The 57,671-nt window shown below is 68.7% G+C and carries 45 protein-coding genes, 1 tRNA gene and 2 pseudogenes (1 of these 48 running past the window's edge); 21 read left to right on the top strand and 27 right to left on the bottom strand.

The annotated features are described in order from the left end of the window. The 7 genes in view from pknB to ACTMO_RS0118140 are tightly spaced (at most 55 nt apart) and all read right to left on the bottom strand, a layout consistent with a single transcriptional unit that may run on beyond the window. Positions 1 to 1,610, bottom strand: the 5' portion of a protein-coding gene (gene pknB, locus ACTMO_RS0118170; protein WP_019856107.1) for a Stk1 family PASTA domain-containing Ser/Thr kinase. The gene continues 364 nt to the left of window position 1, outside the view; 1,610 of the gene's 1,974 nt are visible here — the first part of the coding sequence; its start codon is at positions 1,608 to 1,610; its stop codon lies off the left edge, out of view. Then, entirely contained in the window at positions 1,607 to 3,325 is a 1,719-nt protein-coding gene (locus ACTMO_RS24205; RefSeq protein ID WP_019856106.1) for a serine/threonine-protein kinase, read from the bottom strand. Before ACTMO_RS24205 ends, pknB begins: the two co-directional genes overlap by 4 nt. Positions 3,326 to 3,328: 3 nt before the next feature. Next, a complete protein-coding gene (locus ACTMO_RS0118160) occupies positions 3,329 to 4,792 on the bottom strand; it encodes a peptidoglycan D,D-transpeptidase FtsI family protein (RefSeq protein WP_026449375.1) in 1,464 nt (487 codons plus the stop codon). Next, entirely contained in the window at positions 4,789 to 6,249 is a 1,461-nt protein-coding gene (locus tag ACTMO_RS0118155) for an FtsW/RodA/SpoVE family cell cycle protein (protein ID WP_019856104.1), read from the bottom strand. Before ACTMO_RS0118155 ends, ACTMO_RS0118160 begins: the two co-directional genes overlap by 4 nt. Continuing rightward, entirely contained in the window at positions 6,249 to 7,736 is a 1,488-nt protein-coding gene (locus tag ACTMO_RS0118150) for a PP2C family protein-serine/threonine phosphatase (protein WP_019856103.1), read from the bottom strand. The genes ACTMO_RS0118155 and ACTMO_RS0118150 overlap by 1 nt, the downstream gene beginning before the upstream one ends. Continuing rightward, positions 7,733 to 8,206 (bottom strand): FHA domain-containing protein FhaB/FipA, encoded by a 474-nt coding sequence (locus ACTMO_RS0118145; RefSeq protein WP_019856102.1) that lies wholly within the window; start codon positions 8,204 to 8,206, stop codon positions 7,733 to 7,735. Before ACTMO_RS0118145 ends, ACTMO_RS0118150 begins: the two co-directional genes overlap by 4 nt. Before the next feature lie 55 nt (positions 8,207 to 8,261). Next, positions 8,262 to 9,677: an FHA domain-containing protein gene (locus tag ACTMO_RS0118140; protein ID WP_019856101.1), complete on the bottom strand. Its 1,416-nt coding sequence runs from the start codon at positions 9,675 to 9,677 to the stop codon at positions 8,262 to 8,264. 259 nt (positions 9,678 to 9,936) lie between these two features. Between ACTMO_RS0118140 and ACTMO_RS0118135 the strand changes: the two genes are divergently transcribed. Next, positions 9,937 to 10,023: transfer RNA gene (locus tag ACTMO_RS0118135), tRNA-Leu, on the top strand. A 235-nt stretch (positions 10,024 to 10,258) separates the two neighbouring features. Here ACTMO_RS0118135 and ACTMO_RS0118130 read toward each other — a convergent pair. Then, positions 10,259 to 11,281 carry a hemolysin family protein gene (locus ACTMO_RS0118130; protein WP_019856100.1) on the bottom strand — a complete coding sequence of 341 codons (1,023 nt, stop codon included), beginning with the start codon at positions 11,279 to 11,281 and terminating at the stop codon, positions 10,259 to 10,261. Beyond that, a complete protein-coding gene (locus ACTMO_RS0118125; protein ID WP_019856099.1) occupies positions 11,281 to 12,714 on the bottom strand; it encodes a hemolysin family protein in 1,434 nt (477 codons plus the stop codon). The genes ACTMO_RS0118130 and ACTMO_RS0118125 overlap by 1 nt, the downstream gene beginning before the upstream one ends. 233 nt (positions 12,715 to 12,947) lie before the next feature. Between ACTMO_RS0118125 and ACTMO_RS21460 the strand changes: the two genes are divergently transcribed. The 3 genes from ACTMO_RS21460 to ACTMO_RS0118110 all read left to right on the top strand — a co-directional run bounded on the left by ACTMO_RS21460 (position 12,948) and on the right by ACTMO_RS0118110 (position 16,017). Further along, positions 12,948 to 14,138: a CynX/NimT family MFS transporter gene (locus ACTMO_RS21460; protein WP_051099370.1), complete on the top strand. Its 1,191-nt coding sequence runs from the start codon at positions 12,948 to 12,950 to the stop codon at positions 14,136 to 14,138. 149 nt (positions 14,139 to 14,287) lie between these two features. Further along, positions 14,288 to 15,049, top strand: coding sequence for an IclR family transcriptional regulator (locus ACTMO_RS0118115; RefSeq protein WP_019856097.1), 762 nt, complete (start codon positions 14,288 to 14,290; stop codon positions 15,047 to 15,049). 326 nt (positions 15,050 to 15,375) lie between these two features. Further along, positions 15,376 to 16,017 (top strand): hypothetical protein, encoded by a 642-nt coding sequence (locus tag ACTMO_RS0118110; RefSeq protein ID WP_019856096.1) that lies wholly within the window; start codon positions 15,376 to 15,378, stop codon positions 16,015 to 16,017. 177 nt (positions 16,018 to 16,194) lie between these two features. Here the strand turns inward: ACTMO_RS0118110 and ACTMO_RS0118105 are convergent, their stop codons facing one another. Further along, entirely contained in the window at positions 16,195 to 17,523 is a 1,329-nt protein-coding gene (locus ACTMO_RS0118105; RefSeq protein WP_019856095.1) for a D-arabinono-1,4-lactone oxidase, read from the bottom strand. Between the two features lie 217 nt (positions 17,524 to 17,740). Here ACTMO_RS0118105 and ACTMO_RS0118100 point away from each other — a divergent pair, with 217 nt between their 5' ends. Then, on the top strand, positions 17,741 to 19,009 hold the full coding sequence (locus ACTMO_RS0118100; protein ID WP_245556238.1) for an alanine racemase: 1,269 nt from the start codon (positions 17,741 to 17,743) through the stop codon (positions 19,007 to 19,009). On the opposite strand, the gene ACTMO_RS0118095 is transcribed toward ACTMO_RS0118100, so the two are convergent. After that, positions 18,979 to 19,626, bottom strand: a complete 648-nt coding sequence (locus ACTMO_RS0118095) for a TetR/AcrR family transcriptional regulator (protein WP_026449374.1) — start codon at positions 19,624 to 19,626, stop codon at positions 18,979 to 18,981. The genes ACTMO_RS0118100 and ACTMO_RS0118095 overlap by 31 nt on opposite strands. A 630-nt stretch (positions 19,627 to 20,256) precedes the next feature. Between ACTMO_RS0118095 and ACTMO_RS0118090 the strand changes: the two genes are divergently transcribed. Beyond that, complete coding sequence (locus ACTMO_RS0118090) at positions 20,257 to 23,283, top strand: L-tyrosine/L-tryptophan isonitrile synthase family protein (protein WP_019856092.1); 3,027 nt, start codon at positions 20,257 to 20,259, stop codon at positions 23,281 to 23,283. Between the two features lie 457 nt (positions 23,284 to 23,740). Here ACTMO_RS0118090 and ACTMO_RS0118085 read toward each other — a convergent pair whose 3' ends face one another. Both ACTMO_RS0118085 and ACTMO_RS0118080 read right to left on the bottom strand, forming a co-directional pair. Next, complete coding sequence (locus ACTMO_RS0118085) at positions 23,741 to 24,079, bottom strand: hypothetical protein (protein ID WP_019856091.1); 339 nt, start codon at positions 24,077 to 24,079, stop codon at positions 23,741 to 23,743. 12 nt (positions 24,080 to 24,091) lie between these two features. Then, complete coding sequence (locus tag ACTMO_RS0118080) at positions 24,092 to 24,367, bottom strand: hypothetical protein (RefSeq protein ID WP_019856090.1); 276 nt, start codon at positions 24,365 to 24,367, stop codon at positions 24,092 to 24,094. Positions 24,368 to 24,588: 221 nt separating this feature from the next. Here ACTMO_RS0118080 and ACTMO_RS0118075 point away from each other — a divergent pair, with 221 nt between their 5' ends. The 3 genes from ACTMO_RS0118075 (at position 24,589) to ACTMO_RS21455 (ending at position 28,599) form a co-directional block, all read left to right on the top strand. After that, on the top strand, positions 24,589 to 25,971 hold the full coding sequence (locus ACTMO_RS0118075; protein ID WP_019856089.1) for an NsdA family TPR-like regulatory protein: 1,383 nt from the start codon (positions 24,589 to 24,591) through the stop codon (positions 25,969 to 25,971). A 77-nt stretch (positions 25,972 to 26,048) separates the two neighbouring features. After that, entirely contained in the window at positions 26,049 to 26,960 is a 912-nt protein-coding gene (locus tag ACTMO_RS0118070; RefSeq protein WP_051099368.1) for a phosphotransferase enzyme family protein, read from the top strand. Positions 26,961 to 27,510: 550 nt separating this feature from the next. Then, positions 27,511 to 28,599 carry an LCP family protein gene (locus tag ACTMO_RS21455; RefSeq protein WP_051099116.1) on the top strand — a complete coding sequence of 363 codons (1,089 nt, stop codon included), beginning with the start codon at positions 27,511 to 27,513 and terminating at the stop codon, positions 28,597 to 28,599. A 22-nt stretch (positions 28,600 to 28,621) separates the two neighbouring features. Here ACTMO_RS21455 and ACTMO_RS21450 read toward each other — a convergent pair whose 3' ends face one another. Beyond that, positions 28,622 to 29,197: a DUF6474 family protein gene (locus ACTMO_RS21450; RefSeq protein WP_019856086.1), complete on the bottom strand. Its 576-nt coding sequence runs from the start codon at positions 29,195 to 29,197 to the stop codon at positions 28,622 to 28,624. Positions 29,198 to 29,513: 316 nt separating this feature from the next. Here ACTMO_RS21450 and ACTMO_RS0118055 point away from each other — a divergent pair, with 316 nt between their 5' ends. Then, positions 29,514 to 31,196, top strand: coding sequence for a TM0106 family RecB-like putative nuclease (locus ACTMO_RS0118055; protein WP_019856085.1), 1,683 nt, complete (start codon positions 29,514 to 29,516; stop codon positions 31,194 to 31,196). A gap of 139 nt (positions 31,197 to 31,335) precedes the next feature. Here ACTMO_RS0118055 and ACTMO_RS0118050 read toward each other — a convergent pair whose 3' ends face one another. From ACTMO_RS0118050 to pip, 4 genes are all read right to left on the bottom strand, one after another. Next, positions 31,336 to 32,370, bottom strand: coding sequence for an alcohol dehydrogenase catalytic domain-containing protein (locus ACTMO_RS0118050; protein WP_026449372.1), 1,035 nt, complete (start codon positions 32,368 to 32,370; stop codon positions 31,336 to 31,338). A gap of 128 nt (positions 32,371 to 32,498) precedes the next feature. After that, a complete protein-coding gene (locus tag ACTMO_RS0118045) occupies positions 32,499 to 33,257 on the bottom strand; it encodes an SDR family NAD(P)-dependent oxidoreductase (RefSeq protein ID WP_019856083.1) in 759 nt (252 codons plus the stop codon). Positions 33,258 to 33,387: 130 nt separating this feature from the next. Continuing rightward, positions 33,388 to 34,350 (bottom strand): aldo/keto reductase, encoded by a 963-nt coding sequence (locus ACTMO_RS0118040; protein WP_019856082.1) that lies wholly within the window; start codon positions 34,348 to 34,350, stop codon positions 33,388 to 33,390. A 67-nt stretch (positions 34,351 to 34,417) separates the two neighbouring features. Further along, a complete protein-coding gene (pip, locus tag ACTMO_RS0118035) occupies positions 34,418 to 35,374 on the bottom strand; it encodes a prolyl aminopeptidase (protein ID WP_019856081.1) in 957 nt (318 codons plus the stop codon). 192 nt (positions 35,375 to 35,566) lie between these two features. Here pip and ACTMO_RS0118030 point away from each other — a divergent pair, with 192 nt between their 5' ends. Next, entirely contained in the window at positions 35,567 to 37,366 is a 1,800-nt protein-coding gene (locus tag ACTMO_RS0118030; RefSeq protein WP_019856080.1) for a gamma-glutamyltransferase family protein, read from the top strand. Positions 37,367 to 37,490: 124 nt separating this feature from the next. Here ACTMO_RS0118030 and ACTMO_RS22070 read toward each other — a convergent pair whose 3' ends face one another. After that, entirely contained in the window at positions 37,491 to 38,015 is a 525-nt protein-coding gene (locus ACTMO_RS22070; protein WP_019856079.1) for a thermonuclease family protein, read from the bottom strand. A gap of 563 nt (positions 38,016 to 38,578) precedes the next feature. Further along, the gene (locus ACTMO_RS21440) at positions 38,579 to 39,184 is read right to left on the bottom strand and encodes a hypothetical protein (RefSeq protein WP_157062950.1); all 606 of its coding nucleotides are present in this window, start codon (positions 39,182 to 39,184) and stop codon (positions 38,579 to 38,581) included. Between the two features lie 1,120 nt (positions 39,185 to 40,304). Here ACTMO_RS21440 and ACTMO_RS0118005 point away from each other — a divergent pair. The 3 genes from ACTMO_RS0118005 to ACTMO_RS0117995 all read left to right on the top strand — a co-directional run bounded on the left by ACTMO_RS0118005 (position 40,305) and on the right by ACTMO_RS0117995 (position 45,293). Next, positions 40,305 to 41,453, top strand: coding sequence for an RtcB family protein (locus ACTMO_RS0118005; protein WP_051099365.1), 1,149 nt, complete (start codon positions 40,305 to 40,307; stop codon positions 41,451 to 41,453). A gap of 180 nt (positions 41,454 to 41,633) precedes the next feature. Further along, on the top strand, positions 41,634 to 41,897 hold the full coding sequence (locus tag ACTMO_RS23155) for a hypothetical protein (RefSeq protein ID WP_019856074.1): 264 nt from the start codon (positions 41,634 to 41,636) through the stop codon (positions 41,895 to 41,897). Positions 41,898 to 42,074: 177 nt separating this feature from the next. Continuing rightward, entirely contained in the window at positions 42,075 to 45,293 is a 3,219-nt protein-coding gene (locus tag ACTMO_RS0117995) for a glycosyltransferase (protein WP_019856073.1), read from the top strand. A gap of 58 nt (positions 45,294 to 45,351) precedes the next feature. On the opposite strand, the gene ACTMO_RS0117990 is transcribed toward ACTMO_RS0117995, so the two are convergent. Continuing rightward, on the bottom strand, positions 45,352 to 46,602 hold the full coding sequence (locus tag ACTMO_RS0117990) for a DUF1707 domain-containing protein (RefSeq protein WP_019856072.1): 1,251 nt from the start codon (positions 46,600 to 46,602) through the stop codon (positions 45,352 to 45,354). A 188-nt stretch (positions 46,603 to 46,790) separates the two neighbouring features. Between ACTMO_RS0117990 and ACTMO_RS0117985 the strand changes: the two genes are divergently transcribed. Both ACTMO_RS0117985 and msrA read left to right on the top strand, forming a co-directional pair. After that, positions 46,791 to 48,110: an acyltransferase family protein gene (locus tag ACTMO_RS0117985; RefSeq protein ID WP_019856071.1), complete on the top strand. Its 1,320-nt coding sequence runs from the start codon at positions 46,791 to 46,793 to the stop codon at positions 48,108 to 48,110. Positions 48,111 to 48,164: 54 nt separating this feature from the next. Next, entirely contained in the window at positions 48,165 to 48,830 is a 666-nt protein-coding gene (msrA, locus tag ACTMO_RS0117980; protein ID WP_019856070.1) for a peptide-methionine (S)-S-oxide reductase MsrA, read from the top strand. Between the two features lies 1 nt (position 48,831). Here msrA and ACTMO_RS23150 read toward each other — a convergent pair whose 3' ends face one another. Both ACTMO_RS23150 and ACTMO_RS0117970 read right to left on the bottom strand, forming a co-directional pair. Beyond that, positions 48,832 to 49,053 carry a hypothetical protein gene (locus tag ACTMO_RS23150; protein WP_019856069.1) on the bottom strand — a complete coding sequence of 74 codons (222 nt, stop codon included), beginning with the start codon at positions 49,051 to 49,053 and terminating at the stop codon, positions 48,832 to 48,834. A gap of 1,599 nt (positions 49,054 to 50,652) precedes the next feature. Next, positions 50,653 to 50,865: a hypothetical protein gene (locus ACTMO_RS0117970; RefSeq protein WP_026449370.1), complete on the bottom strand. Its 213-nt coding sequence runs from the start codon at positions 50,863 to 50,865 to the stop codon at positions 50,653 to 50,655. Between the two features lie 490 nt (positions 50,866 to 51,355). On the opposite strand from ACTMO_RS0117970, the gene ACTMO_RS23550 reads away from it, so the two are divergent. The 3 genes from ACTMO_RS23550 (at position 51,356) to ACTMO_RS0117955 (ending at position 53,223) form a co-directional block, all read left to right on the top strand. Continuing rightward, positions 51,356 to 51,655 carry a histidine kinase dimerization/phosphoacceptor domain-containing protein gene (locus ACTMO_RS23550; protein ID WP_211212990.1) on the top strand — a complete coding sequence of 100 codons (300 nt, stop codon included), beginning with the start codon at positions 51,356 to 51,358 and terminating at the stop codon, positions 51,653 to 51,655. A gap of 356 nt (positions 51,656 to 52,011) precedes the next feature. Then, positions 52,012 to 52,257: a hypothetical protein gene (locus ACTMO_RS23135; RefSeq protein WP_157062948.1), complete on the top strand. Its 246-nt coding sequence runs from the start codon at positions 52,012 to 52,014 to the stop codon at positions 52,255 to 52,257. 261 nt (positions 52,258 to 52,518) lie between these two features. After that, entirely contained in the window at positions 52,519 to 53,223 is a 705-nt protein-coding gene (locus ACTMO_RS0117955; protein WP_157062947.1) for a YqeB family protein, read from the top strand. A gap of 736 nt (positions 53,224 to 53,959) precedes the next feature. Here the strand turns inward: ACTMO_RS0117955 and ACTMO_RS0117950 are convergent. After that, positions 53,960 to 54,148 (bottom strand): DUF397 domain-containing protein, encoded by a 189-nt coding sequence (locus ACTMO_RS0117950; RefSeq protein WP_019856064.1) that lies wholly within the window; start codon positions 54,146 to 54,148, stop codon positions 53,960 to 53,962. 47 nt (positions 54,149 to 54,195) lie between these two features. Beyond that, positions 54,196 to 54,363: pseudogene (locus ACTMO_RS23800) on the bottom strand (Scr1 family TA system antitoxin-like transcriptional regulator); the annotation flags it as partial. Between the two features lie 50 nt (positions 54,364 to 54,413). Here ACTMO_RS23800 and ACTMO_RS23970 point away from each other — a divergent pair. Next, positions 54,414 to 54,545 (top strand): hypothetical protein, encoded by a 132-nt coding sequence (locus ACTMO_RS23970; protein ID WP_281167508.1) that lies wholly within the window; start codon positions 54,414 to 54,416, stop codon positions 54,543 to 54,545. 627 nt (positions 54,546 to 55,172) lie between these two features. Here the strand turns inward: ACTMO_RS23970 and ACTMO_RS0117935 are convergent. Both ACTMO_RS0117935 and ACTMO_RS0117930 read right to left on the bottom strand, forming a co-directional pair. Beyond that, on the bottom strand, positions 55,173 to 55,358 hold the full coding sequence (locus tag ACTMO_RS0117935) for a DUF397 domain-containing protein (RefSeq protein ID WP_033402055.1): 186 nt from the start codon (positions 55,356 to 55,358) through the stop codon (positions 55,173 to 55,175). 11 nt (positions 55,359 to 55,369) lie between these two features. Further along, on the bottom strand, positions 55,370 to 56,230 hold the full coding sequence (locus ACTMO_RS0117930) for a helix-turn-helix domain-containing protein (protein ID WP_026449369.1): 861 nt from the start codon (positions 56,228 to 56,230) through the stop codon (positions 55,370 to 55,372). 513 nt (positions 56,231 to 56,743) lie between these two features. On the opposite strand from ACTMO_RS0117930, the pseudogene ACTMO_RS24145 reads away from it, so the two are divergent. After that, positions 56,744 to 56,887: pseudogene (locus ACTMO_RS24145) on the top strand (peptide-methionine (S)-S-oxide reductase); the annotation flags it as partial. Between the last annotated feature and the right edge of the window lie 784 nt (positions 56,888 to 57,671).

Raw genomic sequence — 57,671 nt, 5'->3', positions numbered from 1 at the left:
GAGTCCACCTCCTTGGTGCGGACCTTGAAGTCCGCGCTGGTCAGGGCCCGTTTCGCCTGCTCCAGCCGGAAACCGGTCACATCGGTGACCTGCTGTTTCCGCACGGGTTTACCGACGGTGACCTGGATGACCCTTCCCTCGGGGACCATGCTGCCGGGGTCCTCGCTCTGCTCCAGGATCCTGTCGACCTTGCTCTGGTCCTCGACCTCCCGGTACTCGGGCTCCAGGCCGAGCTTGAGGTTCCTCTCCTCCAGGGCCTGCCGGGCCTCCCCCATAGTCATGTCGCTGAGGTCCGGCACCTTCACCTGCCCGGGACCGGCTCCCACCTCCAGGATGATCCGCCGGTCCGGTGCGTACCGGCCCGGTCCGGGGTCCTGCGCCAGCACGATGCCGTCCTTCTCGTTGGCGGAGTTCTTCTCCCGAACATCCACGTTCGTGAAGCCCGCCTCGCTCAGTTCGCTCTCGGCGACCTCGACGCGCTTCTCCGTGACGTCGGTGAGCTGGATCTTCTCCGGCTGCTGTTCGCCGAACATCATCACCGCCAGTCCGCTGAGCAGCGCGAAAGCGGCCACACACGCGACGGTGACCAGACCGATGGTCCACCGGCGCCGTCTGCGGCCGCCTCTGTCGTCGTCCCCGTCGTCCACCGGGGGGACGGCGGCGGTGTCCGGCTGCGCGGCGGCCTCGGGCTGCACACGGGTGGGCTGGGGCTCCTCCGTACGCTCGGTCGGCTCCTCCCCCTCGGGGACCAGCAGGGGAGCCTGCGGCCGTTGGCCGGAGAGCACCCGGACGAGGTCGGTGCGCATCTCGGCGGCGGACTGGTAGCGGTTGTCCGGGTGCTTGCTGAGGGCCTTCAGCACCACGGCGTCCAAGGCGGCGGGAACCTGCGCGTTGTGCTCGGAGGGCTTGTCCGGCTGCTCCCGCACGTGCTGGTAGGCCACCGCCACCGGGGAGTCGCCGGTGAACGGGGGCTGTCCGCACAGCAGCTCGAACAGCACGCACCCGGAGGCGTAGACGTCACTGCGGGCGTCCACGGTCTCCCCGCGTGCCTGCTCCGGGGAGAGGTACTGCGCCGTTCCGATCACCGCCGCCGTCTGGGTGACGGCGGCCTGGCCGTTGGCCACCGCCCGGGCGATGCCGAAGTCCATCACCTTCACCGCGCCGGAGTCGGTGATCATGATGTTGGCCGGTTTCACGTCGCGGTGGACGATGCCGTTGCGGTGGCTGTAGTCCAGCGCGGCGGAGGCGTCGGCCATAACCTCCATCGCCCGGCGCGGCGCGAGCGGGCCCTCGCTCTTGACGACGTCGCGCAGCGTCCGGCCGCTGACGTACTCCATGACGATGTAGGGCAGCGGACCGTTCTCCGAGTCGGTCTCGCCCGTGTCATAGACGGCCACGATCGCCGGGTGGTTCAGCGCGGCGGCGTTCTGGGCCTCCCGGCGGAAACGCAGCTGGAAGGTGGGATCCCTGGCCAGGTCGGCGCGCAGCACCTTCACTGCGACATCCCGGCCGAGCCGGACGTCCCGGCCACGGTGTACCTCGGACATACCGCCGTAACCGAGGGCGTCCTCGATCTCGTAGCGGTTGGAGAGAAGTCGCGGTGAGCTCATCGCTGCGTCGTCCCGATCTGTGTCCACGAGCGTCCCATCAAGTTGCCCCGAGAACCTGCCGCTGCCGAGCGGGTCCAGGTCCGGGCGCGGTGCGCGGTTCCCCCGACTTCGTACGTCCCGGCGTTGTCTGCCTCACCCCACGCGGAGGGGTCCGTTCCGGCCCGCTCGGCAGTCGGCGAGGGCGGCTGTTTTCGGTCCGTGTCGGATGCCCACGAGCGGATCGCCGAGGTGGGAGTGGGCGAGAGCCGTCCCTCAGGATGCCGTACCGAGCGCGTTTTGAACTCCCCCGACGAAGCGAAATCGAGCAATCTCACACGGTCCTCCGTGTGAACTTGCGCATCCCGTGAACCGGTCATGGCCGTGTCGATCCCGTCGGAACCACCGAACGGGGAGAAATCATAGCGGTTGTGGTACCAGGCCAACGCCAGGCCACATCCGAGCAGTAACACCGCCACCACGGCGAGCACCACCCAGAGAACGATCCGCTTCCCCTTGGGAGAGCCTCCCCACGGGGAGTGGCCGACGGTCCCGGGGGCGGTGCCCGGCGGGACCTGCGGGGGGATGACCCCGGGCGGAACCGTGGTACCGGCCGGATGCGGACGCACGGAGGCGGCGGCACCCGTGCCCGGCGAGTTTCCGGGTGTGCCGGGAACGGAGTGTGTTCCCGTGGCGGGAAACGTCCCGTGTCGCCGGTGGCCGGTGGGCTGGCGTGGCCCGCCCGGGCCGCCGGAGTGCGGGGGAGGCACGTGCTGGGCTCCGAGCGGCTGCGGCGGAGGCCCCTGGTGGGGCTGGTGCTGACCCGGCTGTGGCGGGGGAGCCTGCTGCGGCGGCGAGACGGCCGTCGGCGCGGAGGTCAGGGAGAGCGGGGCGGGCAACGGCTTGCCCGCGCGCACGCTGGCCACCGCCTTGGCGAACTCCCCGCCCTCGCCGTAGCGTCTGCGGGGGTCCTTGACGAGGGTGGCCTCGATCAGAGCCCGGGTACCCGGCGGCACGTCCGGTGGTAGCGGCGGAGGCAGGTCGCGGATGTGCATCATCGCCACGGTCACGGCGTTGTCGGACAGGAACGGGCGGTGTCCGCGCAGGCACTCGTAGCCGACCACGGCCAGCGAGTACACGTCGCTGGAGGGGGTGGCCTCCCCGCCCAGCGCCTGTTCCGGTGAGATGTAGTGGGCGGTTCCCATGACCACGCCGGAGCGGGTCACCGGTGCCGCGTCGGCGGCCTTGGCGATGCCGAAGTCGGTCAGTTTCACGGTCCCGTCGGGGGTGACCAGGATGTTTCCCGGTTTCACGTCCCGGTGCACCAGCCCGCGCCGGTGGGCGGCGTGCAGCGCGTTGCCCGCCTGCTCCAGCATCTCCAGGGTGTGTTCGGCGGTGATGCGGCCTTCCCTGGCGAGGATGGCGGCCAGTGGTTCGCCCTCCACGTGTTCCATCACCAGGTAGGCGGTGTCCTCGGGGCCGTCCGGTACCGCGGCCGTCTCGCCGTAGTCGTGCACGGCGGCGATGCCGGGGTGGTTCAGCGCGGCCGTGGTGCGGGCCTCGGTGCGGAAACGGTGGAGGAACTCCGCGTCCCCGCACAGCTCGGGCTTGAGGATCTTGACGGCCACCGTCCGGTCCAGGCGCGTGTCCACGGCACGCCAGACCTCACCCATCCCACCGACCGCGATGCGCTGTGTGAGCCGATAGCGTTCGGCCAGCGTTTGACCGGAGTTCGGCACCCGTCAGCCACCCCCCTGCAGTCCGGCGCGGATCACGGCGCGCGCCACGGGGGCGGCGATCTTGCTTCCGGTGGCGTTGGCTCCGACGTTGCCGCCGTCCTCGACCACGGCGGCGACCGCGATCTTCGGATTCTCGGCGGGGGCGAAGGCGACGTACCAGCCGTGGGGGTCCTTGCCCTCACCGTGCTGGGCCGTTCCGGTCTTGGAGGCGATCTGCACGCCGGTGATCTTTCCCTCGTCCCCGGCGTACTGCTCGGCCTTGACCATCATGTCGCGGATGGTGTGGGAGATGTCCTCGGGAACCGCCTGGCCCATCCGTTCCGGTTCGGTGCGTTCGAGCACCGACATGTCCGGGGCGAGGGTCTTGCTCACCAGGTGCGGTTTCATCAGTTCCCCGTCGTTGGCGATCGCCGCGGCCACCATGGCGTTCTGCATCGGGGTCATGCGGACGTCACGTTGTCCGATCCCGGTCTGGTACAGGGGGGCGGGGCCCTCGATCTCCCCGAGAGAGGAGGGGGCGACGCTCATGGGGATGTTGATCTTCTGACCGAATCCGAACTCGCGTGCGGTCTCGCGGAGCTTCTCCTCCCCCACGTCCCCGGCTATCTCGGCGAAGGCGGTGTTGCAGGAGCGGGCCATCGCCTCCCACAGCGGCGCGGTGGGCATGGAACCGCAGGTGCTGTTGCCGTAGTTGGGCAGGGTGGCGTCGCTGTTCGGGAGCTCGATCGAGGACGCGGCCGTCACCGGGGTGTCGTAGTCGTAGTCACCGGTCTCCAGCGCGGCGGCCGCGGTGATCAGCTTGAAGGTGGACCCCGGCGGGTACAGCGTCGAGGTCGCCCGGTTGATCATGGGATCGTGGGGGGCGTCGCTGAGTTCCTCCCAGGCCTGCTGCTGTTTCTCCGAGGAGAGGGTGGCCAGTCGGTTCGGATCGTAGGAGGGTGAGCTGGCCATGGCCAGTATCTCCCCGTTGCTGGGGTTCAGCGCCACCACCGAGCCGCGCACCCCGTCGTCGGCGAGCTGCTGGTAGGCGGTGCGCTGCATCCGCGGGTCCAGGGTCAGCTCGACGTTGCCGCCCTGCTTGTCCCTGCCGGTCAGCATGCCCCGCAGCCGGTTGAGGGCCAGCGAGTCGGCGTTGCCGTTGAGGACCTCCCGCTCGGCGTTCTCGACCCCACTGGAGCCGTAGATGAACGAGTAGTAGCCGGTGGCCGGGGCGTAGACCGGCCCGTCGGAGTAGACCCGTTTGTACTTGAACTGCTTGTCACCGGTGGGTTCGGAACCGGCGATCAGCTTGCCGTCGGCGATCAGCTGCCCCCGCGGGGTGGAGTACTCCGCGTACAGGGTCCTCTTGTTGCCGGGCTGGGAGCGGAGCTCATCGGCGCGGATGACCTGCACGTAGGTGGCGTTGGCCAGCAACAGCACGATCATCGCCATCATGGCCGTCGCAACCCGACGCAGTGGCTTGTTCATCGTGGACGCTCCACCAACTCGGTGTGTGCTTCGGCGATCGGGGGTTGTTGGGGCCGGGGCTTACTCGGTTGCTGGGGTCGTCTGGTCGAGTCCGAGATCCGCATGAGTAACGCCACCAACATGTAGTTGCCGACCAGGGAGGAGCCCCCGGCGGCCAGGAACGGTGTGGTCAGCCCGGTCAGCGGGATCAGCCCGGTGACGCCTCCGGCGACCACGAAGACCTGTAGGGCCACCGCGAAGGACACCCCGCCGGCCAGCAGCTTGCCGAAGGAGTCCCGGGCGGCGAGTGCCACCCGCAGTCCCCGGGTCGTCACCAGCATGTAGACCAGTAGCAGTACCGCCAGCCCGAGCAGTCCCAGCTCCTCGGCCGCGGTGATGAGGATGAAGTCGCTCTCCGCGTACGGGACGATGGACGGGTACCCCCCGCCGAGGCCGGAACCACCGATGCCGCCGGTGGCCATCCCGAACAGCGCCTTACGGAGCTGGTAGCCGGACTCGCTGGTCAACGGGTTCAGCCAGACGTCGACCCGTTGCTGGAGATGGTTGAACAGGGGGTAGGCGAGCGCGCAGCCGAAGGCGAACAGCGACAGCCCGATCATGATCCACACCGCGCGTTCGGTGGCGATGTAGATCATCACCAGCACGATCCCGAAGAACAGCAGCGAGGTCCCCAGGTCGCGTTCCAGCACCACGATCCCGATGGAGGCGGCCCAGGCGACCAGCACCGGTGCCAGGTCGCGGGCGCGGGGGAAGTCGATGCCGAGGAAGCGTCTGCCCGCCGTGGTGAACAGTTCCCGTTTGGAGACCAGGAAGGCTGCGAAGAAGACCAGCAGCAGGATCTTGGCGAACTCGGCGGGCTGGAAGGACAGCGGGCCGAGGCGGATCCACAGCTTCGCCCCGTTGATCGAGGGGGCGATGACGCTCGGCAGCACGGCGGGCAGCGCCAGCGCCACCAGCCCGGTCAGTCCGCAGGTGTAGGCGTACTTGGCCAGGGACCGGTGGTCGGAGATGAAAGCCAGCAGCAGTACGAAGAGCACCAGCCCGAGGGCGGTGTAGATCACCTGGGAGGGGGCCGCTGCGTTGAAGGTCCTTCCGGTGCGGGCGGCTTCGGCCGCGTTGCCGAGGTCGACCCGGTGGATCAGAACCAGCCCGATGCCGTTGAGGAAGGCGACCAGGGGCAGCAGCAGCGGGTCGGAGTAGGGGGCCCAGCGGCGCACGGCCAGGTGTGCCAGGCCGAACAGCGCGAGGAAGGCCAGCCCGTAGTAGAGGATCTGGGTGGTGGGCTGGGAGTTCTGGTTGATGCTGACCAGGGTCAGTGCGGAGGTGACGATCACGGCGGCGAAGGCGAGCATGACCAGTTCGACGCCGCGCCGGGTGGGTTGGGACGGGGCCGAGCTCTCCTGGGATCCCGTGCCCGGCGGGCGCGGCTTTCCCGGGTCGGTCGCTGTGCTGGCCATCAGCTCACCGTCCGGCAGTTGACACCCGGGTTCGGCTCCTCGGATCGCAGCGGGGTTCCCTCGGGCTGGGTCTCCTCCGGCGTGTTCCGGGCGGAACTCCCCTCGGGAGGACGGTTCTCGTCCTGTTGGGGGGGCGCTGAGGTCGCGGAGTCACCGGAGGCCTGCTCGTTTCCGGAGTCGTTGTCCGCGCCGTTCCGTTCGGAGCCGTTTCCGTCCTCGCGTCGCTCGTCCTTCTTGTTCTCGGTGGACTCGCACGGGGGCAGCAGGGCGGTCAGGCGCAGCCGGTGCACCGTCTGGCGGGCGTCCTCCAGGCTGTTGAGCTGGGTGATCCCGTCGGTCACGTTGGAGCGCTGCGCCTCCTTCAGGTCCTTGACGCCGATGGGCTCGCACCCTTCGGCGGCGCTGGGAGGGCAGGATCCCTCCAGGCGTCGGTTGAGGCTGACTCCGAGCACGCTTCCCTGCACGCCCTGGAAGATGGCCACGTGCCGGGACTGGTCCACTCCCACGTAGAACTGGCTGAACACCCACCACCGGCCCGCGAACACCAGACCCGCGAACAGTGCCAGCACGCCACAGGCGACCACCATGCCCCGTAACCATCGCCTGCGTCGTGGAGGGTCCGGGGGTGGACTCGTGACCTCGTCCCGTTGCGGTTCCCGCGGGGGGCGGGTGGCAGCGGAGGCCCGGGCCGCCGCCGAGTCGGGCTGTGGTTGGGTCGGCTGCTCGCCGAAGCCGGCGGCACCGGCCACGATCGGGGCGTCGTCGCCGAACTCCACGTCGACCACGTCGGCCACGATCACGGTGACGTTGTCCGGCCCCCCGCCCCTCAGGGCGAGTTCGATCAGCCTGTCCGCGGACTGTTGCGGGTCGTCGATCCGCAGTGCCTCGGAAATGGTCTCTTCGCTGACCACACTGGACAGACCGTCGGAGCAGAGCAGGTAGCGATCCCCGGCGCGGGCCTCGCGGACGGCGAGGCTGGGTTCGACCTCGTGTCCGGTGAGGGCGCGCAGCAGCAACGAGCGCTGCGGGTGGCTGGCGGCCTCCTCCTCGGTGATCCTGCCCTCGTCGATCAGCGACTGCACGAAGGTGTCGTCGTGGGTGATCTGGGTGAGCTCGCCGTTCCTGACCTGGTAGGCCCGGGAGTCACCGATGTGGATCAGTCCGAGTTTGCTGCCCGCGAACAGTATCGCGGTGAGGGTCGTGCCCATCCCGTCGAGATCCGGATCGCTGGCGACCAGCTCCGAGATCGCGTTGTTGCCGGACAGCATGGCACCGTGCAGATGACCGAGCAGGTCGTCGCCCGGCTCGTCGTCGTCCAGTGGGGCGAGCGCGGCGATGACGACCTTGCTGGCCACCTCACCTGCCGCGTGCCCACCCATGCCGTCCGCGATGGCGAGGAGTCGTGGGCCGGCGTAGACCGAGTCCTGGTTGTTGGAACGAACCAGACCACGGTCACTGCGGGCCGCGTAGTGGAGAACGAGGGTCATGAGCGCAGCTCGATCACGGTCTTGCCGATGCGGATGGGAGTTCCGACCGGAACCTTGGTCGGCCCCGAGACCTTAGCCCGATCGAGGTATGTGCCGTTGGTGGAGCCAAGGTCTTCCACATACCAGTCCTGGCCCTGCATCGACAGCCTCGCGTGCCGCGTCGAGGCGTAGTCGTCGTCCAGGACGAGCGTGGAGTCGTCGGCGCGACCGATCATGATGGGGCGACCTTCCAGTGTGATACGGGTTCCCGCCAACGCACCCTCGGTGACCACCAGCTGGCGTGGTGACTTCGACTTCGGTGCGGTGCGGGGCTGTTTGCCGGAGGCCTTCTTCTCGGAGCCCGGTACGGGCACCTTCAGTCCGGAGGCCGACCGCAGGTCGGAACGCACCACGCGCAGTGCTGCCAGTACGAACAACCAGAGCAGGGCGAGAAACCCTACTCTGGTCAGCTGAATCACCAGCTCGGACACTTGTCGGGGACGCTCCTACCTCGTCGGTCGGCCTCTCGCGGTCGTGTGAAGCGGGTCACCCGTGCGCCCGGAACACCAGCGACGAGTGGCCGATGCGGATGACGTCGCCATCCGCCAGTTGCCAGGTCTGCACCGGGGTGCCGTTGACCGTGGTTCCGTTGGTGGAACCGAGGTCGGCCAGCATGGCGGCCTGCCCGTCCCAGTGGATCTCGATGTGCCTGCGCGAGACACCGGTGTCGGGCAACCGGAACTGTCCGTCCTGGCCGCGCCCGATCACGTTGCTGCCGTGCTGCAGGGTGTACGAGCGGTTCGAGCCGTCGTCGAGTTGCAGGGTGGCGGTCAGCTGTCGGGGGGCGGCGTCGGGGTAGCCGCCGGGGCCGGGAGGCGGGGGTGCGGGTTGTCCGTAGGCCGGTGGCGGCGGCGGGGGTGCGGGCTGTCCGTAGGCCTGGTCGGGGAAGCCGCCGGACTGTGGGTACGCACCGCCGGGCTGGGGCTGGCCGTAGCCGGGCGGCTGGGCGTAGGCCTGCTCGTACCCCGGGGGCTGGCCGTATCCGGGGGGCTGTTGTCCGTAGGCCTGGTCGGGGAAGCCGCCGGACTGTGGGTACGCACCGCCGGGTTGGCCGTAGCCCTGGTCGTAGCCGGGCTGTCCGTAGGCCGGTGGCGGCGGCGGGGGTGCGGGCTGTCCGTAGCCCTGGTCGTAGCCGGGTTGCCCGTAGGCGGGCGGTTGCCCGTATCCGGGGGGTTGCTGTCCGTAGGCCTGGTCGGGGAAGCCGCCGGACTGTGGGTACGCACCGCCGGGTTGGCCGTAGCCCTGGTCGTAGCCGGGCTGTCCGTAGGCCGGTGGCGGTGGCGGGGGTGCGGGCTGTCCGTAGCCCTGGTCGGGGAAGCCACCGGACTGTGGGTACGCACCACCGGGCTGGCCGTAGCCCTGGTCGTAGCCGGGCTGACCGTAGGGGAAGTTCGGGTCCTGCCCGTATTGGGCCTGGTCGTAGCCGTACTGCCCCTGCTGGCCGTACGGATCCCCCTGGGGATATTGGCCTGGTGGCTGACTCATGGGTCGGTCTCCTGCGGTACGAGGTGTTGCCGGCCGTCGGCTTACGTCGGGGTCGACGGACGAACTGATTCGAAACTGTCCCGTGTGCAGCGTCTCAGAGCGCTCCAGGGAGACTACGACGTCACCATACGTGTCCCACCGTTGTTCGGTGAGATGCTCCTGAACGCAGTCGGCGAGAAGGTCGGTGACCCGACTCTCGTCCTCCACGAGTCGTTCGTGATCGGTGGGACTCAACTGCACCACGTAGTGGTTGCAGGCGAGCAGCCTGCCGCCCGCGAGTTCACGGACCTGTAGCTCAGCCTCCCGCTGGAGGGACTGGGCGACCTCCTGAGGGACCACCTTGCCGCCGAACACGCGCGCGAAGCTATTGCCGACGATGCCTTCGAGCCTGCGCTCGAAGCGCTGCACGAGGCCCACGGCAATCCCTCCACACTCTCGACTCCTGCGGCCCATCGTATCTGGGGCGACGAGCCGTTACAGCCACTACGTCGGTTCCGGGGTGGCCCCTGTGCGGTTCCACCCGAACGTGCCGTGCTAACCTGGGAACGTCGATCACGACACGTGGTCCCGGACCGATTGTACGGGCTCGTCGCTCCGGCGATTGTCCCTTCAGTCGGAACACCCCCCGGTTTCGGGGGTGGGATCGGGATGGTGTAGAGTCGTCGACAACAGCCACGGGCGGGTGGCGGAATAGGTAGACGCGCACGGTTCAGGTCCGTGTGTCCGAAAGGACATGGGGGTTCAAATCCCCCCTCGCCCACCAGGGACCGCCGACACGGTCGGTGTTGGTCCGCAGGACGTAACCGGGGAGAGTTCCACCGTCGGTGGGGCTCTCCCCGGTTTCTCGTGTGTGGTGGGATGTCTCACCTGTCCCTCCCCAGTGGAGGGTGTTGTCGCTGGATCGGCTCGCGGTCACAGTAGAAACTTCGCTCTCGGGGTTTCGGCCGCTGCGGAACCCTCCAAGCCCGCCTTCCGCCCGCTCGGCTCCCGAGGCGGGCCTACGCCCCACCGGTTTCCCGGGCCGTGCGCGGAGGGAAGAGCCCCTTCAACATGTCCGAGATGGTCACCACTCCGACCGTTCGCCCGCCCGTGCGCACGAGGGCCAACTGGGTACTGGTCCGTCGCATCCGGGACAGGGCGTCGAGCACGGTGGTGTTCGACTCCAGTGCGGAGCAGTCCCGGACGAGGCCGTCGAGGGGCCGACCTGCGGCGAGGGTGAGGGTGTCGCGGACGTGCACCAGCCCGGTGGGCGCTTCGGGCGGCCCCACGAGAACCCGCAGGTGCCCGGACTCGCGGCTGGCGGTCCACACGTCGGCGACGGTGGCCGTGCGGGGCACGGCCACGATCGGCTCCTCGCTGGTGAGGTCCCCGACGCGCAGTCGGGTCAGTTCGAGCGCACCCGCCAGTTGGTCGGAGGACCAGGCGTCGAGGTCGCCGCTCTCGGCGGAGTGCCGCACGAGTTGGCGCAGCTCGTCGGGACCCTGTTCGATGGAGACCTCCTCGACCGGTCGCACCCCGAGCGCCTCGACGAGTCCGTTCGCGGCACGGTTGAGCAGCGTCAGCACGGGACGGAACAGCCACATGAAGCCGCGCATGGGCACGGCGAGCAGCACGGCAGAGCGCTCGGGGTGGGTGATCGCCCACGACTTGGGTGCCATCTCCCCCACCACCAGATGCAGGAAGGTCACCAGCAGCAGCGCGAGCACGAACGCCATCGTGCCGCTGAGCCAGTGGGGCAGGCCGAAGGCGGCGAACACGGGTTCCACCGCGTGTTCCACGGCCGGTTCGGTGATCGCGCCCAGCGCCAGGGTGCAGGCGGTGATGCCGAGCTGGCAGCCCGCGAGCAGCACCGAGAGTTCCGAGGCGTTGCGCAGGGCCGCTCGACCCGCGCGGCTGGTGGTCGCCCGCTCCTCCAGGCGGGTTCGCCGCGCGCCGATGGTGGCGAACTCGATCGAGACGAACAGCGCACTGGCCGTGATGATCGCGACGGTGGTCAGCGTGGCCGTCCAGGGGCCGTACATCAGGACTCCTCGTGACCGGAGCCGGGGCTCGACCGGTCGTCGGACTCGGAGGGGTCCGTCTCCGAGCCGTGTTCGTGCAGTTCCAGGACCAGTTCCGCGGGGACGTGGTGCTCGACCTCGAGGACGGTGGCCCGCAGCGTCCGGGTCGGAGGGTGCCGCTCGTGGGCCAGCTCGGTCGGGTCGTTCGGAAGCCGGACCTCGACCACCGTGTTCTCTTCGGGAAGCGCCCCGTGGTGGGCGATGACGAGACCGGAGACGGTCTCGTAGTCCCCCCGGGGAAGGGGGTGGGCGAGTTCGCGCTCGACCTCGTCGAGGGGGGCGTCACCCCGCACCCGCCACTGCCCGCCGTCTCCGGTGGAGACCAGGTGGGGGCGTTCGTCGACGTCGTGTTCGTCGGTGAGCTCACCGACCAGCTCCTCGGCGAGGTCCTCGACCGTGAGGATCCCGGCGAAGCCGCCGTACTCGTCGACCACGCAGGCCAACCTGTCGCGGGACTCCAGCATCGTCGTGACCGCGTCGGGCAGCGACATCAGGGTGGGGAGGATGGTGGCGGGGCGGACGATCCCGGTGACGGGGCGCCGGTCGGCTCCCGTGTCCTCCCCGGCCATCGCCTCCAGCACGTCGACGAGGTGCACGACCCCCACGATCTCGTCCTCGCCGTCGAGCACCGGATAACGGGAGTGCCCCCGGCTCATGGTCCGGCGCACCTCGTCGAGCGTGGTGTCGTCGCCGAGCACGTCCACCTGGGAACGTGGTACCAGGGCGTGCTCGACGTCCCGTTCGGGGAAGTCCAGCACTCGGTCCAGCAGCAGGGAGAGTTCGCCGGGCAGTTCTCCCGCCTGTCGGGAGGCGGTCACGATCCGTTGCAGGTCCCTGGGGTTGGCCGCGTGTTCGACGTCGTGCACCGGTGTGATCCGCAACAGCCGCAGCAACCCGGTCGAGGCACGGTCGAAGAACCAGATCAGCCAACCCGCCAGGCGCATGTAGAGCACCGTGGACGCCGACAGCCACCGCGCGAGTCGGTAGGGCTGGGCGATGGCGAGGTTCTTGGGGAACAGTTCCCCGAACAGCATCTGCACGAAGGTGGACACCACCAGCACCCCCACGGTGCCGATCGCGATGCCCACGCCCGAGGGCACGCCCGCGCCGCCGAGGAGTTCTCCCACGGCGCTGCCGACCAGGGGTTCGGCGACGTAACCGACCAGCAGGCCCGTCACGGTGATTCCCAGCTGGGCGCCGGAGAGCATGAACGACGTCCGACGGGTCACCCGCAGCATCCGGTCCGCGATCCGGTCACCCTGTTCGGCCTGGGCCTCCAACCTGGCCCGGTCGACGGTCATGAACGCGAATTCCTGGGCGACGAAGTACCCGTTGGCCGCGATGATCACCGCGATCAACAGCAGGCCGCCGAGCAGGGACAGAGTGATCACCACGGGACCATTGTGCCGAATGCCCGGTTCGGGGTGGCCGAACCGAGGCTCGGCGAGGTGGAGGAGCGTGGTTTGCGCACCTGCCGTTCCGAGCGTGGTTTTCGTGACGTTTCCGTGGCGCCTCGTCCCCCACTCGTCGCAACAGGTGGGATGAGTGGGTGTTTCCGTTCCCCGTGTCCGCGTTTCGTGATGGGGTGGACAGTCGGGACTGGTGTCACCCGACGGGGGAGGCCGTGGTGCGTTCGGTGTGGTTGTTGGTGGCCGTGGCGGTGCTGGCGCTGAACCTGCGTCCGCCCTTCACCGCCGCCGGGGCGCTGTTGCCGGACATCGCCGCCGATCTGGAGCTCTCCCCGGCGACGGCCGGTGTGCTCCCGACGCTTCCGGTGGTGTGCCTGGGGGTTTTCGCTCCGGGGGCCGCCGTGATCCGTCGACGTCTGGGGGACGAGGGCGTGATCGCCGTGTGCGTCCCCCTGCTGGTGGTGGGCAGCCTGCTCCGGGCCGGTCCGGGGGTGGTCACGTTGTTCGGCGGGACCGTGGTGGTCGGTGCCGCCGTGGGGATCGCCAACGTGACCCTTCCCGCCCTGATCAAGCGGGAGCACTCGGAACGGGTGACCCTGGTCACCTCGATGTACACGGTGTTCCTCACCCTGGGCAGCAGTGCCGCGGCCGCGTTCGCCGTGCCGCTGATGCGGGCCGCGGGTCACAGCTGGCGGGTGCCGCTGTTGGTGCTGGCGGGTCTGGCGGTGCTGGCCGCGCTGGTCTGGCTGCCGCTGGTGCTCGGCGCCGGACGGCACCGTCCGGACGAGTCCACCGGCGGATTCACCGAGGTGCTGCGCAGTCCGTTGGCGTGGCAGGTGACCGCCTTCATGGGGTTGCAGTCGCTGCTGGCCTACGTGGTCTTCGGATGGTTGCCGACCGTGGTGCGGGACAGGGGGATGTCGGCCACCGAGGCGGGGCTGGTGCTGTCGGTGTCCACACTGGTCCAGGCGGTGGGGGCCATGTCCCTGCCGTTGCTCGTGGGGCGTGCGCGGGGGCAGCGTGTTCCGGCCGTGGGACTGTTCGCGGTCTCGGCACTCGGGCTGCTCGGGGTGTTTTTGGCCCCGCTTTCCTGGATGTGGGTCTGCTCGGTGGTGCTCGGTTTCGGCATGGGGGCGCTGTTCGGACTCGCGTTGAGCGTGCTCGGCCTGCGGGCGGCCGACTCCGCCGTGGCCTCCCGGCTGTCGGCCCTGGCCCAGACCGTCGGGTACCTGCTGGCCGCGGTCGGTCCCCTGCTGATGGGGGTGCTGCACGAGCTCTCCGGTGGATGGTCGGTGCCGCTGGTCATGCTGATGGTGGTCTGTCTGGCCGGTTCGGTCGCGGCGCTGGGGGCGGGCAGACCGGCGCAGGTGGGGGCCGGGGCCCGTCCGGAGGCGGCCGGGAGAGGTTGAGTGTCCACAGTGACATGAACACGGCCTTCCGCCGGCCGGTCCCGAACGACGGTTCGTGTCCGGCCCGATCCCGGAAGAGCGGGGATCCCGTTGCCCGTCGGCGGTATCTTGCCCGGCACAGGCTTGCTCCGGGAGGAGAGGTTCGGCCGATGGCGGGTAACAGCAGAGAACCCGGGCGCACCGTGACCGGGCGCGCGTTCAGTGTGCTGAGCGCGTTCGACGCCGAGTCTCCGCGACTGTCGCTCACGGAGATCTCCCAGCGTGCCGGGATCCCGCTGGCCACCGCCCACCGGCTGGTCGGTGAACTGGAGAGCTGGGGAGCGCTCCAGCGGGAGCACGACGGCAGGTACGCCATCGGGCTGCGGCTGTGGGAGATCGGGCTGCTGGCCCCGGTGCACACCGGACTGCGCGGCACCGCCCTACCGCACATGCAGCAGCTCCACGAACGTACCGGGGCCAATGTGCAGCTGGCCGTACGGCAGGACCTGGAAGCCGTCTACGTGGAGAAGCTCAGCGGGCACCGTTCGATACCGATCGTCTCCCGCAGCGGTGGGCGTCTCCCGCTGCACACCACGGGCGTGGGCAAGGTGCTGCTGGCACACGCGCCGCGTGCCGTGGTGCAGGAGTACTGCGCGCGCGGCTTGGCGCGGCACACCCCTTACACGATCGCCGAGCCGGGCAGGCTCGTGCGGGAACTGGCGCGGGTACGGCAGCGTGGTTTCGCCCGTACGGCCGAGGAGATGACCGTCGGCAGCTGTTCGGTGGCCGTGCCGGTGTGGGAGGGGGAGGGTGTCGTCGCGGCACTGGGTCTGGTGGTGCAGAGCGCACGGGCCGAGGTGACCAAACTGGCCAGGATCCTGACTCCGGCCGCCGAGGCGATCGGCAGGCAGCTGGAGGGGGAGAACCGTTAGCGGACGCCGGAGGGGAGCCTCTCTCCGGGTGGGCAGGCCTGGTGGGTTCCCCGGTGGGAGTCCTCGGGACACTCAACCGCCGCTTCACCCGAATGGCGGTCAAGCCCGACCGAAGGGGCCGGACCGCTCGCCGACCGGCCACCGACGTTTGACCTCCGTCGGTCGCAGCGACCTCGAAGGAAGCGCGAACAAACCGTTCGTAGCTGTTCTAGTCGTATGCACGTGCAGAGTTCGCCGAACGTCGCTCGGCGCGCCGGATCCATCGCATCCGCGGCGTCGCCCGGTTCGGCTCCGTATTTCGCGCAAAGCACCTTGGAGGCGGGAAAGTGACCGCGACACCGGGACACATCGCAAGAGACGGCCGTGGCAACGGACAGGTCGACCTGTGCCAGACGGGAGCCCACGGGCTGCCCTTCTCGGTGGATCGGCTGGCTGAGCTGGCCGTCGACGCACTGGGGTGGACGGGAAGCGTGCTTCCCGCGATGCGCCTGCTCGGGCGTCGGATCGTGCCGGTGGCCGAGCTGGTCCCGGACGCCCACGCCGAGCGGGTGTGTCTGGGCAGCGAACCCGTGCTGGACCGGACGGAGATCGCCACCTGGGTGTGGCCGGAGATGGCAGACCGGGTCCCGCCCGCGGCGGCCCGGGTCTCCGGGGTGCTGGCACCGGCACGGCACTGGAGGAGCGCGCTGACCGCCGCCGTGCCGTTCGCGCGGTTCACCAGCGCGGCACTGGTCGTGCCGCGTCGGGTGAGCGACCGCGACGGTTTCGTCTCGTCCTGCCTGATGCGGGCCCGGCAGTTCGGAGTGGCCGTGCTCAGCGTCGACGAGGACGGGATCCGTACGGAGCTGGAGGGGAGGAGCTTCGAGGACTCCGCGTCCACGCGGCAGACCGCGGTGTCCCGCTGGGTGAACGAGGTGGTCTACGACCAGTTGCTCGCCACGGAGGCACCGGCACCCTCCTGGGGGTGATCCGCGTCCGGCGGCCTCCGCTGTGTCGCCGCGACCTCGGCTCGACCACCGGTTGTCCCCTGTGACTCCCCGGTGCTTCCGGCACCGGGGCGGGCTCTCGGTGGGGCGTGCGACTTCGCTGTGACGTCGTGAACGCGGAAGCCGATGCCGGACACGGCCACGATGGTGTCCACCGGTCTATCCGCCGAGCACGCGTTCCAGGTGGGGGTTTCCGAAGACCCGTTCCGGGTCGAGCCGGTCCCTGATCCGCAGGAAGTCGGAGAAGCGCGGATACCGTTCACCGAGTTCGGGGGCGGACAGGCTGTGCATCTTCCCCCAGTGCGGCCTTCCTCCGGCGGCGCGGGCGATCCGCTCGAAGGTGTCGAACCACTCCCGGTAGGGCATCCCGGTGAACTGGTGCACCGCGACGTAGGCGGTGTCCCGGCCGTAGGCGGTGGACAGCCACACGTCGTCGCCGGTGGCCACGCGCACCTCCACGGGGAACATCACCGGGTGGCGCAGCCGCCCCGCCTTCCGGCGGAGTTCGGCCAGCACGTCGGGTAGCAGTTCGCGGGGCAGGGCGTACTCGGTCTCGACGAAGCGCACCCGTCTGCCGGTGACGAACACCCGGTGCGAGGTGTCGCTGTAGGACCGTCCGGACCAGAACGAGGCGCACAGTCCGGTCAGTTCCGGAACCAGGCGGGGGAACCGGCGTCCGATCCGGCACACCGTCCCGAACAGGCCGTTCTCCAGCACGCTGTACTCGAACCAGCAGCGCACGGGGTGCAGCGGTCGGGTGGGTTCGGACTCGGGCAGTCTGTTGTTGCGTTTGACCAGCGCACGTGTGGTGTGCGGGAACCAGTAGAACTCGAAGTGGTCGTTGTTCGCGGCGTTCTCGTCGAAGTTCCGCAGCACCTCGTCCAGCGGTTCGGGGGTCTCCTCGGCGCCCAGCGCGAACGCGGGTACGCAGCGCAGGGTCACTGTGCTGAGCACGCCCAGCGCGCCGAGGCCGACGCGGGCGGCGTCGAACACCTCCGGGTTTTGTTCGGGGGAGCAGTGTAGCCAGGAGCCGTCGGCGAGCACGAGGTCCAGCGCGCGTACCGCCGTGGCCAGTCCGCCCAGCCCCGCCCCCGTTCCGTGGGTGCCCGTGGACACGGCGCCGGCCACGGTCTGCCGGTCGATGTCGCCGAGGTTGGGCAGGGCGAGTCCCAGCTCGTCCAGTGCGCTGTTGAGCCGGTGCAGTGGGGTGCCGCCGCGCACGGTGACGAGCAGGTTGGTGCGGTCCACATCGGTGATGCCGGACCATTCCGTGAGGTCCAGGGCCACGGCGGAGCTCCTGCCACCGGGGGCGGTGGGGGCCGCGATGTCGCTGAACGAGTGGCCGGTGCCGAGGGGTTTCACGCTGTGTCCGGCCTGGCGTGCCCACGTCACGGCGTGGGAGATGTCCGCGCCGGTGCGCGGGCGTGTCGTGTGGTGTCCGGTGGCGGTGGCCGTGGCCGCCCAGTTGGACCACCTGTCGAGTGTCATGGCCAGAACCGTCCTTCGTGTTCGCCCGTCGGGGCCGCTTTTCGTCGACGGACCTGTCCCGGGCGCTCGGCGCGGGGCCCCGAGCGTCGTGGCAGCCCTCCGGGGGATCCGAGCACACGAGGAGATCCGTGGCGCAACCGTGTCGCGGCGTTCCGTTTGGCGAAAAATTAAGTGAATATCTCTCGCATAACAAGGGGTGGGGACTTACCGTGAGGACGTGTACCCGTCCACAGCGTCTCCCGTGGCCACCTCGGCGGCCCGCCTCGACGCGGCCACCGCGGGGCTGGAGCCGCCCTTCGGGGTGGTGGACCTGGCCGCCTTCGACGACAACGCCGCCCGCCTGGCCGAGCGGGCCCGGGGCGTCCCGATACGCGTGGCGACGAAGTCCCTGCGCTGTCCGGAACTGATCCACAGGGTCACGCGCCGTCCCGAGTTCACCGGGCTGATGTGCTACAGCCTGCCGGAGGCACTGTGGCTGTACCGCCGTGGGCTGAGCGAGGACCTGTTGGTGGCCTATCCGACCGTGGACCGGCGGGCGCTGGCCGAACTGGCCGACGACCCGGGCGCCGCCGCCGCGGTGACCCTCACCGTCGACTCCGTCGAGCACCTGGAGCTGATCGAGGAGGCCACCCCGCGCTGTCGACGCCTGAGGGTGTGCCTGGAGGTCGACGCGGGATGGCGTCCCCTGGCGAAGGTGTGGCCGCGGGCGCTCTCCGACAGCTGGAGCGACGGCGGGCCGCGCGTCGGCCCGCTGCGTTCACCGGTGCACTCGCCCCGCCGCGCGCGGGAACTGGCCCGGGAGATCACACGACGGAGGGGGCTGCGCCTGGTCGGGTTGTTGCTCTACGAGGGGCAGATCGCCGGGCTCGGCGACCGTCCGGCCGGTCAGCCGCTGCGCGCGGCTGCCGTGCGCTGGATACGACGCCGTTCGGCGGAGGAACTCGCCCACAGGCGGGCCGCCGTGGTCGAGGCGGTCACCGAGGTGGGACCCCTGGAGTTCGTCAACGGCGGGGGAACCGGCAGCCTGGAGACTACCGTGCGGGAGCGGGCGGTCACCGAAGTCGCCGCCGGTTCGGGCTTGGTGGGCCCCACCCTGTTCGACTTCTACCGCGAGTTCCGCCCGCTTCCCGCGGTGCTGTTCGCGCTGCCGGTGGTCCGTCGTCCCGGCAGACGCAGCGCGACGGTGTTCGCCGGAGGGTACCTCGCCTCGGGAACACCGGGCAGGGACCGCCTGCCGACCCCCCATCTTCCCGCGGGACTGCGGCTGACCGGAGCCGAGGGGGCCGGTGAGGTGCAGACCCCGTTGGTCGGCGGTGCCGCCTCCGCGCTCCGTGTCGGCGATCGGGTGTGGTTCCGACACGCCAAAGCGGGGGAACCGGCCGAGAGGTTCGACGAGTATCACCTGATCGAGTCGTACGGACCGGGCCGGGATCGGGCGGTCGCCGCGGTGCCGACTTACCGCGGAGAGGGTAGGTCCTTCGGCTGACCCTCCGAGATACGACTGGACAGGTAACCACGAACCAACTCCCGTGCCTCGTTGACCAGCGTGGGATCGCCCATCGGGGCACGGCGGAAGGCGAGGTGCAGCACCGCGTCGGCGGCCTCCACCGCCACCGACAGCGGCAGCTCCAGTTCCGAGGGGCTCATCCCGAAGTGCTCCGAGATGAGGTTCGTGAGTTTCTCCGCGATCACCGCGTTGTTGTCCTTGTCCTCGTGCAGCAGCCGCAGGTCCACCACGTCGCCGAAGTGCAGCTTGCTGAAGGCCGGAGTCTCCCGGTGCATTCCCAGGTAGACGTCGAAGACCGTGTCCACGGCGTCCCACCAGTGCGCGAGTTCGGTGCGGTCGAGTCGTTCGTAGACGGCCTGCACGAACTTCTCCAGATTGCGTAGCGTCAGCTCCTGGACCACCGCGCGTTTGTCCGGGAAGAACTGGTACAACGAGCCGACGGCGACACCGGCCCGTTCGGCGATCAGTGTCGTGGTCAGACCGTCGTAGCCCACCTCGTCGATGAGCTGGGCACAGGCCTCCAACATGCGTTCCACGCGTTGGGCGCTGCGCTGCTGTACTGGCTTGCGGCGCAACGGGGCTGCTTCGGTGGGCAAGATGTCTCCTTGGTCTTGTCCGAACTCCGGAATCCTTACGAACCTGGTCCGAGACGCGCCGCCGGGACCGCCCGGCAAACGCCACGTCTTGCCCAGTCTCGCGCTCTTGCGGCGATCATGCTTGGTGAGCGGCCCTTCAGAGTGTCAGTCAATAGGGTGAGCAGGGGACGGTTCTCCCCGGAACGGCGGTATTTTCGGTCGTCGAAGGCGGTGAATTCCCGTGTCTGTTCCTCCATCGGAGCCTGTGGAGAGTTTCCCGCGATTATGCATTCCGGAGCGGTTCCACAGCAGAAGCTCCACGACATCCGAGCTCGCCGTCGGGACCGACCGACACCCCGGCGGTGCCCGGCCGGGCCGCGCACGCTCTCCGTCGGCGCGCTCTCGTAATTCCGGGGTGACTCGTGGTGTCCTCTGGCCGTGGACGTCGTCACCCGAGTTTCCCGGCCCGTCCCCCCACGGACCGGCGTGTGTCCGTGCGGCCGGTGCGGCGGCGACGTAGGCATCGGAAACAGTGCCCGCGCGGGCGGTTCGTGCACGTGCTTCCTCGCCCGGTGGTCCCCGAACCGGGCGGTTCACCCGCGGAGGCCGGACACTCCGCGCGTTGTCCGAGGAAGAGCAAGGAGATACCCGTTGGACGGTCGGCCCCGGCTCGGCCCCGAGAAGAACACGGCTACCGTACGGCCCTTCGGGACGTGGCCCCTCGACGTGGACGAAGCGAACTCCGTACTGGCCTGTGGCGACTACGGGCTGCGCCTCGTCCGGCACCACCGGCGGACCTGGCTGGTGGGCGAAGGGGCGGGCAGCGGAATCCCGTTGGGAACGCGTCCCACCTGGAGTCAGCTCTATCGGATGTTGATCCGACTGCGCAGCACGCGCAGGATCCGCGACCGGACCTGGTTGGCCCGGCTGGCGGCCTCGCTGGACCCCCGGACCATCTCCACGAACGGAGGACCCCCGGACCGGGAATGGTGGCGGCTGGTCGAGATGGTCGGTGCGGACCCGATACTGCGGATGCACTGCGCCACGCTCGGGACCGGATCCGGGCGGGGCGCCGCGCCCGCCTTCCACGAGCCGTTGCCGGCCCACCCGGACTTCCCGGGCGGCACCCTCGCCGTGACGGTCCCCGCGTTCCTGGAGACGGGCTCGGCCCTGCCAGCGGGCCTGTTGGGGGAGGTGCTGAGCAACCGCTTCGAACGTCAGCAGAACGCGCTGCACCACTTCCTGGAACACTTCGTCCGCCCCCCGCTGCGCGCCTTCCGGCTGGTGCTGGAGAACTCGCGTTCGTTGCTGCTGACCCCACGTGCCGACACCCTCGCGGTGGAACTGTCCCCGGAGTTGCAGGCCACCGGCAGGATCGTGTTCACCCCCTCGGTGGGAGTGCGCGAGGCCAACCGCGTCACCTCCGGGGAGGTGCGGAAGGGGATGCGCGCGCTGGCACGGACCCTGGACACCCTCGCCGGGGCCTTCGAACGGCTCGACTCCCGAGGGGACGGACTCCGCCCGGGAGAGGTCCGTTCCGCGGTGCACCACGTGGTGGCCACCGAACTCCGGGACCTGGAGGCCGACAGCGCCGACGTGTTGTCCGGTCGGCATCCGCTGAGCGGTTTCGTGCACACCGTGCCCGCCGAGCAGGACGAACTGTTGCGCCGGGTGCTGCACACCGTGCAGGAACGTACCAGGGCACGCCGTTGGCACCGGGACGTCCCACAGCCGATGGTGGTGATCGACCTCGCCTCCTGCGGGCTGGTCACCCCGGACTCCTCCCCCCGGCGACGGTCCGTCGGGACGGTCCCCGGTGATCCCCGGGCCTCGCCCCTCCCCCTCGGCCCTTCGTGGAGCGGAACCGTCCACAGCGGTCTTCCCCGTTTCGTGTGGGACGTCCGCGACGCCGGAGGCCGGGTGGTTTTCTGCGTCTCGGGTCAGCGGGACGGCGACCGGGTCCGGAGGGTGTTGGACGAGACCGGGGTGCCGGAGGCCGACCTGATCCACGTCCCGGAACCGACCGTGGAGTCCCTGGCGGGATGGACGGTGCGTCGGTTGCGCGAACTGGGGCACGGCGAGGTCGTGGCGGTCTTCGACGACGGGTTCGCCGCCGAACTCCGCTCGCCCGTCGACCCCCACGGCGCGTTCGTGGTCGCGCTGTCCTCCGGCAGGAGGCTGCCGAGGCAACGGAACGGAAGTGCCGAAGGACTCCTGGCGGCGCGTGCCGGGACCGGGCGGGTTCCGGCGATCGACAGTTTCGAGACCTCTCCCCGCCGGCGACCGGAACGGCGCCATCCCGTGCTGTCCAACACCCACTCGCTGGAGGAACTCCAGGTGGCGGCGCTGCGGGAGAACCGTTCGGCCCAGCGCTGGGCGGTGCGTCTGAGTGGTTCCGAGACCGAGGCGCTGGTGCGTTCGGTGGTGGACGACGCCGACTCGGCGGCCGAGCGGACCGCGCGCGGGGCGCTGAGCAGGTTCGCCGTACACGAGGCGGACAACAGTGAGCAGCGCAGGTATCGGACCCTCGGGGCGCTGCACCACGTGTTCACCCGCAAACAGTTCCTGAAGGGTTCCCGCTCCAACTACGTCCTGGCCGACATGCTGCGGGACGCGGGGGGTCCCGTGGCCCGTGGCGAACCGATCGACGTGGTGCTGCTCGGTTTTCCGGTGAAGCAGTCGTTGAACCGGTTGAAGGCCTACGGGCCGCTGCCCGACATCGCCGAGCTCGGCGGGCTCGTCCGGCTGCGCGAACTGCAACAGGCCGCCCGACGGGTGTACCCCCCGGGGCTGCGCATCAACGTGCTCACCGACGGCAGGCACTTCCGGCCGAGACCGGGATCGTTGACCCGGGCCTACACCCGCAAGCTCGGCGAGTACGCCGAACTGGTCGGCCTCGACGGGTCCGTCTCGATCCGGGAGATCGACGCCGTGGCCCGGGAACGACTGGGGTCGGCCGTGCTGTCCCGCCGTCCCGAGCTGTTCCGCAGCTTCCGGAGTTCCCTGGAACGGGCCGTGGCCGACCTGGACATCACCGACAACCCCTTGCGCACGCTCGACCGCGTCCAGGAGCGGGCCGAGCGGTGGGAGGGGGCCTCGGAGCGCGGCACCGCGCGTTCACTGGGCCTGTTCCGGGAGATGGTCATGTCGATGGTCTACTCCGTGCCGGTTCCGGTGCCCGCCGGAGCGGACCGGCTCGGCTGGGCGCGCGCGGTCTACGCCGACGTGTACAACCTCGTGGACACGCACATCTCCCCGGAGACACGTCAGGCCAGGGTGGCGGTGCTGCGCCGCGCCTGGCACAACGCCATCCGGTATCTGTCCACCATGCGGGTGGACGAGGAGCTGGGCTACGAGGAGCTGTTCAGCCCCCGGATCCGGCTGACGGTCAGTGCGGTCACCAGAGGACGTTGCGGATTCACCTATCTGGGTGGGTCCGGGCTGTTGCCCTGGCAGGGAACCGGGGTGCTGGACACGCGTGGCTATGTGGCGGTGGACTTCGCGGTCTCCCTCATCGACCAGGGCTTCGTGCCCGCCTACTCCCCCCTGCTGGGCAGGCGTCAACCGTTGATGATGGTCCCGGCCCAGCACACCGAACCCCTGCCACGCGGCTCACGGGCGGAGGGCACGCGGCTGGACGTGGGACTGCGTTCCCGGGCGAGACTGCGGCGCAGGTAGTCCTTCCGTGCGGAGACGCTCCGGCCACCGTCCCGGTGGGACCGACCCCGGGCACACCGGAATCCCGGCACTCGCCAGGGGGGAAACGAGTGCCGGGATTCCGGGATAGCTCCGTCACCCACGGGGTGTTTCGTGTGTCGGTTCTCGGTGACGGAGCGGCTGGGATCCGCAAGCCGGTACCGGTTCGGGGGAGGGGAGTAAACATCGGCACCGGCTCGCGGAAGTCGGGGGAGACCACACGAGGAACGGGGAGGGAGGCGGGGAGACCTCGTGTGGCCACCGGGTTCTGTGTTCGGTTGTGCCCGGCCCGCCTGTTCGGGCCGGGACGGGGGAGGAGACCGATGGTCGGCATGTCCGTGGTCGGGGGGCACGTCATGCCGACCACCGGTCAACGGACGGGCAGCGGTTCCGCCGCCGGTTCGGGGGATACGGCGTGCGGAACCCGGCCCGCCTGCTTTTACGGCACCGGCGCCGCACGGCGCAGCTGCTGCGCCGGTCGCAGGTGCCGTGCGGGACGGGGTGCGAGGCCGCCCGCCACCAAGTGCTCGTAGGCCGAGCGCCACACGGCGCAGGGTGCCTTGCGCTGGCGCAGCCACGTCGAGCACTCCGGGCAGTTCCCTCGTTCGTCCGGTTCGTGCGCGGTCAGCAGCGTCCGCCATCCCGCGGTCAGGCGCGGGAGCTCCGAACGTGCCACGGACAGCAGGGACGGCGCGTCCGCGCGGTTAGCCAGCTCGGAGAGCACATCGAGCCGTTCCCAGACCGCGTCGCGCAGAACCTGTCCCAGAATCGTGTCCACCGTACGTCACCGTCACTTTCTCGCCTGGTCAGCGGCGAACCGCAGCGCCGAACCCAACCGACCGGCCCGGTCGGTCGTCAACGCGGCGGTCGCACCGGGCGGTCCGGCGAGAACCACCCTGTCCCGGTTGACGAGCACCTCGAGGCTGCGCGGCGTGTGGTTGACGTCGCGACACCACATCCGACCGTGGCTGTTCCCGGCGAACTCCCCGGAGGAGTCCCGGTGGTCTTCCGATCGGGGGGCGGATCCCACCGGTTCCTCGGGCTCGGGTCGTTCGTAGGAAACCACGTCGCTGATGTCCTCTCGGTGCTTCCGTTGTCTGCCGAGGACTAGATTGGAACGTGGGGTGGCCGACTGGCTAGGTGGTGGGCGACGACCGGACTTACCGCGCGATGAGCGGTTCGTGGAGTTCGGTCGTACCGATCACCGGCCACAGTGTCCGCTTCACCGTCTTCTGCGCGGAGCCTTAGTCTGCGGCCGACGCCCGAGAAGCGTGGAGGGGTCTTCGAATGAACACCATCGGTTCGAGCGGCTCTCTCGTTACACCCGAGGTCTGGGATGGACGGGAGATGAGGGAAGCGCTGGCGAGTCGGAACATCAGCGACATCTACAAGCTGCTGCGCAAGCACGGTGTGTCCCAGCGTCAGATCGCCGCGGCCACCGGTCAGTCGCAGTCCGAGGTTTCGGAGATCCTCAAGGGCAGGCAGGTCATCGCCTATGACGTGCTGGCCCGCATCGCTGACGGTCTCGGCGTCCCAAGGGGGTACATGGGCCTCGCCTATGACGGGGCGACGGCAGTGAGAGTCGCCGATTCGGATGACGGCGACTCCCCGGCTGAGGAGGACGAGACGGTGAAGCGTCGGAAGTTTCTGTCCCATGCCGCGGCGGTTGCTATGGGGGCTTCCGTCCTCGGCGCGGAGGAGGGGGACTGGCTGACGGCCAATGCGCAGACTCCCGCGCCCTCGCGTATCGGTATGGCCGACGTTCAGCAGATTCAGGCGGCGACCAAGGCGTTGCGCGACCTGGACTATCGTTACGGCGGGGGGACTTGCCGTGACGCCGTCGTGGCCCAGCTGCACTGGGCGAAGCAACTGCTGCACGCCAGTTGCACGGATCAGGTCAAACAGCAGTTGTTCACCTCGCTGGCCGACATGCACAGCCTGGCGGGGTGGACCTCGTTCGACATGGGGTTGATGGACCCGGCACGCGGCCACTTCGGGCAGGCGTTGCAGTTCGCCAGACAGGCCGGTGACGACAGCCTGGTGGCCAACGTGCTCTACCGGATGGGGCGGGTCTACCTGCACTACCACCAGCCGAACGAGGCGTTGAAGCTGTTCCAGCTGGGACAGATCGCGGCCCAGGAGTCGGGCTCGTCGTTGACGGTCGCCGTCATGTGCGCCAACGAGGGATGGGCCTACGGAATGCTGAATAGGCCCGACCAGGTGGCGAAGATGCTGGGCAGGACCAAGGACGAGTTCGCCAGGGCCAGGTTGGACGAGGCGCCGGACTGGGTGCGGTTCTTCAACGAGACCGACCTGCACGCGGCGCTCGGCTCGGTCCACGACGCGATGGCCGAACACGAACCGGACCGCCACGCGCCGCTGGCGGTGGCCGAGACGATCAAGTCGAACGAGAGGTACGACGTCGACATGCAGCGCAGCCACGTCTTCGTGCTGGGCATGCAGGCCACGAACCACATCAGGGCCGGCGACGTCCAACAGGGGATCAAGGTCGGCAGACGGGCGCTCGACATCGGTGCGCAGGTGAAGTCGGCACGTGTTCCGGACCGGCTGCTTCCGCTGGAGCGGGAGGCCGCCAAGCACGTCAGGAACGCGGAGGCCCGCGAGTTCTCCGAGCAGGTCCGTGTGTTCCGGGAGAACCGTTCGATTTGATCAGCTCCGGTGAACGACCCGACCGCGCGCCGAGAGCGCGATCACTCCGCAGCAGACAGCCCATGACATCGGCGAACATGACTTTTCCGCCCGACTCCGCCCGAGAGCCCGAGGTTCCGCGTGAACTGGGCAAGGCCCTGGACGAGGTGTGTGCCGCGGCGGGGCTGGACCCGCGCGGGGCGAAACTGCTGCGTTTCGTCAACAACGGGGTCTTCCTGCTGCGCACCGCCCCCGTGGTGGTGCGTGTGGTGCTCACGTCCTCGCTGGCCTACCGGGCGGACAACGTGGTCGAGGCCGCACGGTGGCTCACCGAGCGGGGGATGCCCTCCGTGCGGCTGCTGCCCGGCCTGCGTCAACCGGTGCGAGCCGGGGGCTACGTGGCCACCGTGTGGGAGGAGGTTCCGGACACGGGGACACCGCCGACCGGTTACGACCTGGGGACGCTGCTGCGTTCCCTGCACGCCCTGGAGATCCCGCCCTCGGTGGGGGAGTGGCAGCCGGTCGCTGACGCCCGCAGGCGTCTCGCGGAGGGCGAGCACGAGCTCGACCCGCGGGACCGGGACTTCCTGAAACGGCACTGCGACTCCGTGGAACGGCGTCTGGAGGAGCTGGAGTTCGCCCTGCCCCGGGGCACCGTGCACGGGGACGCGCATCTGGGCAACGTCATCATCGGCCCCGAGGGGCCGGTGCTGTGCGACTTCGACTCGCTGTGTGCCGGTCCTCCGGAGTGGGACCTGACCCCGATGGCGGTGGGCTACCTGCGTCTGGGGCGTTCTCCCGAGGCCTATCGCCAGCTCGTGGCGGCCTACGGTTTCGACGTGGTGGCCTGGGAGGGCTTTCCGGTGTTGCGTGACCTGCGGGAGCTCAAGATCACCGTCAGTGTGCTGCCGGTGCTGAGCAGCAACCCCTCCCTGGCGGGCGAGCTGCGCACGAGGTTGCGTTCCATGCGTGAGCGTGACTTCACGGTGCGGTGGACGCCGTACCGGTGAGTCCTCGATCCCGCTGGGACCGGGGGTGGGCGACGTTCGGTCGGGCCGAATTCGGACAACTCACCGACGCGAAGTGACCGTTCGGCGACACGAGCTTTCTTTTCGCATCGCGGAATTCGTTCGTGCGATGCGATACGCGTTCCGTTGTCCGTCGTATCCGACGCGGCGTTCGGTGTGCGAGTGGCAGCGTACTGTCTCCGCCGGGATATGTCACGGAACACGCCGGATCCGCCGCTGCGGAGGTTTCGTCGCCGGGATCGGCCCCGGCTGCTCCGGACGGTGGTCCCGGTTTCCCGGACAGTATACGAGTTCCTCTCGGGAAATCCTCGGGGAGGAGGCTCCCGCCGGGAACGCCGGATTGAAACCCCGCTCCGGGGGGTATCCCCTACTGGTGGGAAGTGACAGTGGTCACGTCGAACCATCGGGGGCCGAACGCTATGCCGAACCTCTCGCCGACGTGCCGCCGGAGCGCAACCGCCGAAAGCGGTCACGGTGACCCACCCGCGACCGGCCCGACCGTGTTCCGGAGGCCGCGCCGGAGGGGAGCCTGATGGGGGCGACCTCCGGGCATCAGCGGGAGAGGAGCACACGCCCGGCCCGCTCGGAGGCCGGAGGCTCCGGCGACTCCTCCCAGCCCCCCGCCGGAGGGAGAAGAAGGAGTCCGCCGAGCCGGTGGGTGCTGCGGGGCGGGCTCGCCCTGCTGCTGGTGCTGGCCTTGTCGGGGGCGCTGGTCTACCGGGAACTGGACGGCAACATCACCTCGGTGGACGTCGACGGGTGGCTGTCCTCCGACCGTCCGCCGGAGAACCCCTCGGAGGCGTTGAACATCCTGCTGCTCGGCTCGGACTCCCGCGCGGGCGCGAACGGGGAGTACGGCGACGTCGCGGGACGACGCTCCGACACCGCCATGGTGGTGCACCTGGCCGAGGGCAGGCGGAAGGCGGCCGTGGTCAGCATCCCCAGGGACACGCTCGTCGACCGCCCCGAATGTCCCGGTCAGGACCAGGAGGCGATCCCACCGGCCCGCGACGTCATGTTCAACTCCGCCTACGCGCGGGGCGGGCTGGTCTGCACCGTGGCCACGGTGGAAAAGCTGGGTGACCTGCGTCTGGACCACGCCGTGGCCGTGGACTTCGCCGGTTTCGAGAAGCTGGTGGACACCCTGGGCGGAGTGCGGATCACCCTGTCCGAGCCCATCGAGGACCCCTACGCCGGTCTCGACCTGCCCGCCGGAACCCAGCGGCTCACCGGGGAACAGGCGCTGGGGCTGGTGCGTACTCGCCACGGGGTGGGCAACGGCAGCGACCTGGCCCGGATCGAGCTCCAGCAGAAGTTCCTGAAGGCCCTGCTGCGTCAGGTCGACAGGACGGGGCTGCTGACCGACCCGGTACGGCTGCACCGCGTGCTCGACACGGCCACCAGCTCCCTGACCACCGACGAGGAACTGGCCTCCTTGGGGGCGTTGCTGTCCCTGACCCGGTCGCTGCGGGGGATCTCCCCGGAACGGGTCGACTTCCGCACCCTGCCCGTGACCGCCTCCTCGACGCGGCCGAACCGGCTGGTCCCGAAGAAGTCCGAGGCGGAGGAACTGTGGGAGGCGCTGCGGGAGGACACGGCGCTGCCCCCGAAGAACCGGTGAGCCGACCCCGGACGGAAACTCCTCAGGCACGCACCCCGAAACGCCGCAGCAGGTCGTCCTCGATCCTGCCCAACTCGCCGTCCACCGCCCGGTGGGCGGCGCGGCGCCTGGCGGCGGGCATCCGCTCGGCCGCCCGCACCACCCCGGACAGCTCGTTCAGACGCTGCCGGGAGGACTCCACGAAACTCCGCACGGACTCCTCGTCCTCGGTCCCGCCCCGGCTGGCCAGCAGGTTCTCCAGCGCGGTGGCGTCGCCGGCGATCCGGGCGTGCAGCGCGGCCCCGCGTCCGGTGAAACGGGACACGTCCTCCACGGCCACCCCGAGCCTGCGGGCCCGGAACCTCTCGTAGCCCTCCCGCGCCGTGGCGGCGGCCCGCGCGAGGTAGGGGGCCACCACGGGACCGACGATCCTGGTCACGCCCACCACCTTCTTGGCGTTGCCCGGGGTGAGACGCCCGTGTTCGCCCTTCCGCGCGGCCTTGGCGGTCCTGCGTTCCTCCCGGCGCCGACCGCGTTCCTCGCGTCGTTGCGCGCGACGAGCGCGGCGCTCCGCCCGGGTTGTATCGGCCGTGTGTTTCCTCCGCTGGGAACCTGCCATGACGGCGAACACCTCCGGGCCGACTCGGTGTGGCTGTGCTGCGCGGATCAGTCTAGGCACTACCACGGCCGATCGCTACGGCGACACGACCCGCCGGACACGTCGTGTGGTCGCGGGTGTTTCGGACGCGCCTCGGCGTGGCCGTGCCGGGGCCGTCGCGGGATGGGCGTACTCTCGCGTCCGGGTGTCCCAGGAGTCCGTGCCCGGACACCACGGCGGTCACTCGCCGGTGGGGCTCCCGTGTCGGATCGGACATGTCGTATCTCTCACCGGGGTGATGGAGTTACTCGGCAGGATGAGGACATACCCTGCTTCCGTGGCTTCCGAGGTGCTGTTGGACGGCAGCGTGGTGACGCGCTGTCGCCGCCGCGTGCATCTCGACAACGACCCGGAGATGGTCGACGTCCCCCGCGCCCCGGCGGATCCCGGCTCGGAACAGCGCATCGCCGACGCAGCCGAGTACCGCAGGGAAGTGGCCCGCAGACTCGGTCAGTCCCTCGGGGACGGCTGGACGGAGATCCCTCGGGAGGACTCCGCCGAGGAGCGCGAGGCCGCCACGCTCGCCGCGATGCGCGACGGGCTCGACTACATCTCCGGCGCTCGGCTGCCCAGGGATGTTCACGGGGGCCGTGAGGGCGAGGTGGAGCTGCTGGTGCGCAGCGGCACCGGCTACGTGCCGGTGCTCGTGGTGCGTCACAAGGTCGCCGATCCCGGCAAGGGCGCCCGAACCTCCCCGATCACCGAGCCCACCCCGGAGGCGGCCGGATACGACCCCCGGCGCAAGGCGCGTTCGCAGGCGCGGGACCTGTTACGGCTGGCCCACGCCGTGCGCCTGTTACAGGCGTGCGGGATGCGGCCCGCCGGACGCCTGTGGGGCGGAAGCATCGGCTCCGACGCCGAGGTCGTGGTCTGGCACGACCTCGAAAGCCCCACCTGGTCGGGTGGGCGCAGCGTGCTCGGGGAGTACGACGAGCGGTTCTCCGACCGCCTGGCCGTCGCGCGGGCGGCGGCCGAGGGCAGGCAGGCGCTGGCCCAGCCGAGTCGTGTGCTGGAGTGCAAGGGCTGCCCCTGGTGGCCGGTGTGCGAGCCCCAACTGCGTTCCTCCCGCGACGTGAGCCTCGTGGTGCGCGGTGAGGACGCGGTGCGGCTGCGACGTCACGGGGTGCACCGGGTGGACGAGCTGGCCGCGCTCACCGTCGCGGACTTCCGGACCCCGCCGCTGTCGCCCAAGCGTCTCACCGAGGCGGTGCTGCTGGCCCGGGCCTGGCTGCGTGGTCTCTCCCTGGTGCGGCGGGTGTCGGAGGTGGGCATCCCGCGGGGGGATGTCGAGGTCGACGTGGACATGGAGAGCTACGCCGACTCCGGGGCCTACCTGTGGGGAACCCTGGTGTCCTACCCCGCCCGCGACGAGCCGGGGAGGCGGCGGGACGGGGACCCGGCCGCGCTGCTGGGCACCGAACCCGGCTACCGGGGGTTCGTGACCTGGGACCCCCTGCCCTCCGACGACGAGGCCCGCTCCTTCGCCGAGTTCTGGGGGTGGTTCACCGCCCTGCGCCGGGCCGCCCACGAGCACGGGCTCACCTTCCGGGCCTACTGCTACAACGAGCTGGCCGAGAACAGGTGGATGCTGAGTTCGGCGGAGCGTTTCGCAGGCAAGCCCGGGATTCCCCCGGTGGAGGAGGTGCGCCGCTTCGTCGAGTCCCGGGAGTGGGTGGACGTGTTCGCGATGGTGCGGGACCAGTTCCTGTGCCCCCACGGGAAGGGGCTGAAGGTGATCGCCCCGAACGCGGGTTTCGCCTGGCGGGACGCCGAGGCCGGCGGGGAGAACTCGATGCGCTGGTACCGGGACGCGGTCGGTTTCCGCGGCGGGCGGCCGGATCCGGCGCAGCGTGACCGGCTGTTGGAGTACAACGAGGACGACGTGCGGGCCACGCTGGCCATCCGGCGGTGGATGAGTTCCGAGGCGGTGCTGGAGATCCCCCACACCGGGGATATCTGACCCCCCCGGGAGGCCGCCCGCTCCGAGGGGTTTCCGGCATGGCCGGTTCTCGACGGGGCGGCGCCCGATTCACACTGTCCGAACTCCGGTGCGTGACTCGGACACCCCCCTCGGGGGCGAGCGTCACGGCGGTGCGCCCCTACGGCACGATCACGGCTCGCCCGGGGATCTCCCCGCGGTGGAACCGTTCGTAGATCTCGGGGGTCTCCTCCAGCGGGAAGGAGTCCACGTGCACCCGCACCTCGCCGCTGCGGGCGAGTTCCAGCACCTCCAGCAGTTCCCCCCGGCTGCCCCAGTAGGGGGCGGAGACCGCCACCTCGAAGGGAAGGGTGCCGAAGCCGACCGGAACCGAACCCCCGCCGATTCCCACGATCGTGAGGTCACCCTCGGTGGTGACCGAGCGGGCCGCGATGCGGGTGGTGGCCGTGCTGCCCACGAAGTCGAACACCGCCTCGGCCCCGTGTCCCGAGGTGAGCTCGCGAATCTGCCCGGGGGCGTTCTCGTCGGAACGCACGGTCCGGTGCGCGCCCACGCTGCGGGCCAGTTCCATCTTCTGGTCGTTGATGTCCAGCGCCACCACCCGCGCCGGGCTCAGGGCGCGCAGCAGCTGGATACCCACGTGTCCGAGCCCGCCCGCGCCGATCACCACGGCGGTACTGCCGGGAACCAGTTTCGGCAGGGACTTCTTGATCGCGTGGTAGGGGGTGAGCGCCGCGTCGGTGAGCGGGGCGGCCTCCACCGGGTCCAGGCCGTGCAGCGGCACCAGGTGCCGTTCGTCGTCGACCAGCAGGTACTCGGCCATGGCTCCCGGCGCGCCCAGTCCCGGTGGGCGGATGCCCAGCCGCTCGGCCTGGCGGCAGTAGTTCTCCTCGCCGTAGGCGCACATGCGGCACAGCCCGCAGCCCCACGGTCCGTACACCGCCACCCGGTCCCCCTCGGAGTACCGGTGGGTTCCGGGGCCGAACGCGCTGATGGTGCCCGCCCCCTCGTGGCCCAGGGTCAGCGGCAGCGGGTAGGGGAACTCCTCGGCCGAGAAGCTCATCACCGCGATGTCCGAGTGGCACATCCCGGCGGCGTCCACCTTGACCAGCACCTGGCCCGGCCCGGGTTCGGGCACGTCCACCTCGACGACCTCGGGGCTGTCGCCCACCCGGCGGTACTGCACGGCCTTCATCGTCCGCGTCATCACACACCCCTCACGTGCTTCCTCGGCAGCATCGTGCACCACCGACGGAGGGGCCGCAGTCCTGCGTCCACGGGCGGGGTCCGGCCACCCGGCCGGACCCCGCCCGCGCCGCCCGGTTACTTGGGCGCCATCCGCAGCGCACCGTCCATGCGGATGACCTCCCCGTTCAGGTAGTCGTGCTCGACGATGCCGGACACCAGCCGGGCGTAGTCCTCGGGGGTGCCGAGACGCTTGGGGAACGGAACCCCCTCGGCCAGCCCGGCCCGGATCTCCTCGTCCACCGTGGCCAGCATCGGAGTGTCCACGATCCCCGGGGCGATCGTCATGACCCGGATGCCGAGCGAGGCCAGGTCCCGGGCGGCGGGCAGGGTCAGGCTGGCCACCCCACCCTTGGAGGCCGCGTAGGCGGCCTGGCCGATCTGGCCGTCGTAGGCGGCGATGGAGGCGGTGTTGACCACCACGCCGCGTTGGCCCTGCTCGTCGGCCTCGGTCTCGCCGATGGCCGCCGCGGCCAGCCGCAGCATGTTGAACGTGCCGACCAGGTTGACCTCGACGACCTTGCGGAACATGTCGAGGTCGTGGGGTCCCCTGCGTCCGGCTATCCGCGCGGAGGGGCCGATGCCCGCGCAGTTCACCACCACGCGCAGCGGCACCTCCGCCGAACTCGCCCGGTCCACGGCGGCCCGCACCTGCTCGGCGTCGGTGACGTCGGCCGCCACGAGGGTGACCCCCTCCACCTCCTCGGCGGCCCGCACGGCCTCCGGCAGGTCCACGGCGAACACCCGGGCCCCGTCGGAGGCCAGCCTGCGCGCGGTGGCCGCGCCGAGTCCGGAGGCACCTCCGGTGACGATGGCGGCTGTCTGCCTGGCCAGCATGTGTCCTCCTCACGTTCCTCGCGGATCGCGCCGTAGCCTACTGTCCGTTCGGTGAGTAAGGGAATCTCCGTGGTTCGGGAGCCCGCCGCAGCGTGGTTGGCCGCGGACTCGGCGGAGGAGGGCGAGGCTTTCAGTGCAGGGCGGGTGGGCTGATCGCGTCGATCTCGTCCAGGTCCTCGCGGGTGGGCCGCCACTGGCCGGCCATGGCGTTGCTCTCCACCTGTTCCGGGGTGGTGGCCCCGCTGATCACGGAACCGACCGTGGGTTGGGCGGCGAGCCATCCCAGGGCCGTGGCCAGCATGGAGATGCCGCGTTGTTCGGCGAAGCCGCGCAGCCGTTCGATGCGTTCCCAGGGCGCGTCGGCGAGCAGACGCTCCCGCCCGGACAGCCTGCTGCCCTCCGGAGGTGCCTGCCCCTGGCGGTACTTGCCGGTCAGCAGCCCGTTGGCCAGTGGGAAGTACGGGATGAGTCCCACCCCGAACTTGGCGCAGGCGGGCACGACCTCCCGTTCGGCCTCCCGTTCCAGCAGGGAGTAGTGGATCTGGGCCGACACGGGGGCGGTCAGCCCGGCGTTCGAGGCGGTCCAGGCCGCGTCGACCGTCTGCCAGCCGGCGAGGTTGCAGTGTCCGACGTAGCGGACCTTGCCCTCGTGCACCAGGTCGTCCAACACGGACAGTGTTTCTTCCAGCGGGGTCAGCGGGTCGGGGCGGTGCAGCTGGTACAGGTCGATCCAGTCGGTGTCGAGCCGACGTAACGAGGACTCCACCGCGCGTCGTACGTAGCGTCGCGAGGCCCGCGCGGAGAAGTCGGGGCCGTTGGCCCCCTGCATGTCCATGCCGAACTTCGTGGCGATGACCGCGTGCTCGCGACGGCCGTTGAGGGCTTTGCCCAGCAGCTCCTCGCTGCGTCCCCGGGGTGCTCCGTACACGTCGGCCACGTCGAAGAAGGTGATTCCCGACTCCAGCGCCCGGTCCACCACGGCCTGGACTCCGTCGGGGGACTCGGTCGTGGTCCCCGGTCTGCCCAGGTTGTTGCATCCCAGGCCGATGGCGCTGACCACGAGGCCGGAGTTGCCCAGACGTCGCTGTTCCACAGTGGTCGAGCCTAGTCGGACCGGCCGCGTTCCGTCACGGGTTCGGGCCCGGTGCCGCCCGGTCGCGCTAGTCCCGTCGGGAGGCCGTTTCGTCGAGCGTGGCGGTCAGCAGCCGCTCCGTCTCCGGGCCCGCCGAGTGAGACTCGTCCTCCACGATGTGCAGTCGGGAACGCGGCAGGTGGTCCGCTACTTCGACGGCGGCGCTGAGCGGGGAGGCGATGTCGAGTCGTCCGCGCACCAGGAGGGCGGGTAGGTGCGCGATGCGGTGGAGTCGGCCGGTGATGCCGTCGTCGGGCAGGAAGGCGTGGTTGCCGAAGTAGTGTGTCACCAGCCGGGCGAATCCGAGTCGGAACCGGGGGTCCTCGTAGCGGGGGCCGCGCTCGACGGGTCCGCTCAGCGTGGCCACGCGGTCCTCCCAGGCGCACCAGGCGCGGGCCGCCGTGTGGTGGATCTCGGGGTCGGGGTGCACGAGCAGGTCGTGGAAGGCCGCCGGGATGTTGCCGCCACGCCGCTCGGCGGGCAGGTGGCCCAGCAGTTCGGCGAACTCGTGGGGGTGGATGTGGCCCATGGTGTGGGTCATCCACGCGACCTCGTGGGCGCGGGTGGTCACCACGGACCACAGCACCAGCTCGCTGACCCGCTGCGGGTGTTCCACGGCGTAGGACAGGCCGAGGGTGCTGCCCCACGAGGCACCGAAGAGCAGCCAGCGCTCGATGCCCAGGTGTTCGCGTAGTCGTTCCAGGTCGGAGATCAGGTGCGCGGTGGTGTTGTGGTTCAACGCGGCGACCGTGTCGCCCGCGTGTGGGGTGCTGCGTCCGCATCCGCGCTGGTCGAACAGCACGACCCGGTAACGTTCGGGGTCGAAGAACCGTTGCCACCGGCAGGAGGCGCCGGATCCGGGGCCGCCGTGCAGCACCACGGCCGGTTCGCCGTCCGGGTCGCCGCGAACCTCCCAGTGGATCCGGTGCCCGCCGCCGACGTCGAGTGTTCCGGTCCGGTGTGGATCCGGGGTCGGATACGGCATGGGAGGCAGACTAGTACGGCCCGGTTCTCGGTTGGAGGGAGTATCCGGGGCTCTCCTCCGGGGCCGCCGTGGCCGATTTTGCCTAAAATTTGGCCCACCACGGCCCGTTCCCGCGCGTACGGGACGTACTCACTTCGGAAACCTGTTCGGATTCCCGTGATCTTCGCCGGTCGCGCTTCTAGGCTGGGGTGGATGGTCACCACGCGCCCCGAGCTGCTCGGCACCCACGGGATGGTCGCCTCGACCCACTGGCTGGCCTCCACGGCGGGAATGGCGGTGTTGGAGGAGGGCGGCAACGCCTTCGACGCGGCCGTGGCGGCCGGTTTCGTGTTGCAGGTGGTCGAGCCGCACCTCAACGGCCCGGCCGGGGAACTGCCCGCGCTGTTCGCCGTACGGGGAGGGCGTCCCCGGGCGCTGTGCGGGCAGGGACCCGCCCCCGCCGGTGCCACGATCGACCGTTTCGCCGGGGATTTCGGGCTGGAGCTGATTCCCGGCATCGGGCTGCTGCCCGCCACCGTGCCGGGCGCCTGGGACGGCTGGCTGAAGCTGCTGCGCGACCACGGGACGATGGAGCTGGAACGGGTGCTGCGTTTCGCGGTCGGCTACGCCGCGGACGGCTTCCCCGTGGTGGAGCGGCTGGCGAGCACCATCGCCACCGTCGGCGGACTGTTCGCCACCCACTGGCCCTCCTCGGCGCGGCTGTGGATGCCCTCCGGCAGGCCTCCGCGAACGGGCACGGTGCTGCGCAACCCGGAGTTGGCGCGTACCTGGCGGCGGCTGGTGCGCGAGGGCAACGCGGCCGGGGGCGGTCGTGAGGCACGGATCGACGCGGCCCGCCGGGCCTGGTCGCGGGGCTTCGTCGCCGAGGCGGTGGACCGCTTCGTGCGCACCCCGGTCTGGGACGGCTCCGGTTCCGCGCATCCCGGGGTGCTCACCGGCGAGGACATGGCGCGGTTCTCGGCGCACTACGAGGATCCGGTGACGCTGGAGCTGCCGGGTGGGTGGAGTCTGGCGAAGTTCGGGCCGTGGTGCCAGGGGCCGGTGCTGCTGCAACAGCTCCGGCTGTTGGAGGGGTTCACCCCCGAGTACCGGGAGGGCGTCGCCGAGGCGGAGACGGTGCACACCGCCGTGGAGGCGGCCAAGCTGGCCTTCGCCGACCGCGAGGCCCACTACGGCGACTCCGCCCCCGCCGGTGTCGCCGAGGCGCTGTTGTCGGCGGAGTACGCGGCCCACCGGCGCGGGCTGATCGGCGAGACCGCCTCGGCGGAGCTGCGTCCGGGTTCCCCGGGCGGGAAGACTCCCGTGCTGCCGGACCACGTGGCCCTGGGTCGGGGCGCCGAGTCGCCGCCCGATCCCAGCGGGGTCGGTCTGGGGGAGCCGACCGTCTCGTGGACCGGGCAGGGCCGGGGGGACACGGTGCACGTGGACGTGGTGGACCGCTGGGGCAACATGGTCTCGGCCACGCCGTCCGGGGGCTGGTTGCAGTCCTGCCCGACGATTCCCGAACTGGGTTTCTGTCTGAACAGCCGGGCGCAGATGTTCTGGTTGCAGGAGGGGCTGCCGAACTCGTTGGTTCCGGGCAGGCGTCCGCGCAGCACGTTGAGTCCCTCGTTGGCCTCGCGGGACGGGGCGGCGGTGCTGGCGTTCGGCACTCCGGGTGGAGACCAGCAGGACCAGTGGCAGCTGTGTTTCTGGTTGGCCCACGTGCACGCGGGATTGGGTCTGCAGGCGGCGATCGACGCCCCGGCCTGGCACACCACGGCTTTTCCCGCCTCCTTCTATCCGCGGGGCTGGCAGTCGCGGCGGCTGGTGGTGGAGTCCCGGTTGGGGCGGGAGCGGTTGGACGAGCTGTCCCGGCGTGGGCACCGCGTGGTCGACGCGGGCGCGTGGGCCTTGGGCAGGCTCTCGGCGGTGGCCCGGGATCCGGACAGCGGGCTGCTGCGTGCGGCGGCCAACGCGCGGGGTGCCCAGGGTTACGCGGTGGGCAGGTAGCCGGGGCGTGTTCCGTGGTTCCCGTTCGGCGCCGGGGTTGTTGCCCACACAAAAGCGAAAATAATTCAGCCAGTAATGATCCTTGTCGGGAACTCCGAAGGAGACAGTGCGGCCGCTCTCGTCCTCAACGTGGCCAGCACCTGGACTCAGTGTTTATGAGACCCAGCCTAGGGGCGATGAGGACGTATAGGCGTAGGAGTCGGATTCCTCCACCTATGAAGGTTGCGACCCCTGCGGTCCTCATCGCCCCTGGCAGGGGTCGCAACTGGATCGTGTCCCAGTGCTTGTCGTTGGGCTGATACAGCTTCGCTCGCGCGAATCCGCCTCGAACCTGGTCGAGGTTGACGAACGTGCCCTGCTCGGTCCAGAGGTAGAGCAGGTGCCGGTCGTACTGGTCGGGGAGTTCTTCGTCGCGCTGGACCCACACGGTGTCCCCGACCGAGACGAGTCCCCGTAGATGCTCGGTGGCCTTTTGGCCGTAGCACTGTACCGGTTTGTCCGGGTGTTTGGTCTCGGGTGTGTCGATCTCCAGCAGCCGCACCGTCACCTGCTGGGTCGTCGACAACGCCGGGCCCTCGGTCTTGGCCGCCAGACCGAAGGTGTGCGCGGTAGCGATCCGGTCGGCCGCGGCATGCAGCTCAGCGACCACCCGGTGAGCGTCGGTGCCGTCTGCGGGCAGGTCGAAACGGGTGGTGACCTGGCGCAGGATCGGCTCACCATCCTGGACGCCGCGCTCGTGAACTCTGCGGCAGCCGTTTCGATCCGGAGGCCTTCGATCGCGCCATGGTCAACACCGCCCTGGCCGCCCGCACCGACTGAGCGGAGCATTCCGTGCCACACGATGGTTGACACGGAATGCTTCCCTACTCTCGCGGGCGAGACCTTCGTCGCCTATTTGGCGACAGCTCGGCCACGCTGGATCGACACATCACACCCGAGGACCGGCCGGGTGTGATTGCCGTAGCCGCTGTCACGACCTTCGTGAGGAAAGTCCAGGGCTATCCGCCGTCCGGCCTCGACGTCGATGGACGCCAGTACAGTACTCCCACCGCGAAGGCCACGGTAAGGCACGCGAGTACCCCGTGGATCCAGAAGTTGCCCTGTTCGCCAGAGCGGAACAGCGACGGGATAAACAAGATCAACACGGCAGCCGACACGGCCATTCCGGCTAGGCTGATCACGAACAGCCACGTCTGTTTCATTATTCTCACTTTAACCGAAGCAGCTGGCGACGGCGGTGATTGACGCGCCACCGACGGTGGCATAGGCGCCGATGCACGCGACACACACCGATGTGCCCGCCCCGGGAATCGTGCACGCACCCGTGCAGGCACTCACGATGAGATACCCGGTGGCGCCACTCACGCCAAGTACTGAGGCGACACAGGCGACCGTGCTCCCGACCCCCATCGCGGTCATGGATTCAGAACTACCAGCGCCGCTGTTCGCCCCTTGTTGCAGCTGCTCGTCTGTCATGTACGGCTGGTCTGTGTCGTTGCTGTTCACGAGCACGCCGTCTGTGAAACTCGTGATGTTGAAGTTCCCTTCCTTGTTCTCACTGATGAGCGTCTCACTGTACTGGACGATGTCTCCGTTCTCGTCGAAGAGAACCGTGAGATTGCTGACCAGGCTGTAGTCCCCGTCGACAGGAATCGTCACCGAAGTGGACGTCGTTTCCTCAGCGTCTACCCTATAGACCTTGGCCTGATCCCAGGACAGCGCCCTTTGCGGAGCTTGGACGGAAACCTCGCCATTCTTCACGGCCTCGAAAGCCGCTCTCGTCAGGTCGCGTGCGTGCTGGCCCTCAACCAGTGTCATCTCGGTCGCCGCCCCCGCCGAGGAGTCCTGGGGCGAGCAGGAACCACCCACATCGTGAGCAGCCGTGGAAACAGACCCCTGCGTCTCCTGAGTCGCCGCCATGGTGGGTGTCGGTGTCATCCCTCCCAATACGAGTCCCAGCGCCAAAGGCGCAACTGCCATCACCGGCTTACGAAACTTCGCCGTCGTTAAAATGTGTTTCTCCCCATTCTCAACTGCGTTCGCGAATTGCGGAAACTCTGGGCACCGCCGCGCCTCGGCCAGCGAAGGCTACCCAACACCGTCGGTGCCAAAGGGGAGCGCTACGTCACGAAGCACGGCATGACACACAGACACGATCCTTGACACGACCTTGAGCTTTGCGACGCGAGCGTAACCACGTGAAAAATATTCGCATCTTGAACAGTTTGATTACAATACTGTAAACAGGTGAAAAGTTCAATGCCCAAAAATAGCAGTTCTATAACAAATTGGGGCCACCTGTAACGGGCCCGACCACGTCCCCGGATCAGCTGCTCCGGTTCGGGCAATGCAGAACACGTCGAAACCACTGGTCGTCGCCGTAACTCCCGACGTGGTTGTGTCCCGATCGCTGATCCGACGCTGACAGCCGACACCCACATTACGACCAGACCATCCGAGAACCGGTGGGCACGTCCTTGTTCCGCGGTCCACGGGCGTCTCCCGGTGTGGTGACACCCCCTCGGATCATGCACGTGACAGGGGACACAGTCAGGTCACGCCGGGCGACCAGGAGCTCCGAGATCGGAGCCATCAACAAGGTAATCGGGAACGGCCAACGCGCGGGGTGCCCAGGGGTACGCGGTGGGCAGGTAGCCGGGGCGGGTTCCCTGGTTCCCGTTCGGCGCCGGGAACGCCGAATAAATGTGAAAATAATTCGACGGTCTGGGCGTTCGAAACTACGCTTATCCTGGAATCGCCGGGAAGTCCTCGTCGGGCTCCGGCGGTTCGGGACGTTCCTGCGCAGGGTGTTCGACAGGTCGGTGCACGATTTCCGCCCACCCGGAGTCGTCCACCGGGAGTTTTCCGAAACGAGTTCCAGGAGTCGATCGTGACGAACTATCCGGTCGCCCTCTCCGGGGCGGCGGCACCCACCCTCATGTGGGCACCCGAGCACGAGATCGAGCCCGCCGCCCTGGACCAGCTGCGCAACATCTCCGCCCTGCCCTGGGTGCACGGGGTGCGGGTCATGCCCGACGTACACCTGGGCAAGGGAGCCACCGTCGGCTCGGTCATCGCCATGCCCGACGCCGTGTCCCCCGCCGCCGTGGGCGTGGACATCGGCTGCGGGATGGCCGGGGTGAAGACCAGCCTGCGCGCCGAGGACCTGCCCGCCGACCTGCGCGGCATCCGCTCCCGCATCGAACGGGCGGTGCCGGTGGGGTTCGCCGCGCACAAGGAACCCGTGGATCCCGAGCGGGTCGAGGTGCCGACCGAACGGTGGCGCCGGCTGTGGCGGAGTTTCGGTGACCTGGACCGGGGAGTGTGGGACCGCGAGACCAAGGCCGGCCGCCAGCTCGGCACCCTCGGCGGAGGCAACCACTTCATCGAGGTGTGCCTGGACGAGACGGACGCGGTGTGGATCATGCTGCACAGCGGTTCCCGCAACATCGGCAAGGAACTGGCCGAACGTCACATCGCCCGGGCCCGCGAACTCCCGCACAACCGGGACCTGCCCGACCGGGACCTGGCCGTGTTCGTGTCCGGAACCCCGCAGATGGAGGCCTACCGCCACGACCTGTTCTGGGCCCAGGAGTACGCGCGGCTGAACCGCCAGGTCATGCTGGCGCTGGTCAAGCGGGCACTGCGGGAGTCCTTCCGTGGTCGCCGGGTGGACTTCGAGGAGCCGATCTCCTGCCACCACAACTACGTCGCCGAGGAGACAATCGACGGCAGGACCATGCTGGTCACCCGCAAGGGCGCCATCCGCGCGGGAAGCGGGGACCCCGGCCTGATCCCCGGCTCGATGGGCACCGGCTCCTATGTGGTGCGCGGTCTCGGTTCCGAGCGTTCCTTCTACTCGGCGGCCCACGGCGCCGGACGGCGGATGAGCCGCAACAGGGCCAAGAAGACCTTCGACTCGGACGACCTGCGCGCCCAGACCTCCGGTGTGGAGTGCCGTAAGGACACCGGGGTGCTCGACGAGATCCCCGGTGCCTACAAGGACATCGACTCGGTCATCGGGGCGCAGTCCGCGCTCGTGGAGGTGGTGGCCCGGCTGCGCCAGGTGGTCTGCGTCAAGGGCTGAAACGGCCCGTTCTCCGCAAACGCTGCCGTCTTCCCCCGTCGCTGCGGCAGAATCCCCGCGGGGGACGGTGTCCGGCGGCGTGGGCTCCCACGGCGGCCTCCGCCCCGCGCGCCGCCCCGCAGGAGGGCGGGACCGGGAGGTCGGGATGAACGACTCCGCGGCGACGAGGACGAATTCGCCGTGCGCCGCCGGTACCTCGTTGGGCGAGGCCGGGTTCTTCCCCCGCCCCGGGCGGGGGCGCGGCGGCACGTCGTCGGCGTTGTCTCGGGGCTGCTGGCCGCGGTGTTGCTGCTGATCGCGGGGTTGTCGGGGGAGCACGACGGATCCCTGTTCTGGTGGAACGTCTGCGGTTCGGCGGCGATCGCGCTCTCGGTGGTCGTAGAGCACGTGCTCTGGCGCCGGAGAAGGCGGGTGGAGTCCCGGGAGGCCACCTCGGGGGACTGACCGCCACGCGCGCTCGCCCGCCGGCGACACCGCCTCCCCGGCGGGCGTCCTTCCCGGGAACAGCCCCCTGGTCGGGAAGAACTTTCGCCATTTTGGGCAGAATTGACGGTACGGGCACCCGTGCGGCCGTCGCGGTGGAGCAGAATCGTCGGTGCTCGGTGACGACAAGGGGGCACGATGGGCGAGGACGGCGACCGGGACGCGCGGCGTCCGGACAGGCTGATCGAGTGGACCGGCGAGCGGTGTGTGCCGTGGGCCGACGACGCGCAGGTGATCTACGAGCACTACCACCGCTACGCGATCGCCACGCGTCTGGTCGGTGGCAGGCGCGTGCTCGACCTGGCCAGCGGTGAGGGATTCGGGGCGGTGATGCTCGCCGAACGGGCCGCCGAGGTGGTCGGGGTGGACATCGACGAGGACGCGGTGCGCCACGCCACCGAGAACCACGCCGGGCGCAACCTCCGCTTCCGCATCGGCTCCATGACCGACCCGGAGGCGGTCAGTGACGAGGCGCCGTTCGACGTGGTGGTGTGCTTCGAGGCGATCGAACACGTCGCCGACCACGACGCGGTGCTGCGGCTGATCCGCTCCGCCCTGGCCCCGGGCGGGCTCCTGCTGATGAGTACCCCGGACACGGCCGTCTACCACGACCAGCACGGCAACGAGAATCCTTTCCACGTCAGGGAACTGGCGGCACCGCAGTTCGAGGCGCTGCTCAAGGACTCCTTCCGGCACGCCGCGCTGCTCAAGCAGAACGTCGCGGTCGGTTCGCTGGTCACGCCCTGCGAGCCGGGGGAGCCGGACATCGCCGCGGACGGGGTGCGGTTGCAGACGCTGCGGCAGCGGGACTCCGGGCACTGGCGGGTGGAGCAGGGAGTGGGACACACCTACCTGCTGGGCATGGCCTCGGATCGCCAGCTCCCCCAGGTTCCGGCCGCGGCGGTGCTGCTGGACGCCGACGCCAAACTGGCCGCCGGGGGCTCGGGGGCCGAACTCGACGAGGTGGTGCGGCAGCGCGACGAGGCGGTGGCCGACGTGGCCCGCCTGAACGAGCTCTGCCGCAGGAACCGCGCCGAGGCCGCCGAGTTCAAGAACCGCATCAGCGAACTGGAGTCGGCCCGGCTGTCCGCCGAGAGCCGAGCGGACGAGGCCGAGCGGGAACGCGACCGGCTGCACCAGCGGCTGCACGAACTGGGGTTGGAACAGCAGCGGGAGGCGGCCCGCATCGAGTGGCTGCGTGAGACCGTCTCCGGACTGGAGTCCGAACTGGACACGGCACGGCGTCGGGTGGCCGAGCTGGAGGAGCAGAACTCGGCGCTGGTGCAGCGCGCCGTCACCAGATACCGGCGCGTGGTGGAGCGGGTGGCTCCGCGCGGCACCGCGCGCCGGGACGTCTACGAGTTCGCCATGGGTCGTGGTCCGGCGGGAGCGCGCCAGGCCGAACCGGGCGCTCCGGTGGACGTTCCCCACAGCACCGAGCCGGACGTCAGTGTCGTGATCCCCGTGCACGGCGAGTGGGAGTACACCCGCAGGTGCCTGCTCAGCCTCTCCGGGCACCGGTCCTCGGTGCCGTTCGAGGTGATCGTCGTCGACGACGCCTCCCCCGACGACAGTGCGTGGTACCTGGAGCGGTGCGGCGGGGTTCGGCTGGTGCGCACCGAGAGCAACCTCGGTTTCGTGGGGGCCTGCAACCTGGGTGCCGAACACGCGCGGGGCAGGTTGCTGTTCTTCCTGAACAACGACGCCGAGGTCACCGAGTCCTGGCTGGACGAGCTGGTGGCGGCCGTGGACTCCGACGAGCGGATCGGGTTGGTCGGGGCCAAACTGGTCTACCCGGACGGCCGGTTGCAGGAGTGCGGCGGGATCGTCTGGTCGGACGGCAGCGGGTGGAACCTGGGACGTGGCGGCGACCCCGGGGCGGCCGAGCACAACGTGCTGCGCGACGTGGACTACTGCTCGGGGGCGGCGCTGCTCGTGCGCGCCGGGGTGTTCTCCGAGCTGGGAGGTTTCGACACCCGCTATAGCCCGGCCTACTACGAGGACACCGACCTGGCGTTCGCGGTGCGACGGGCCGGGTACCGCACCGTGGTGCAGCCCGCGGCCTCCGTGGTGCACCACGAGGGGGTCTCCAACGGCACGGACGTGGGTTCCGGACTGAAGCGCTACCAGGAGTCGAACCGCCGGGTCTTCGTGGAGAAGTGGTCGCAGACCCTGCGTTCCCAGCATCTTCCCGAGGCGGGCCCCCGTAACCTGTGGCTGGCGCGCCAGCGCGGCACCTACGGGCACTTCGGGCCGCTGGTGCTGGTGAAGGACCACCAGGTTCCGCGTCCCGACTTCGACTCCGGCTCGGTGCGGATGTGGCGGCTGTTGGAACAGCTCGTCTCCCTGGGCGCGCGGGTGGTGTTCTTCCCGAACAACCACGCCGAGTTGCAGCCCTACACCGCCCGGTTGCGGCGGCTGGGGGTGACGGTGCTGGGCGAGCCGCGCCTGCAGCAGGCCTTCCTGGACGAGGCGGGCTCGGAGATCAGCACGGTGCTGCTGTCCCGCCCGCAGGTGGCGTGGAGTCTGCTGGAGCAGCTCCGGTTGAACGCGCCGCAGGCCCTGGTGGTCTACGACACGGTGGACCTGCACTTCGTGCGTCTGCGGCGTCAGGCCGAGGTGGCCGAGTCCGAGTCCGACTTCGAGCTGGCGGGCGCGCTGCGCCGGAAGGCCTTCGCCTCGCGGGAACTGGAGCTGGGGCTGGTGCGCAGCTGTGACGTCACGCTGGTGGTCTCGGAGACCGAGCGCGGGCTGTTGAACGAGCTGGTCGAGGACGCCGACGTGCGCGTGCTGTCCAATGTGCACGAGGTGCGGCAGGACACGGACGGCCCGGAGAACCGCCGGGACGTGCTGTTCGTCGGCGGCTTCGACCATCCGCCCAACGTGGACGCGGCCCGGTGGGCGGTCGAGGAGATCATGCCGCTGGTGCGGCGCGGCTGCCCGGAGGCGCGGCTGCACATCGTCGGCAGCAACCCGCCGGAGGAGGTCCGCGCCCTGCGGGGCGAGGGGGTCGAGGTCCACGGTTGGGTGGACGATCTGGCCGCCTTCTACGACCGCACGCGCGTGAGCCTGGCGCCGCTGCGTTTCGGCGCGGGAGTCAAGGGCAAGGTCGGCGAGAGCCTGGCCTGTGGGGTTCCGGTGGTGGCCACGGAAGTGGCGATGGAGGGCATCCGCCTCGCCCCGGAACGCGACGTGCTGGTCGCCGACGAGCCAGCCGGGCTGGCCGAGCACGTGGTGCGGTTGCTCACCGACGACGCGGAGTGGAACCGGCTCTCCGAGGCGGGACGTGCCGGGGTGGCCGCCCAGTTCGGCCCCGACGTCTCCCTGGCCGAGCTGAAACGTCTGGTGAGCGGCTGACTCCGGCGGTGTGGAAACGGCTTCCGCACCGCCGGCGCTTCGGGATCGACCGTGCGGGTCACTCCCGCACGGTCGGCGGGTTCTTCGCGAGCTGCTTCTTCAGCAGGCCCGTGAACAGGTTCTGGGCCTCGCCCTGCGGGGCCTGTTGGGTCCGGACCTCGATGATCACCATCCAGCTGTGGGTGGTGTAGGCGGTACGCAGGGTCTCCCCGGACGAGTAGACGGGAACGCCCTGGTAGGACAGGTCGTCGAGCTGGACCAGTTTCCGCTGCTGCTCCCGGTACTTCGCGGTGAGCTGCTCGGCCGTGGCCTCGTCGGGCATCTTCACCGCGATCAGGCTCGTGCCGATCGGGTTCTTCGTCGGGTCGGTTCCCCGGAACCAGCCGTTGCGGACGCCGTTGGCCAGGGCGAAGTCCCGCACCGGAGGGGGCAGCACCTCGGAACGAGTTCCCTCCAGGGAGGCCGGCCCCATCACCCCGTTGTAGGGGTGTTGCTCGCCCTCGGGGGACTGGATCAGCACCTGGTCCGGGCTCGGCGGAGGCCCTTTGGCCTCCGGGGGTTCCGGCAACGGGGGCTCGGTGGAGGTGGGGGTGGACGAGGTGGTGGTCTGCTGCTGTCCCTCGGCCACCGGGGGCGTCTCGGCCTCCTGCCCGGAGAGCACGAAGAACACCACCGCGACGATGACCCCGGCCAGCAGCACGCCACCGACGGCGAGACCGACGACCTTGCCCTTGCCGGACTTGCCCGCCGCCTCGAAGACCTCGGGACCTTGGCGCATCCAGCTGGTGTCCCCGTGTTCCGGGGGCAGGTCCGCGTTGCCCCACGGTGTCCCCGGTGCCTCACCGCCCCACGGCTGCTGCCCCCACGCGCCCTGGTCGGCACCCGCGGCCGGAGGGAACTGCCCGGAGCTCGGCCAGCCCCGGGGAGGACTCGCCGGGCCCTGCGGCGGCATGCTCTGTTGCGGGGGCTGGTTGACGTTGACCACCTGGGTGCTGTCCCCGGCGGGGGGCTGGGGCGGCGGTTGTGTCCCGGGTTGTGGCTGCTCGCCGTACTGTTGCCAGCTGAAGGCCGGTGGGAACGGGCTCTGGTGCGGCCCGCTTTCACCCGGCCCCGGTCCGGGAAAGCCGGTCTGTTGGGGCCAGGCAGGCTGTTGCGCCGGGAACCCACCCGAGGAGCTCTCCGGCTGTTCCGACTGCTCGGCGTGGGCGCGTCCGAGCACGGTGTCGCGCCGCTGCCGGTATTCGTCGGCGGATATCCGTCCCGCCGCGAGTTCCGCGTCCAGTTGTTGCAGCTCGTCTTGCCAGGTCACCGCTTGAGCCCTTTCCGGATTCACGGCCGCGTCCCCCCGCGACCGTCAGTCATTTTCGCACCTTTCCCGTCCACACGGGGGCAGTGGCCGGATAACGATCCGTCGAACCGCGCACGCTGAGCCCAGCGAAACCGCCGTCGACGTTAGGCTACTCCGAGCTGTTACCACGTGTTCGGAGGTCACCGGGGATGGGCGAGCGCGTTCCGCGCGTCGATCACGCGCATCCCGAGTATTTCGCGGAACCGAACCACGGTTTCGCCTGGATTCGCATGATCGGCGCTCTGATCGTGATCTACGGGCACAGTTATCCACTGGTCAGCGGTAACGACATGTTCCCGCCGGAATGGCCGGTGCAGCCCGACCACGGGGTGCTCATGGGTTTCTTCGCCATGAGCGGTTTCCAGATCACCGAGAGCTGGATGCGCGATCCGCATCCGCTGCGGTTCGCCGTCAAACGGGTGCTGCGGCTGTGGCCGCCCATGCTGACCGTCTCGCTGGCCTGCGCGCTGGTGATCGGTCCGCTGGTCACCACCCTCGCGGTGGGGGAGTACTTCACCGCGCACGGCACCTGGGCGTACGTGGTGAACAACGCCGGGATGCTCACCCTGGAGCACCACCTTCCCGGGGTGTTCACCGCCAACCCCTGGCACGGCACGATCAACGGGTCACTGTGGACACTGCCGATGGAGCTGCTCGCCTACGCGGGGCTGTTCGTGCTGCTGCTGTCGGGCGCGGGACGGGTGCGCACCCGCTGGTTGGCCGTGGCCGCGCTGGTGGTGCTCGCGGTCGTCGACCGCTGGCTGGAGCACGACCCCGGGGCCAACAGTGCCGGTTCGCTGCTGAGTGTTCCGCTGGAACCGCTGATCGCCTTCCTGGTGGCCTTCGCGATCGGGGTGGTGCTGAACCTCTACCGGATCCCGCTGTCCCCGCTGGCCGCCGGGGCCGCGCTGGTGGCGTTGTTCGCGATGCCCATGAGCACGGCCACCTCGTTCTGGATGACCCTCTCGGTCAGCTACGCGGTCGTGGTGACCGGCCACTTCTGGCCCGCGTGGCTGCGGGTGCCCGCGGTGTGGGTCAACGGCAGCTACGGCGTCTACGTGTGGGGGTTCCCCATCCAACAGCTGTTGGTGATGGCCGGGGTGCGCAACCAGTGGCTGCTGCTGGCCTGCGCGGCTCCGCTGGCCTACGTGGTGGGCACGCTGTCGTGGAAGTTCGTCGAGGAACCCACCATGGGGCTGCGGCACTACGTCCCCGGCGGGCGTTCGACGCGGGGACGCGGAGCCGAGCGGGCGGAAGCCCCCGCCGGGGCGGTTTCCGACGGTCGGGAGGGAGCCGTCCCCCGGGCCGCCGAGCCGGAGCCGCCCGGGCGGGCGAGGGGCTCGGAACCCGCCCTGGACGACCGGCCGACCGAGCCGCTGGGCACCACCCCCATCGTCCCCGTCGAGGTGGCCCCGGACGAGACCGCTCCGGTGCTGCCCCGGGTGCCGCCGCGCCGACAGGAGGAGTGAGTTCCCGTGGTCGTTCCTTCCACCCCGGGGTGGGGGTCGGCGTAGGCTGGGAGCATGGCGTTGTTCGGTGACAGGACCCGCATGATCGATCCCTCCGAGGCCCTGCCGGGGCGCTCCACTCCCCTGGAGGTTCCCCGGTGGCACGCCGTGTACCCGGACCGCGGCATCCTCGCTCCCTTCCCGGAGGGCACCGAGTCCGCCGTGGTGGGGATGGGGTGCTTCTGGGGTGCCGAGCGGACGTTCTGGCGCACCGAGGGGGTGTGGGTCACCGCTGTCGGCTACGCGGGCGGCTACACACCGAACCCCACCTACGAGGAGGTGTGCAGCGGGCTGACCGGGCACGCCGAGGTCGTGCTGGTGGTCTTCGACCCCCGGGTCATCGACTACGCGGGGGTGCTGCGGGTGTTCTGGGAGAACCACGACCCCACCCAGGGGATGCGTCAGGGCAACGACGTGGGTTCGCAGTACCGTTCGGTGATCCTGACCGCCGACCAGCGGCAGCGTGAGGTGGCCGAGGCGAGTCGGGAGCACTACCAGCGGGCGTTGACCTCGGCCGGGCACGGCACGATCACCACCGAGATCGCCGAGCTCGGGCGGTTCTACTACGCCGAGGGCTACCACCAGCAGTATCTTTCCGAGGGCAAGAATCCGAACGGTTACTGTGGCATCGCCGGTACCGGGGTGTCCTGCCCGGTGGGGCTGGACCCGCAACACGGGTGAGTCATCCGGTGGTGCTTCCTGGGCGGCGGCTCGGTAGGTCGTGTTGGGTATGGAACTCCGGTGCGGCCGATAATGCGGGTAGTATCCGCCGGTAGTGGTTCAAGTACGACTCGCACAGCACGGTGTGTACTTTGGCTTGGAACGTGTGCGGGTTGGCCCCGGCCTCGGTGACCAGCTCGCGCAGGGCCTTCTCCTCGACCAGTGGATACAGGGCGGTGCGCACCGAATCGTCCGGTGTTCCACAGCGGTGTCCGCCACGCGGAACAGAATGCCTTCCTTGCCACGCGCCCGGCGGAGGTCTTCGGTGAGTTCGCCTTCCACAGGCCGTTCGGCACGGGCTCTGACCTTGTGCACCAGGCTGACCGACAGATCCGCCGTCAGTTGTCGGCTTCAGCCAGCACGTGTCCGAACTGGGGGCTCGCCCCTCTCCTGACGGGCCGTTGTCAATACAGCCGCGGTCACAAGGCCGCGATCTGCACGGTCTGTCGGGAAGTTGAATACCATCTCAAAACCAACACATTGGACCTCCGTTATCGCGAATGCTGCTGGACTGTCAGGGGGAGTCAGTACGCGGTTGCTGCGGTCACTACAAATCCTCGCCGGAGGACGAAGCTTCCCGTGAAGCGTGTGATCGCGGCGCCGTCGACTGGAAAGTCATCCGCCAGGATTTCTGCGATAAAATTTGCCGTGTTCGGAGGAACGTGACGCTGACGTCGCAGAAGCTTGTTCGAATTCTGGCGAGTGGGAACCACGCCTTGAAAGTGCTTTCCTTGACGCTGAACAACGACTTGTCCCACGGTAGCTTTTCGGGTAGGTCTCGGTGCGATCCACTGAGGATGGGTATTTCCGAACTTGTGGCCCCGATCTCTCGCGGAGCTCGACGGGCGCAGCTGCGGCCCAGTGTAACTTCGCGGCGGCGTTTTTCGGAAGCATCGACCACCAACGGTTCTTCCTCCGTCAAAAGGTGCGCCGAAGGATCATGTCCGAAGATGTCGTGTCCAACAGCCGACGCAGGTAGTACGTGTTCGATCATTGGCCTAGTAAATCATTCACCACGTAGCGGAGCAGAGGTCGGTAGTTCGGTTGGTATTCTAGTACCACTTTGTTGTGGTCCGGGTGTATTCGTTGGTAGTTACTGGTTTTCTCGTGGGGTTGGTGGCATCGAACCAGGAGAGATCAGGTTCGGGTGATGTGGTGGGTTGGGCAGGTATGTCAGAAAAAGTCGGATCTCAGCAAGGGTGAGCGGAATGAACCCGTTGCCGGAGCTCGGGCTGTAGCGGTACCACGTGCCGTGACGAGGGCGCTGGTCGTGGTCGGGTCCGAAGTCGTTTTTGGTGGTCTGGAGATATTTTCGCTGGCCCGGCGGGCGCCTGCTACCTGAATGAATGCGTCATCGATGGTGCCGGTGGGGTTGTGGGGACGAGTACAGACAGCAGTAGGCTGGCTCGAGACCGATGCCTGTACTGGTGATCCGGCGGTGTACCAGCAGGTGTCGGTGTCATCAGGGGGTGGTGTCCTCACAGGCGGGTAGTTCAGAACCTGATCTCCTCGACGAGACCGAGATGCTGCCACATACGCACAGACCCTGTCCCGCGCGGCCCGTCCGGCCTCCCCGGTGACACCGTCCAGCAGTCGCCGCATCCTTGTCGGAGTCCTCGTCTCTCCGCACAGGCTTCGGCCAGCGTCCAATCGTTCGCGTCGGTGGCGCACGCAATTATGCGACCGCAGGAGCGGTGGTCGCCTGTGCTGTCCCTGCGGTCGCCCCTTCAGAGATCCAGGTCACCAGTGCGCATGCTCCGCGGACTGGGGTAGGTAACGGAGGTTACGCTGTTTTCGTCTTACCGAGGTTGGTCGCGGTTACCACCACGACACCAACAACGATCAGGACGATGTTGGCGAAGATCTCGTATCCATTGAGAAATTCGAGGTATCGGACTATGACCCAGAGACTGAACCAACCGGTAAATTCGTGCAAGATTCCGGCGATTCCGTCGACAACGATCAAGGTTCCGATGAGCTCCACGAATTTTCTCATGCTTCCCACGCTAACCCGTGGTGCCCCGGCTTCGAATCGTCCGAATGGTGAAAACAGCGTGACGAAGGTCGTCGATTGCCGAGGGGTGTGTCAGTAGAAGGTTGGATACGACGGTGATCGGTCTTGGTAGGTACGACGAGAAGCGCCTGATTGTATAGACCCTGCCATGAGTGGTCTGGCTGTGCGACGCAACCTCGTCGTGGATATGACGGCCTTCCTGCTCGCGGTGGGATGAATCGGCGGTTCCCGATCGCCGCGTCCATCGGTGCGTTGTGCCTGCTGACCAGCCCCATCTATTATGCGATCCGCCCCGATCCGGCGGTGCCATTCCTGATCACGGTGCTGCTCGGAACCGTGATATGTCTGGCTACGATTGGGTGGGGGATGTTCGTGCGATCTCGTCGCCAGCTCATTCGCTCGTTACAGGAGCGGGCCGAACACGCTGAGGTTGAGGCACGGTTGCGTGGCGAACAGGCACGGAGGCTGGAGCGTGAACGTATCTTCCAGGGAGACGCACGATGTGCTGGCACACCGGCTTTCGTTACTCAGCATGTACGCGGGAACGCTGGAGTACCGGCCGGATGCGCCTAGCGAGGAGATCGCACGGGCGGCAGGCGTGATCAGGGAGAGCACGCACCAGGCGTTACAGGAGGTGCCAGACGTGATCGGGCGCACTCCGGTCCAGAGCGTCGGCGATAGCGACGACAGCGAGCAGAGTGAGAACCGGCCGCAACCGACATTGAGCAGGGTTCCTCAGCTCGTCGAGGAGTCACGGCAGGTATGCGAGTGACCCTGCACAATCACGTCGATGACCTCGACTCGATTTCTGGGGTAGACGGTCGCAGCGTCTACCGCATCGTGCAGGAGGGGCTGACCAACGCGCTGGAGTCAGCGCGGTTGCCGAAACATTCCACAGTCAACTCCGCCGCGGCGACGTCTTCGCCTGCGGTGAATTGTGACGGGCTGGCCCATAGGCAAAACTGTTGGACGAGTAGCAATGGTAGGCCGTCAAGATCTAGGGGTTCATCAAACCGGAACTCACCGAGGCTCCGCAGCCGTACCCGGGGCAGCTGGTGTTCAAGTTCGACGACGCTTACCGGTTCGTGAACGGCGCTGCAGGGAAGATCCGACCGCCAGGAGACCGGCTTGGTGCTCGGACCTCTGGAGTTACGCTTTCTGGACACCAGAACCTACGGACAGCTCATCCACCAACAGCGACGGCGGGCGTCAATACGTCGCGATCCGTCCCGACATCTCTCCTCACCGGGCATCCAACCATCGGTGGGCTCGATCGAGGAGTCCTACGACAACGCCCTGGCCGAAAACTTCGTCGCCCCGGTGAAGAACGGTCTGGTCTACCGTTGCTCGTGGCGCACCCGCGACTGGGGCTAACTCATACTATTCCGCTACATTAACGGAGGGTACGCCCCGCGTCGCCTCCAACGTGGCTTGGACTGGCACAGTCTCGATGAGTACGAAGCCCTACATGTCAATAGCCCCGAGTCTCAACCGGTCGGAGTCACATAACCACCCCTCCGCACAGTCGGAGGAAGCTCAACCTGATATCAGGGACACTGGCCGTGGCTAACATCCCTACCTGGCTCCACGGGCTCACTACAAGGTCACAGGCATCGCCTGGGAGGACAGGGCGAAGTGAATGATCACAAACCGCGAACCAAGCACGCGACGACTGTCGCGGAGCCAGTGTGGCTGCACGTGCTCTATTGGATCGGATTCCCAGTTATCGGCGCTGCGGCGGGGTTCGTGCTTCGGCTCGGCGCGAACTGGGCGCAGAACCTTGAGTGGGTACCGTTCGAAGGACCATTGCAGCTGCTGAACTCCATCCCGGAGCCAGTTGCCACCATAGGCGCCATCGTACTCGGTGTCATCGCCGGGATAGTCCTTGCTTACCTCGCCAAGTATGAGGCTCTTGAAGTCATCGTGTCCAGCGAAAAGGTAGTCTTCCGCCAGAAGGGTTCCGCGCGAGAATTTCCCGGCTCAGAAGTCAAAGCGGTCTTCCTCGAGAAGAAGCAGCTCGTGCTGATCGGCACACACGATGAGGAACTGGCCAAGGCTCCGACCGACATCTCTAGTAAGAAGTTCGCCGAGGCCTTCCGTGCCTACGGGTACCTTTGGACCGAGGAGGATCCGTACGCGGACAGGTTCCAGCGCTGGGTTCCGGATACTCCCGGGCTGCCCACCGGCGCTGATGCGCTGCTGGCCGCGCGGGCACAGGCGCTGGAAAACAACAAGACCGATGACTCCGCGGAGCTACGTGCCCAGCTAGCCAAACTCGGTGTGGTGGTCAAGGACGAAAAGAAGCGCCAGTACTGGCGACTGGTCAACAACGACGGTTGACGTTCGTCCTCTCGTCGAAAGCCTAGTACCGCAACGACACTCGTGCGAGCTCGGTGGTGGTTGGTAGTGGATCGTGGTCTGGGTGATTCTGGATATGGTGTCGGCGGAGCGGGAGAGGGTATGAGTGGAGCGGTTCGTGCGTTCGGAACCGCGTTCCCGGCCGTGGTAGCGCGTGTTGGGGCGGGGGTTGTGTGGGAACGCAAGAACGGACGGACACCTGCCGAGCCGGTTGGTGAGATCGGTTCGGTGGAGTCGGAGCGGCTGTGGGAGCAGATCAGCGCGACGGCCCCGACCTCCTGCCCACCTCGGCCTCCCTACCCCGGACCGAGATACACCGGCACTGCTCGAATACACCCACACCGGCGAACGCCCCACCACCGTGCACTGGTAACAAGGACACCTCGCCCTCTGAACACCCGACACACGCAACCCCGGAGTTCCCGGAACGGAGAGCCCGAGGCAGTACGGGCTGTTGACGTCTGACAGCGCGGCAAGCGTCCGGTGCCGCACTGGGTCGGTGGTCCCCCTGCCGTAGGACGGCCGGAAGCTGGTGCCGGTCAACACCCGCCCAGAAGCAACAGTGACTCCCACAGCGGGACAGAACGCGGGTCACCAAGTGCGGGCCCCGCACGTGGTGGACGGTTTCATCGGGAACGGCTCGTTCTCGGCTGGGGAGGCATGGCAACGGCACCCTCGGGAGTGAGCTGTTCCCGGGCTCGCTGTCGCGTCCACGGGTTCACCCGAAGCGGTTGTTCTTGACCGCGTTGAGGAGGATGGTCCGCTGCTGGTGGGTGGTGACGTAGCCGAGCTCGCGGTTCTTGGTGTCGCGTACCGCTGCGTCGTCGCCGACACGACCGAGCTCGACGCAGCTGATCTGTTGTTGGGAGCGAGACGACTTCCGCCGTCCTTCGGGGCGTACTGTCATTCCTGTCCTTCCATGTCATCACGTATCTCGGCGGTGAGCTCGGCCGATTACTCCGGGATCATGGCCAATTCCCGCAGGGCAGTCGTTGCCGCCTCGTACGCGATCACACCTGTCCGCTCGTGCGGGAAAGCAGCGAACTGGAAGTGTTCGATGTGCACGATCGGTGCGGACTTCGAGAAGTTGAACAGGATGAACGACCTGGCGTGAGCGGGATGCCGTCGTGTGTCGCTTAACGCCGCAGGGCACCTGCTGCAACAGCGCGAGAATGATCAGTACCAGCGCGGCCAGCTCGGAGACGGTGCTCGACGTCGTGCCCTACACCCCGACCGGGTCCCCGTCAGCATCGGTGGGGGTCACCCCGATCAGTACCGCCAGCACCACCGTGGCGGCGCCGTAGGTGATTGCCTGCCGCGTGCGGGCCGGGGTGCGTAACCGTCGCGCGGCATGGGTAAACGGCACCCAGGCGAACAATCCCGCCCCCGCGATCGTGACGACGAAGTACCAGCCGCCCCGACAGGACCACCGTATGATCGTGCCCGCCCCGTATGCTCCTCGTCCTTCGGCCCCAGCGATACAGCGGCGGTCCACTCTAACTGTGCTGTCTCATGAGGTTGATGTCGGCGCGCGAGGGTGATCAGTCGTCACGCGGAGGGGGTTCGGGGCGTGGTGGCAGCTGGTCGGTGTCGCCGACGAGCCAGTGCAGGAAGCCGAGCACGTGCGCGTTCATGTCGGACCCGAACTCGGTGATCGCCCCGACGAGCTGACCCGCGCCTGCGCGTTACGGGTGGAAAGCCCTGGTACCGCTGTCCTAGACCAACAGCTGGCTGAGCAGGCCGCCCCCGCTTCGGGGGCGGCGCGGTCGACCAGCTACTGGGCCAACCCGGCGTACTCGGCTGTGTCGTAGAACACGTGTATCGCGTTCAGGAATGGTGGGACACGAGCATCGCAGAGCGCGACCATAGCGGTGCCGCCCGGCTACCTGGGCTGGCCGGGCGGCACCATCGTTGTCTACAGCCTCGGCGTTTTAGTGGAATCGCCCTTGCTTGATCGCCTCCACGAACGCCCGGCCGTGGCGGGCGTCCACCACTAATACTGGCGAGTTGACCAGCTTGGAGTCGCGGAGTCCAACGACCTCGGAAGTCTGTGCGATTTCCACGCACGATCCCTGGTGGTTACTGTAGCTGGATTTGCGGAACGTCGCGTTCCGCATCCGGTCATGGTTCACGTCATCTCCTTCGCTGCTGTGGACAGAAGCATCCGTGAGTCTTTCGTGTCGCGGGCGAGGTCTTGCAGCTGGGTCATAGCTCGCTTGTAGGCCTCAACATCAACAGGATCTTCGTAGTAGTGCCCGCCGACAAGCTGGTCCACAGCGATGATGCCGGGGTCACCCATCTCAGGCGGGAATTTCATGATGTTGAACGATCCCGTTTGCCCGAGGTGGGCCCCTGCGTCGAAGGGCAGGACCTGGATGTTGACGCGGGGATGTTGGGCCATCTCGTACAGATGCCGTAGTTGAGCGGCCATCACCGCACGGTCTCCTCGGAGGCGGTGGAGTACGCCTTCATCGAGTACGGACCAGATCCGCACGGGCTCGTCGTCACGATGCAGGATCTGTTGGCGACCAAGGCGCAGTTCGACACGTTGGTGTATTTCTTCTTCGGACAGTTCCGGATCGGCGCGGATGGTGGCCTCGGCGTAGTCCGAAGTCTGCAACAGGCCGGGCACGAGCAGCGCGTCGAAGGAGTTCAGCTCGGCTGCACCGGCTTCCAGCCCGAGGTAGAGGTCGAACCACTTCGGGACCGCTTTACTGAGGGCTTTCCACCAGTTGTCCTTTTTGCGGGCGCCCGTCAGCAGCTGGCGGAAGAAGTCGATGCGCTCGGGAACTCCGTAGAGATTTAGCAGCAACTCCAGATCCGAGGCGCTGGGCAGATTCGCGGCTTTTTCGATGTTGACGATGGCCTGTTGACTACGGCCGATCCGAATAGCCGCGTCCTGCTGGCGACAACCAGCCTCGGTGCGAAGCCTTTTGAGGTGCAGGGCGATCCACCGCTTCAGCACGGCGGGACTTGATGACGCGACCACGGGTCTCCTCTCGGTTGCCGATGGTGCTGGTTGCTCGGGCCCGATCTCACCCGAACGGAGTACCTCTGGGGACTTGTTTTCCTTGTATCAATCTACTTGTATCAAGGTGTGACTGCGTTCACGTAGTGATCATGAAGGTAGCTGCCAGGTAGCCAACCAGGCGTCCCCCAACGCCAGCTACCTGCCCCATCCTCGGGCGGGCCGGATCTCCCCCGATGTAGCCCGGCTCGCCCGAGGACAAGAGAAAACGAGCAACGAGCTTGGTTCGATGCTGCTGCCCTCGACCGGAATCGGGCCACAACCCGGTCCTCACGTGGGTCCCACCGGCGCGGGGACCGGGTTTTCCAGATCCGGCCCGGGCGCAGTCCCACACCTCGGCGCTGGACTGAGACGACGCGTCAGAACGGGAGCGACCACATGGGCAATCACAGCCCCACGACCGGGGACGCGCGGCCGTTCATCGTGGCCGTCGGCGAGGGAGAGGCTGCCCGGCAGCTCACCGTCAGCGATCCCGAGATCGCCGAGCTCGGGCGGTTCTACTACGCCGAGGGCTACCACCAGCAGTATCTCTCCCCGGGAAAGAATCCGAACGGTTACTGTGGCATCGCCGGTACCGGGGTGTCCTGTCCGGTGGGGCTGGACCCGCAACACGGGTGAGTCATCCGGTGGTGCTTCCTGGGCGGCGGTGACGGGCCTATCCCTGGTGTCCCAATTTTAGGCAAAATTGGGCCCACATACGGGGCCGGCCGTGCCGGCCGGGCACTCGCTCTTCCTCCCGGAAGCCCCGTTTCCTGGATCCCCGAGCGCGTCATGTCGTCCCTGCGGGAGTTGACGGACACGCTCGGGTTGAGGTTCGCCGTGCCGGATTTCGTGGCCGATCACGGTGAGCGATGGCATTTCGTGGGAGACCTCAACCCGAACGGCCAGTGGGTTCGGGAGAACCGCTCCACCCCCGATCACCCGGGCTCTAGCCGAGGGACTCATCGAACCGGAGACCACGTGACCCAGCTCTGACGACATCTCCCGGTACCACGCGACGCGGCGTTGCGCGCCGTCTACGTCGATGACACGCTGATCACCCGGTTCGACGAGTCCTGTGCGGGCGTCAGTTCGAAGTCGGCATCATCGGTGCTGGCTACAACGTCGCCCTGCTGAGCGAAGTCTTGAGCGGTTTCTGCGTCGTCACCATCGAGGTGGGCCCGGAGCCGGCTGCCAACGCCCGCCCGGCGCTGGACGCGGCCGGTGAGGTCAGCGGCGTTGTCACTTCTCGGCCACCATTTCCCCTATGATCCTCGTCCCGAGCAGATTCTGTGTGGTTGTTTGCACCTCAGAGTGACCTGTGGTTCTCCGTCTCTACCTCGTCCCGATCGAGCCGTGAAGCCATCTCCGTTTGTGAAGTTGATCGGTTAGGGTGAATCGAAAGCTGGGATATGCGCGGGAG

The sequence above is a fragment of the Actinopolyspora mortivallis DSM 44261 genome (genome assembly GCF_000384035.1).
In the GTDB taxonomy this organism is placed as follows: Bacteria; Actinomycetota; Actinomycetes; order Mycobacteriales; family Pseudonocardiaceae; genus Actinopolyspora; species Actinopolyspora mortivallis.
This window is presented reverse-complemented; position numbering and strand designations above follow the sequence as displayed.

Excerpts from the sequence above, each read along its gene's own strand:
- ACTMO_RS0118160 (WP_026449375.1), bottom strand. The coding sequence starts at position 4,792 with ATGAACAAGCCACTGCGTCGGGTTGCGACGGCCATGATGGCGATGATC.
- ACTMO_RS0118155 (WP_019856104.1), bottom strand. The coding sequence starts at position 6,249 with ATGGCCAGCACAGCGACCGACCCGGGAAAGCCGCGCCCGCCGGGCACG.
- ACTMO_RS0118150 (WP_019856103.1), bottom strand. The coding sequence starts at position 7,736 with ATGACCCTCGTTCTCCACTACGCGGCCCGCAGTGACCGTGGTCTGGTT.
- ACTMO_RS0118130 (WP_019856100.1), bottom strand. The coding sequence starts at position 11,281 with ATGTACGGCCCCTGGACGGCCACGCTGACCACCGTCGCGATCATCACG.
- ACTMO_RS0118115 (WP_019856097.1), top strand. The coding sequence starts at position 14,288 with ATGGCGGGTAACAGCAGAGAACCCGGGCGCACCGTGACCGGGCGCGCG.
- ACTMO_RS0118105 (WP_019856095.1), bottom strand. The coding sequence starts at position 17,523 with ATGACACTCGACAGGTGGTCCAACTGGGCGGCCACGGCCACCGCCACC.
- ACTMO_RS0118075 (WP_019856089.1), top strand. The coding sequence starts at position 24,589 with ATGAACACCATCGGTTCGAGCGGCTCTCTCGTTACACCCGAGGTCTGG.
- ACTMO_RS0118070 (WP_051099368.1), top strand. The coding sequence starts at position 26,049 with ATGACTTTTCCGCCCGACTCCGCCCGAGAGCCCGAGGTTCCGCGTGAA.
- ACTMO_RS21455 (WP_051099116.1), top strand. The coding sequence starts at position 27,511 with ATGGGGGCGACCTCCGGGCATCAGCGGGAGAGGAGCACACGCCCGGCC.
- ACTMO_RS21450 (WP_019856086.1), bottom strand. The coding sequence starts at position 29,197 with ATGGCAGGTTCCCAGCGGAGGAAACACACGGCCGATACAACCCGGGCG.
- ACTMO_RS0118050 (WP_026449372.1), bottom strand. The coding sequence starts at position 32,370 with ATGAAGGCCGTGCAGTACCGCCGGGTGGGCGACAGCCCCGAGGTCGTC.
- ACTMO_RS0118045 (WP_019856083.1), bottom strand. The coding sequence starts at position 33,257 with ATGCTGGCCAGGCAGACAGCCGCCATCGTCACCGGAGGTGCCTCCGGA.
- pip (WP_019856081.1), bottom strand. The coding sequence starts at position 35,374 with ATGCCGTATCCGACCCCGGATCCACACCGGACCGGAACACTCGACGTC.
- ACTMO_RS0118030 (WP_019856080.1), top strand. The coding sequence starts at position 35,567 with ATGGTCACCACGCGCCCCGAGCTGCTCGGCACCCACGGGATGGTCGCC.
- ACTMO_RS21440 (WP_157062950.1), bottom strand. The coding sequence starts at position 39,184 with ATGACACTGGTTGAGGGCCAGCACGCACGCGACCTGACGAGAGCGGCT.
- ACTMO_RS0118005 (WP_051099365.1), top strand. The coding sequence starts at position 40,305 with ATGTGGGCACCCGAGCACGAGATCGAGCCCGCCGCCCTGGACCAGCTG.
- ACTMO_RS0117995 (WP_019856073.1), top strand. The coding sequence starts at position 42,075 with ATGGGCGAGGACGGCGACCGGGACGCGCGGCGTCCGGACAGGCTGATC.
- ACTMO_RS0117985 (WP_019856071.1), top strand. The coding sequence starts at position 46,791 with ATGGGCGAGCGCGTTCCGCGCGTCGATCACGCGCATCCCGAGTATTTC.
- msrA (WP_019856070.1), top strand. The coding sequence starts at position 48,165 with ATGGCGTTGTTCGGTGACAGGACCCGCATGATCGATCCCTCCGAGGCC.
- ACTMO_RS0117970 (WP_026449370.1), bottom strand. The coding sequence starts at position 50,865 with ATGAGAAAATTCGTGGAGCTCATCGGAACCTTGATCGTTGTCGACGGA.
- ACTMO_RS0117950 (WP_019856064.1), bottom strand. The coding sequence starts at position 54,148 with ATGACAGTACGCCCCGAAGGACGGCGGAAGTCGTCTCGCTCCCAACAA.
- ACTMO_RS23970 (WP_281167508.1), top strand. The coding sequence starts at position 54,414 with ATGATCAGTACCAGCGCGGCCAGCTCGGAGACGGTGCTCGACGTCGTG.
- ACTMO_RS0117935 (WP_033402055.1), bottom strand. The coding sequence starts at position 55,358 with ATGCGGAACGCGACGTTCCGCAAATCCAGCTACAGTAACCACCAGGGA.